Annotated in this window: 41 protein-coding genes and 1 pseudogene (2 of these 42 only partly in view); 23 read left to right on the top strand and 19 right to left on the bottom strand. The window is 74.9% G+C overall.

Annotated features, from left to right (window positions below):
* The 3 genes from ACF1AK_RS12230 to ACF1AK_RS12220 form a co-directional block, all read right to left on the bottom strand.
* Positions 1-1,391, bottom strand: partial view of a (2,3-dihydroxybenzoyl)adenylate synthase gene (locus ACF1AK_RS12230; protein ID WP_391499050.1) — the 5' portion only. 298 nt of this gene lie to the left of the window's left edge; only the first 1,391 of its 1,689 coding nucleotides appear in the window; its start codon is at positions 1,389-1,391; its stop codon lies beyond the left edge, outside the window.
* Positions 1,392-1,444: 53 nt separating this feature from the next.
* Entirely contained in the window at positions 1,445-2,647 is a 1,203-nt protein-coding gene (gene dhbC, locus ACF1AK_RS12225; RefSeq protein WP_391499049.1) for an isochorismate synthase DhbC, read from the bottom strand.
* Between the two features lie 204 nt (positions 2,648-2,851).
* Complete coding sequence (locus ACF1AK_RS12220; RefSeq protein WP_391498712.1) at positions 2,852-3,679, bottom strand: 2,3-dihydro-2,3-dihydroxybenzoate dehydrogenase; 828 nt, start codon at positions 3,677-3,679, stop codon at positions 2,852-2,854.
* Positions 3,680-3,919: 240 nt separating this feature from the next.
* Here ACF1AK_RS12220 and ACF1AK_RS12215 point away from each other — a divergent pair, with 240 nt between their 5' ends.
* The 3 genes from ACF1AK_RS12215 (at position 3,920) to ACF1AK_RS12205 (ending at position 6,776) form a co-directional block, all read left to right on the top strand.
* The gene (locus tag ACF1AK_RS12215) at positions 3,920-5,158 is read left to right on the top strand and encodes an MFS transporter (protein WP_391498711.1); all 1,239 of its coding nucleotides are present in this window, start codon (positions 3,920-3,922) and stop codon (positions 5,156-5,158) included.
* 4 nt (positions 5,159-5,162) lie between these two features.
* Positions 5,163-5,945, top strand: a complete 783-nt coding sequence (locus ACF1AK_RS12210; protein ID WP_391498710.1) for a TetR/AcrR family transcriptional regulator — start codon at positions 5,163-5,165, stop codon at positions 5,943-5,945.
* Positions 5,946-6,074: 129 nt separating this feature from the next.
* On the top strand, positions 6,075-6,776 hold the full coding sequence (locus ACF1AK_RS12205; RefSeq protein WP_391498709.1) for a siderophore-interacting protein: 702 nt from the start codon (positions 6,075-6,077) through the stop codon (positions 6,774-6,776).
* Positions 6,777-6,783: 7 nt separating this feature from the next.
* Here the strand turns inward: ACF1AK_RS12205 and cyaB are convergent, their stop codons facing one another.
* The 3 genes from cyaB to ACF1AK_RS12190 form a co-directional block, all read right to left on the bottom strand.
* Positions 6,784-7,362, bottom strand: coding sequence for a class IV adenylate cyclase (cyaB, locus tag ACF1AK_RS12200; protein WP_391498708.1), 579 nt, complete (start codon positions 7,360-7,362; stop codon positions 6,784-6,786).
* A complete protein-coding gene (locus tag ACF1AK_RS12195; protein ID WP_391498707.1) occupies positions 7,359-7,919 on the bottom strand; it encodes an NUDIX domain-containing protein in 561 nt (186 codons plus the stop codon). Before ACF1AK_RS12195 ends, cyaB begins: the two co-directional genes overlap by 4 nt.
* Positions 7,920-8,150: 231 nt before the next feature.
* On the bottom strand, positions 8,151-9,422 hold the full coding sequence (locus ACF1AK_RS12190; RefSeq protein WP_391498706.1) for a CapA family protein: 1,272 nt from the start codon (positions 9,420-9,422) through the stop codon (positions 8,151-8,153).
* A 289-nt stretch (positions 9,423-9,711) separates the two neighbouring features.
* Between ACF1AK_RS12190 and ACF1AK_RS12185 the strand changes: the two genes are divergently transcribed.
* From ACF1AK_RS12185 to ACF1AK_RS12170, 4 genes are all read left to right on the top strand, one after another.
* Positions 9,712-10,485: a universal stress protein gene (locus ACF1AK_RS12185; protein ID WP_391498705.1), complete on the top strand. Its 774-nt coding sequence runs from the start codon at positions 9,712-9,714 to the stop codon at positions 10,483-10,485.
* Between the two features lie 114 nt (positions 10,486-10,599).
* Positions 10,600-11,799: a M48 family metalloprotease gene (locus ACF1AK_RS12180; protein WP_391498704.1), complete on the top strand. Its 1,200-nt coding sequence runs from the start codon at positions 10,600-10,602 to the stop codon at positions 11,797-11,799.
* A 38-nt stretch (positions 11,800-11,837) separates the two neighbouring features.
* Entirely contained in the window at positions 11,838-12,260 is a 423-nt protein-coding gene (locus tag ACF1AK_RS12175; RefSeq protein ID WP_380292969.1) for a MarR family winged helix-turn-helix transcriptional regulator, read from the top strand.
* Between the two features lie 154 nt (positions 12,261-12,414).
* The gene (locus ACF1AK_RS12170) at positions 12,415-13,707 is read left to right on the top strand and encodes a PP2C family protein-serine/threonine phosphatase (protein ID WP_391498703.1); all 1,293 of its coding nucleotides are present in this window, start codon (positions 12,415-12,417) and stop codon (positions 13,705-13,707) included.
* A 208-nt stretch (positions 13,708-13,915) separates the two neighbouring features.
* Here the strand turns inward: ACF1AK_RS12170 and ACF1AK_RS12165 are convergent, their stop codons facing one another.
* From ACF1AK_RS12165 to ACF1AK_RS12155, 3 genes are all read right to left on the bottom strand, one after another.
* Positions 13,916-21,091 (bottom strand): hypothetical protein, encoded by a 7,176-nt coding sequence (locus ACF1AK_RS12165; protein ID WP_391498702.1) that lies wholly within the window; start codon positions 21,089-21,091, stop codon positions 13,916-13,918.
* A gap of 367 nt (positions 21,092-21,458) precedes the next feature.
* Entirely contained in the window at positions 21,459-22,853 is a 1,395-nt protein-coding gene (locus ACF1AK_RS12160; protein ID WP_391498701.1) for an ABC transporter substrate-binding protein, read from the bottom strand.
* Positions 22,844-23,479, bottom strand: a complete 636-nt coding sequence (locus tag ACF1AK_RS12155; protein WP_391498700.1) for a hypothetical protein — start codon at positions 23,477-23,479, stop codon at positions 22,844-22,846. The genes ACF1AK_RS12160 and ACF1AK_RS12155 overlap by 10 nt, the downstream gene beginning before the upstream one ends.
* Positions 23,480-23,618: 139 nt before the next feature.
* Between ACF1AK_RS12155 and ACF1AK_RS12150 the strand changes: the two genes are divergently transcribed.
* The 4 genes from ACF1AK_RS12150 (at position 23,619) to ACF1AK_RS12135 (ending at position 27,944) form a co-directional block, all read left to right on the top strand.
* Entirely contained in the window at positions 23,619-24,230 is a 612-nt protein-coding gene (locus ACF1AK_RS12150) for a hypothetical protein (RefSeq protein ID WP_391498699.1), read from the top strand.
* 12 nt (positions 24,231-24,242) lie between these two features.
* Positions 24,243-26,264 carry an ABC transporter permease gene (locus ACF1AK_RS12145; protein WP_391498698.1) on the top strand — a complete coding sequence of 674 codons (2,022 nt, stop codon included), beginning with the start codon at positions 24,243-24,245 and terminating at the stop codon, positions 26,262-26,264.
* A 223-nt stretch (positions 26,265-26,487) separates the two neighbouring features.
* Complete coding sequence (locus ACF1AK_RS12140) at positions 26,488-27,210, top strand: ABC transporter ATP-binding protein (RefSeq protein ID WP_391498697.1); 723 nt, start codon at positions 26,488-26,490, stop codon at positions 27,208-27,210.
* Between the two features lie 50 nt (positions 27,211-27,260).
* Positions 27,261-27,944, top strand: coding sequence for an ABC transporter ATP-binding protein (locus ACF1AK_RS12135; protein ID WP_391498696.1), 684 nt, complete (start codon positions 27,261-27,263; stop codon positions 27,942-27,944).
* Between the two features lie 146 nt (positions 27,945-28,090).
* Here ACF1AK_RS12135 and ACF1AK_RS12130 read toward each other — a convergent pair whose 3' ends face one another.
* Both ACF1AK_RS12130 and ACF1AK_RS12125 read right to left on the bottom strand, forming a co-directional pair.
* A complete protein-coding gene (locus tag ACF1AK_RS12130; protein WP_391498695.1) occupies positions 28,091-28,819 on the bottom strand; it encodes an MIP family channel protein in 729 nt (242 codons plus the stop codon).
* A gap of 172 nt (positions 28,820-28,991) precedes the next feature.
* Positions 28,992-29,948 (bottom strand): NADP-dependent oxidoreductase, encoded by a 957-nt coding sequence (locus tag ACF1AK_RS12125; RefSeq protein ID WP_391498694.1) that lies wholly within the window; start codon positions 29,946-29,948, stop codon positions 28,992-28,994.
* A 159-nt stretch (positions 29,949-30,107) separates the two neighbouring features.
* On the opposite strand from ACF1AK_RS12125, the gene ACF1AK_RS12120 reads away from it, so the two are divergent.
* Together ACF1AK_RS12120 and ACF1AK_RS12115 are read left to right on the top strand one after the other, a co-directional pair.
* Positions 30,108-31,526: a LuxR C-terminal-related transcriptional regulator gene (locus ACF1AK_RS12120; protein WP_391498693.1), complete on the top strand. Its 1,419-nt coding sequence runs from the start codon at positions 30,108-30,110 to the stop codon at positions 31,524-31,526.
* Between the two features lie 67 nt (positions 31,527-31,593).
* Positions 31,594-31,725, top strand: coding sequence for a hypothetical protein (locus ACF1AK_RS12115; RefSeq protein ID WP_391498692.1), 132 nt, complete (start codon positions 31,594-31,596; stop codon positions 31,723-31,725).
* Here ACF1AK_RS12115 and ACF1AK_RS12110 read toward each other — a convergent pair.
* Positions 31,692-32,006, bottom strand: coding sequence for a helicase associated domain-containing protein (locus ACF1AK_RS12110; protein WP_391498691.1), 315 nt, complete (start codon positions 32,004-32,006; stop codon positions 31,692-31,694). The two genes, ACF1AK_RS12115 and ACF1AK_RS12110, sit on opposite strands and share 34 nt — an antisense overlap.
* A gap of 501 nt (positions 32,007-32,507) precedes the next feature.
* Between ACF1AK_RS12110 and ACF1AK_RS12105 the strand changes: the two genes are divergently transcribed.
* The 3 genes from ACF1AK_RS12105 (at position 32,508) to ACF1AK_RS12095 (ending at position 40,148) form a co-directional block, all read left to right on the top strand.
* Entirely contained in the window at positions 32,508-34,694 is a 2,187-nt protein-coding gene (locus ACF1AK_RS12105) for a trypsin-like serine protease (protein WP_391498690.1), read from the top strand.
* A gap of 185 nt (positions 34,695-34,879) precedes the next feature.
* On the top strand, positions 34,880-39,466 hold the full coding sequence (locus ACF1AK_RS12100; protein ID WP_391498689.1) for a polymorphic toxin-type HINT domain-containing protein: 4,587 nt from the start codon (positions 34,880-34,882) through the stop codon (positions 39,464-39,466).
* Positions 39,467-39,479: 13 nt separating this feature from the next.
* Positions 39,480-40,148: a hypothetical protein gene (locus ACF1AK_RS12095; protein WP_391498688.1), complete on the top strand. Its 669-nt coding sequence runs from the start codon at positions 39,480-39,482 to the stop codon at positions 40,146-40,148.
* A gap of 242 nt (positions 40,149-40,390) precedes the next feature.
* On the opposite strand, the gene ACF1AK_RS12090 is transcribed toward ACF1AK_RS12095, so the two are convergent.
* Positions 40,391-40,987: a helix-turn-helix domain-containing protein gene (locus ACF1AK_RS12090; protein ID WP_391498687.1), complete on the bottom strand. Its 597-nt coding sequence runs from the start codon at positions 40,985-40,987 to the stop codon at positions 40,391-40,393.
* A 41-nt stretch (positions 40,988-41,028) separates the two neighbouring features.
* Positions 41,029-41,679, bottom strand: coding sequence for a helix-turn-helix domain-containing protein (locus ACF1AK_RS12085; RefSeq protein WP_391498686.1), 651 nt, complete (start codon positions 41,677-41,679; stop codon positions 41,029-41,031).
* Positions 41,680-41,803: 124 nt separating this feature from the next.
* Here ACF1AK_RS12085 and ACF1AK_RS12080 point away from each other — a divergent pair, with 124 nt between their 5' ends.
* Positions 41,804-43,213, top strand: a complete 1,410-nt coding sequence (locus ACF1AK_RS12080) for an MFS transporter (protein ID WP_391498685.1) — start codon at positions 41,804-41,806, stop codon at positions 43,211-43,213.
* 299 nt (positions 43,214-43,512) lie between these two features.
* Here ACF1AK_RS12080 and ACF1AK_RS12075 read toward each other — a convergent pair whose 3' ends face one another.
* Positions 43,513-44,007 (bottom strand): YbaK/EbsC family protein, encoded by a 495-nt coding sequence (locus tag ACF1AK_RS12075; RefSeq protein WP_391499048.1) that lies wholly within the window; start codon positions 44,005-44,007, stop codon positions 43,513-43,515.
* Between the two features lie 72 nt (positions 44,008-44,079).
* A pseudogene (locus ACF1AK_RS12070) lies at positions 44,080-45,765 on the bottom strand (2-isopropylmalate synthase); the annotation flags it as partial.
* A gap of 713 nt (positions 45,766-46,478) precedes the next feature.
* Here ACF1AK_RS12070 and ACF1AK_RS12065 point away from each other — a divergent pair.
* The 5 genes from ACF1AK_RS12065 (at position 46,479) to ACF1AK_RS12045 (ending at position 52,231) form a co-directional block, all read left to right on the top strand.
* Positions 46,479-49,514: a nitrate- and nitrite sensing domain-containing protein gene (locus ACF1AK_RS12065; RefSeq protein ID WP_391498684.1), complete on the top strand. Its 3,036-nt coding sequence runs from the start codon at positions 46,479-46,481 to the stop codon at positions 49,512-49,514.
* A complete protein-coding gene (locus ACF1AK_RS12060) occupies positions 49,511-49,942 on the top strand; it encodes a roadblock/LC7 domain-containing protein (RefSeq protein ID WP_391498683.1) in 432 nt (143 codons plus the stop codon). The genes ACF1AK_RS12065 and ACF1AK_RS12060 overlap by 4 nt, the downstream gene beginning before the upstream one ends.
* A 7-nt stretch (positions 49,943-49,949) precedes the next feature.
* Positions 49,950-50,381, top strand: coding sequence for a DUF742 domain-containing protein (locus ACF1AK_RS12055; protein WP_391498682.1), 432 nt, complete (start codon positions 49,950-49,952; stop codon positions 50,379-50,381).
* 3 nt (positions 50,382-50,384) lie between these two features.
* The gene (locus tag ACF1AK_RS12050) at positions 50,385-50,993 is read left to right on the top strand and encodes an ATP/GTP-binding protein (protein WP_391498681.1); all 609 of its coding nucleotides are present in this window, start codon (positions 50,385-50,387) and stop codon (positions 50,991-50,993) included.
* Between the two features lie 104 nt (positions 50,994-51,097).
* A complete protein-coding gene (locus ACF1AK_RS12045) occupies positions 51,098-52,231 on the top strand; it encodes an FAD-dependent monooxygenase (protein WP_391498680.1) in 1,134 nt (377 codons plus the stop codon).
* A 167-nt stretch (positions 52,232-52,398) separates the two neighbouring features.
* On the opposite strand, the gene ACF1AK_RS12040 is transcribed toward ACF1AK_RS12045, so the two are convergent.
* Positions 52,399-53,181 (bottom strand): serine hydrolase, encoded by a 783-nt coding sequence (locus ACF1AK_RS12040; protein ID WP_391498679.1) that lies wholly within the window; start codon positions 53,179-53,181, stop codon positions 52,399-52,401.
* Between the two features lie 199 nt (positions 53,182-53,380).
* On the opposite strand from ACF1AK_RS12040, the gene ACF1AK_RS12035 reads away from it, so the two are divergent.
* A complete protein-coding gene (locus tag ACF1AK_RS12035) occupies positions 53,381-54,874 on the top strand; it encodes a right-handed parallel beta-helix repeat-containing protein (RefSeq protein WP_391498678.1) in 1,494 nt (497 codons plus the stop codon).
* A gap of 25 nt (positions 54,875-54,899) precedes the next feature.
* Here the strand turns inward: ACF1AK_RS12035 and ACF1AK_RS12030 are convergent, their stop codons facing one another.
* Together ACF1AK_RS12030 and ACF1AK_RS12025 are read right to left on the bottom strand one after the other, a co-directional pair.
* Entirely contained in the window at positions 54,900-55,781 is an 882-nt protein-coding gene (locus ACF1AK_RS12030; RefSeq protein ID WP_391498677.1) for a leucyl/phenylalanyl-tRNA--protein transferase, read from the bottom strand.
* Positions 55,778-57,671, bottom strand: partial view of an amino acid adenylation domain-containing protein gene (locus ACF1AK_RS12025; RefSeq protein ID WP_391498676.1) — the 3' portion only. The gene runs 1,463 nt beyond the window's last position; 1,894 of the gene's 3,357 nt are visible here — the last part of the coding sequence; its start codon lies off the right edge, out of view — the gene reads right to left on this strand; it ends in the stop codon at positions 55,778-55,780. Before ACF1AK_RS12025 ends, ACF1AK_RS12030 begins: the two co-directional genes overlap by 4 nt.

Raw genomic sequence — 57,671 nt, 5'->3', positions numbered from 1 at the left:
ATCTCCTCGGCGGCGACCTTCTCGCCGCCCCGGTTGATCTGGTCCTTGGCCCGGCCCTCGACCACCAGGTGGCCGGTCGCGGTGCGGCGGACCAGGTCGCCGGTGCGGTAGAAGCCGTCCGCGGTGAAGGAGGCGGCGTTGTGGCCGGGCGCGTTCCAGTAGCCGCGGATGGTGTACGGGCCGCGGGTGAGCAGGTGGCCGGTGGCGCCGTCGGGCAGGTCCTCGTCCCGGTCGTCGACCACCCGCACCTCGTCGTCCGGGGAGATCGGCCGGCCCTGGGTGGTCACGACGACCTCCTCCGGGTCGTCCAGCCGGGTGTAGTTGACCAGGCCCTCGGCCATCCCGAACACCTGCTGGAGGGCGCAGCCCAGCACCGGGCGCACCCTCCGGGCGGCCTCCTCGCTGAACTTGGCGCCGCCGACCAGCAGCACCTCCAGGCTCTCCAGCCCGGTGGGCCCGCCGGCCTCCCGGCGCCGCTCGGCGGCCTCCAGCCAGAGCAGCGCCAGCGGCGGCACCAGGCCGGTGATGGTCACGCCCTCGCGCTCGATCAGCGGGAACGCCGTCTCCGGACCGGGCTGGGGGCAGAGCACCACCCGGCCGCCCGCGTACAGGGTGCCGAGCGAACCCGGCGAGCTGAGCGGGAAGTTGTGCGCGGCGGGCAGCACCACGAGGTGGACGCTGCGCTCGTCCTGGCCGCAGAGCTCGACCGAGCCGCGCAGCGAGTAGATGTAGTCGTCGTGGGTGCGCGGGATCAGCTTCGGCACCCCGGTGCTGCCGCCGGACAGCTGGAGGAACGCGACGTCCCCCGGCTGCGGCCCGGGCCCCTCGGCGCCGGCCGGGTCCACCGGGACGGCGGCCAGCGGGGTGTGCTCGCCCGGGTCGCCGCCCGCTACCAGGACGTGCCGCAGCGACGGCGTCTCCGCCTTCACCCGGGCGGCGAGTTCGCGGTGGTCGAAGCCGCCCACGACGCCCGGGACGACGTAGCCGACGGCGCCGGTGAAGGAGCAGAAGTAGGAGATCTCGGTGTAGCGGTGCGCGGGCAGCGCGAAGACCGGCAGCGCGCCGATCCGGAACAGTCCGAAGACCACCTCGAAGAACTCGGCGGTGTTGGGCAGCTGCACCACCACGCGGTCGCCGCGGCCGATGCCGAGGGCGCGCAGCCCGGCGGCCATTCGGTCGGCCCGGCGGTCGAGTTCGGCGTACGTCCAGTGCCGGGTGGGGTCCTCGCCCTCGCCGCCGGACGGGTCGGTGATCGCGATCCGGTCCGGGTGGGCGGCGGCGCGCTCGCGCAGCATCGAGCCGAAGGTCTCACCGCGCCAGTGGCCGGCGGCCCGGTAGCGCTCGGCGAACTCCGCCGGGTAGGGCGTGAATCCGGCGAGCACCTGCTCCATCGGGTCGAGGTCGAGCGGATCGGTCACAGGGGCCCCCGGGGTGGTCGGATCGTTCACCGCGGCACTCCCGCGGCGTCCAGGAAGGTGCGGAACTTGGCGCTGGTCTCGGCGAGTTCGGCCTCCGGCCGGGACTCCGCGACCACTCCGGCGCCGGCGAACACCCGCAGGGTCCGTTCGTCGGCCTCGGCGCAGCGCAGGGTGACCACCCACTCGCCGTCGCCGTCCGCGTCGCCCCAGCCGACCATGCCGGCGTACAGGCCCCGGTCGAAGGGCTCGATCTCGCGTATCGCCTCGCGGGCGAGCGGCGTCGGGCTGCCGCAGACCGCCGGGGTGGGGTGCAGCGCGACGGCCAGTTCCAGGGCGGAGACCGCCGGGTCGGCCAGTTCGGCGGTGATGGTGGTGGCCAGGTGCCACATCGCGGCGGTGCGCACCAGGGTGGGCCGCTCCGGCACGTCCAGGGTGCGGCAGTGGGGGGCGAGCGCGGCGCGGATGGCGTCCACCACGAAGGCGTGCTCGTGCAGGTCCTTGGGGGACTCCAGGAGTGCGGCGGCGCGCCGGACGTCCTCGCCGAGGTCGGCGCTGCGCGGCACCGAGCCGGCCAGCGGGTTGGCGGTGACGGCGGTGCCGCGGCGCGAGAGCAGCAGTTCGGGGCTGGCGCCGATCAGGGTGCGGCCGCCGCCGGCCGGGACGCCGAAGGTGTAGCCGCCGGGGTCGCGGCGGGCGAGGCGCTGGAGGATCGCGGGCAGGTCGAGCGGGCGGTCGGCGTGCAGTTCCAGGGTGCGGGCGAGCACGACCTTGCTCAACTCGCCGCCCCGGAGCCGGTGCACGGCCTCGGCTACCCCGGCACCGTACGCCTCGGGGACGGGCACCGGGCGGACGGTCCAGTCGATCCGGTCGGCGGCCGGGGCGGGCAGCGCGATCAGCGGGTCGTCGCGCAGCGCCCCGCAGCTGCGCAGCCGGGCGGGGACGGCGAGTTCGGCGCGGCTGTCGTGGTCGAACGCCACCGCGCCCACCACCAGCGGGTGTTCGACGCCGTCGCGGCGGGCCCGGTCGAGGGTGCCGGCGACCCGCTCCGCCAGCGGGCGCCCGTCCTGGGGGACCCGGGCGTGCACGCCCTCGGCGAGCAGCGTGCGGGTCGGGGAGGCGAAGAACGCCTCGTCGGGCGCGGCCCGGTACTGGCCCAGCAGCCCGCTGGCCGCGCCGATGACGGTGTGGTCCGTCCCGGCGGGGGCGTGGTGCACCGTGGTCACCTGGATTCTCCCAGTCTGCGAGTGGTCGCCGGGCCTCGCTCGTCGCGGCGGCCGGCGGGTGGTGTGGTCCGGGGGCACGCTCCCCGGTGGGGGTGCGGTCCCGGGTGGGGGGTGCGGTCCCGGCTGGTCCGGGTGGGCGGCGGGTCCGGGCGCTGCTCGTCCCGGCCGTGCGGCCCGCGCGGTGGTCCGGGTGCCCGGACTGCCGGGGTGTCAGGCGCGCAGCGTGGCGCCGCCGTCCACGTAGAGGTCGTGCATGGTGATGTGGCGGGCCCGGTCGGAGACCAGGAAGGCCACCGCCTCGGCGATGTCGGCGGGTTGGGCGATCCGGCCGAGCGGGATGCCGACCCGGTAGCCGGCGAGGTCGCCGTCGATGACGCGCCGTTCGGCGGCCTCGGCGTCGTCCTCCCAGAGCGCGCGCTGCATCGCGGTGTCGGTGGAGCCGGGCGAGACGATGTTGCAGCGCACCCCGGAGCGGCCGAGTTCCAGGCCGAGACAGCGGGTGAACATGGTGGCCGCCGCCTTGGAGGCCGCGTAGGCGGCCATCCCGGTGCGCGGCACACCGGCGGCGTTGGAGCCGACGGTGACGATGGCGCCGTGGCCGCGTCCGGCCATCCGCCGTCCGACCGCGCGGGAGGTGTGGAAGACCCCGGTGGTGTTGACGGCGAAGGTGTCGGCCCAGTCCTGGTCGCTGAGTTCGACCACCGGCGCGGTGCGCAGTATTCCGGCGACGTTCACCAGGATGCCGACCGGGCCGAGTTGATCCTCGACCAGGGCGACGGTGGACTCGACGGCGGCCGCGTCGGTGACGTCCAGCGGGTAGGGGTGGACGGGACCGCCCGCGGGCTGACCGGCCGCCAGCTCGTCCGCGAGCGCGGCGAGCGGAGCGGGGTTGCGGTCGGCCGCGGCGACCACGGCGCCGGCGGCGACGAGCGCGCGCGTCACGGCCGCGCCGATGCCCTGTCCGGCGCCGGTGACGATCGCGACGGCGCCGGCGAGTTCGGACTGCTGCACAGGAAATTCCCCTCCGACCAGCGACATTAGGCAAGGCTAACCTAACACAATTGTTCGGGGCCGCCGAGAGGTCGTGCGAGGTCGGACGGCCCCTGCGGGGTCGTCAACTGCTCCCGGCCACCCGGACGGAGCGGCGGGCGGGGGCCGGACCGGGCGCCGCCCACGAAGCTGGACGCAACGTTGCGTCCAGTGTTACGGTCGCGGCGTCGAATCGAGACGCAACGTTGCGTCCATTTTCTGCGACCTCCCTCCGCCCGAGGAGCACCCATGCCCTCCGCCCCGCCCCGGCGCCCCCGCGGCCCGCTGGCCCCGGCCGCCGTCGCCCTCGCCTTCTGGGTCACCATGGCCGGCACCACCGTCCCGACCCCGCTCTACCCGCTCTACCAGCACGCCTTCGGCTTCTCGACGTTCACCGTCACGGTGGTCTTCGCCCTCTACGCGCTCGGCGTCGTCGCCGGACTGCTCGCCCTCGGCGGGCTCTCCGACCGGATCGGCCGCCGGCCCGTGCTGCTGACGGCCCTCCTGCTCGCCGCGGCCGCCGCCGGGCTCTTCGAGGCCGCCGACTCGCTGCCCTGGCTGCTCGCCGCCCGGGTGCTGTCCGGCTTCGGCGCCGCCCTGGTCACCGGCGCCGCCACCGCCGCCCTGCTCGACCTCGCCCCGCCGGAGCGCCGGCTGCGCGCCCAGACCCTGGCGCTCGCCGCCAACATGGGCGGCCTCGCCGGCGGCACCCTGTTCGCCGGGATCCTCGCCGAGTGGGCCGGCTCGCCGCTGCGGCTGCCCTGGACGGTGACCCTCGTCCTCACCGCCGCCGCCGCGCTCGGGTTGCTCGCCGTCCCCGAGACGGTGCCCGCCGAGGTGCGGGCCGCCTCCCGGTTCCGGCTGCGCCTCCAGCCGCTGCACGTCCCGCCCGCGATCCGGCCCGCCTTCCTGCGCGCCGCGCTCGCCGGGGGCGCCGGATTCGCCGTCACCGGCGTGCTGACGGCGGTCAGCGGGCTGTTCCTGGCCACCGTGCTCGATCTGCACCACCACGCGCTGACCGGACTCGTGGTCGCCCTGGCGTTCCTGTCCATCGCCGTCGGGCAGCTCCTGGCCCGGGTGCTGCCGCCGGCCCGCGCGCTCCCGTCGGCCTGCGCCGGGCTGGTGCTGGCCGCCGCGCTCGTCGCCGGGGCACTGATCGGCGGGACACTGCCGCCGCTGCTGCTCGGCGCCTGCGTCAACGGCCTCGCCACCGGCACGGCCATCGGCACCGGACTGGGCGCCATCAACGGCGGGGTGGCCCCGCAGCAGCGCGGCGAGACCGTCTCCGCCTTCTTCGCGATCCTGTTCACCATGCTCTCGCTGCCGGTGATCGGCGTCGGCGTGCTGGTGCGGGCGACCGGCCTGCGCACCGGCGGGGTCGTCTTCAGCACCGCGATCGCGCTACTGGCGCTGGTGATCGCGGCCGGGCTGGTCCGGCGCCCGCGCGCGGCGGACCGGGTGCCGGCCGTGCGTCCCGAGGAGGCGTGAGAGGATGGCCGCGACCATCGCCACCGGCCCGCCGCCGCACCCGGACAAGGACCAGCAGACCATCACCGCCCAGCCCCGCCCCGCCACCGCAGGCCGCGCCGTCGGCGGCCGTGCGAGCGCCGCCGCGCGGGCGCAGGCCGCCGCACCGGCGGAGGACGCCACGGCGCCGGGCCCGGCGAGCGGCAGGGCCAAGGGCGCGGGCGCCACCGGCGGCAGCGGACGGCGCAGCGAGGCCGCGCGCCTGGCGGTGCTGAACGCCGCCGACGACCTCCTGGTGGAGGTGGGCTTCGAGGGCCTCACCATCGAGGGCATCGCCGCCGCCGCCGGGGTCGCCAAGCAGACCATCTACCGGTGGTGGAAGTCCAAGGTCGACATCCTCTTCGACAACCTCGTCCTGGACGCCGGCACCGCCCTGGCCTGGCCCGCCGGAACGGCCTCCGGGACGCCCTCCGACCCGGCCGACCTGCGCGCCTACCTCCACCGGTTCGCGGCCTTCCTCGGCACCGAACCGGCCGGCCAGGTCCTCCAGGCGCTCCTCGGCCACGCCCAACTGGACGCCCGTACCGCGGAGTTGCTGCACGGCGGGTTCCTGGACGAACTGCGCGCCCGGGACGTCGCGCACACCCGCGCCTGCCTGGGGCTGACGGCGGACGAGAACGGCACCGACGAGGCCGCCGTACTGCTGGACGCCCTGCTCGCCCCGCTCTACCACCGCGCCCTGGTGCTGCGCCGCCCGCTGGACGCCGCGTTCGTCGACGCGCTGCTCGACCAGCACCTGCCGCGCTGACGCCACGCCCTGTCCTGCCTTTCCCTTCCTTCCCCTTCCCCTTCCCTTCCCGACCGCGCCGCCTCCCTCCGGCCCGTGTTCACCTCCGGGCCGCGCCGTCGGCGCCACCCACCCCAGCCAGGAGTCACCGTGTTCCGCCGCCCCCGGCCGACCTTCGACGTGCGCGTCGTCGCCGTCAGCCCGCTCACCCCCGCCCTCGTCCGGCTCACCTTCGCCGGGCCCACCCTGGACGCCCTCGCCGTCGAACACCCCACCCAGTGGGTCAAGTTGGGCCTTCCCGAGGGCCACTCCCGGGCCTACACCATCCGCCATCACCGCCCCGCCGACCGCGAGGTGGACATCGACGTCGTGCTGCACGGCAACGGCCCGCTCTCGCGCTGGGCCGAGATCGCCCGCCCCGGCGATCCGGCCCGGCTGGCCGGACCGCGCGGCCGGCAGCCCTCCTTCGAGGACGCCGGACACGCGCTGCTCGGCGCCGACGAGAGCGCCCTGCCCGCCGCGCTCACCATCCTCGACGAACTGCCGCCGGGCGTCCCGGCCTCGCTGTTCGTCGAGGTCGGGGAGGCCTCCGGAGCCGCTCTGCCGCTGCCGGACCGGGCCGGGCTGACCGTCCGGTGGCTCACCCGCGACCCCGGCCTGCCGAAGGGCCGCACGCTGGCCGACGCCCTGCTCGCCACCGACGTTCCGGCGGACACCACGGCCTGGCTGGCGGGCGAGGCGAACGCCGTGGCCGCCGTCCGCCGCCATCTGCTCACCGACTGGGCGCTCCCGCGCGAACGCGTCCACAGCAAGGGCTACTGGAAGTACGGCGAGGCCGACCACAAGGACTGACGGGGCGTCACTTCCCTTGGCATCGGCTGCGGGCGGCCGTGACGGCCGCCGTGTACGGGGTGGTGGTCAGGTCCTCCCCGGAGATCCCGAGCCCGGCCAGCACGGCGCGGACGGCGGCGAGCGCGGCGGGCAGCTCGCGCGCGTCCGCCGCGCCCGTCTCCACCTCCAGGAACACCCCGTCGAGCTCCGTCACCCGCACCAGCGTGGCGAGCATCCGGCGGCCCCGGTGCTCGAACGCGTAGGTCCGGCACCGCTTCTCGAAGGCGAGGACGGGCCGGTGGCCGAGGCCGCGCACGATCGCGTGCGCGGCCCCGCCGTCGGCCACCCGCGTCTCGTGCTCCGGCTTGGACCCGGACGCCTCGTCCACCCGGGCGTCCTTGAAGGTCAGCAGGACCGCCCGGGAGCCGTCCTCGGCGGTCACCTCGCGGATCCGCAACTCGCGGTCGGCGGCGTCGAGTTGAGCGTCGGGCGTGTCGTAGTAGGTGTCCCGGTACACCTCGGCGCGGCCCGGCCCGTGGGCGCCCTCCAGCCGGCGCAGCAGCGCGTCCGGGTCGCGCACCACCGCCTTCAGCTCCGCCTCGATCACCGCCCGCCCCCGGCCCGCGCCGCCAGCCGGTGGGGGCCCAGGAAGTACGACAGCGCCGTCAGCGAGGCGCCCTCGGCCACCTCGCCCGCCGCCAGCAGCCGCACCACCTCGTCCTCGGCCAGCCACTCCACCCGGCTCGCCTCCGCCCGGTCCGCCGGCTCGCCGGTCCAGCTCGCCCCGGCGGCGTGGAAGGAGTGGAAGTGCATGGTCGAGATGCCGGCCATCGCGTCGAACTCCGTCAGCGGCGCGAGCCGCCCCGGCCGCCAGCCGGTCTCCTCCTCGACCTCGCGGGCGGCGGCCGCCACCGGCTCCTCCCCCGGCTCCACCCACCCGGCGGGCAGCTCCCACCCCCAGCGGCCGGTGATGAACCGGTGGCGGTACAGCAGCAGGAAGCGGCCGTCCGGGTCCGTCACCACGGTGTTGGCGCACTCCTTCGGCATCCGCAGCACATGGTGGTCGACCCGGCCGGTGCCGGGGATGTCCACGTCGTCCAGCCAGAGCTCCACCCACGGCGACCCGTACACCTGCCGCCGCCCGTGCACCGCCCACTGCGTCACTGTCCCTGCCCTCCGCACGCCGATCGTCCGACGCCCGACCCTCTCACGCCTCCGCGCCCCGGGGGCGGTGCGGGGCCGGGAACCCGGACCGTCCCCGGGGCGCGGAGGCGTACCGGACGGGGCGCCCCGCCGACGCACGCGAAGCCACCACAACCCCAGGGCGAGCCGACCGGGACCGGGGACCAGGACCGCGCCCGGGCCGCCCGCGGCAGCGGCGAAGCCGCCACGGCCTCAGTGCGAGGCGGCGGGGGCGGGGGTCCGGGCCGGGCCCGGGGCGGACGCGGCGCCGGGGCGGGAGGGCGTACCGGCCGGGGAGGCACCGGCGCCGGCGGTGGAGGCGCCCGGGACGGGGGCGAGGCCGGTGCAGCCGCGCAGGCCGTCGCGGCGCTTGACGGCGGCGGTGGCGGCGGCGCCGGACTGCGGCATCGGCACGCCCCGGTCGTCGATGGTCGCCGGGGCGAACGCCTCCCCGAGCACCTTGCCGGCCGGGCTGACGGTCAGCGTGGTGACCCCGGTCTCGTTGGAGTTGGCGTAGTTGGAGGTGCCGTACCAGAGGAAGTTGCCGAAGCCGTACCCGATGTAGGTGTCCCCGATCATGCCGGAGCCGACCATGGTGTGCGCGTGCGTGCCGACCACGGCGGTCGCGCCCGCGGTGGCGAGCTTCTTGGCGACGGCGGTCTGCGCGGCGGTGGGGCACGCCTTGCCCTCGTCGCCCCAGTGCAGGTAGACGAGCACCACCGGCGCCTGCCGCTTGGCCTCCCCGACCGCCCTGAGCAGCGCCGCGGTGTCCAGCGCGGAGGCGATGCCGGGCTTGTTCGCGCCGGCCCGCCACTTCTGGTTGGTGAGGTCCTCCACCTGGCTGGCCGCGACCACCGCGACCTTCACCCCGCGCACGGTGGTGACGTACGGGGCGTACGCCTCCTCGGAGTTGCGGCCGAGGCCGACGATCGGGACGGGCGAGGAGTCCTTCGCGGCCAGGGTGTCGGCGAGGCCGTCGGCACCGAAGTCGACGGCGTGGTTGTTGGCGAGCGAGACGACGTCGACGCCGGAGTCCTTCAGCGCGGTGAGCGCCTTGGGCGAGGTGCGGAAGGTGTAGGTCTTCGGCTCGGGGGCGCCGCGCCCGGTGATCGCGGTCTCCAGGTTGAGCACCGCCAGGTCGGCGGCGGAGAGGGTCTTGGCGATCGGGCCGAGCGCCGTCTCGGGCGGCTGCACGGCGAGCCGGGCCTCGGCGCGGCCCTCGAAGTGGACGTCCCCGGCGAACGCCACCGTGATGCTGCCGTCGGGACGGGGCGCCGCGCCGTCGCCCGAGGCCTGGTCGCCGGAGGCGGCGGAGCCGTCGGAGGGGCCGCCGGAGGGGCCGGGCGAGGCCTTGGCGGCCGCGTCGGCGGCGGCCTTCGCGGACTCGGCCGCCTTGACGGCGGACGGATCGGGGTCGTCCGGTCCGCAGGCGGCGACGGATATCAGGCCGAGCAGCAGTGCGACGGCGGCCGCGCCACGGCGCATGTGTCTTCCCCCAAGGTCGGTCCAGGAGCGGTCAGCCTACGTCACTCCCCCCCGCCCTCTCCGCCCTCCCTCCACAACCGGCACCGGCCCGTCGCCGCGTGTTCGGCCACCCCGCCGGACCCGGGCCCCACCGCCGGTCCCACCGGTCCCACCGGGCCCGTCCGTCCCAACCCGCCGCCCCTCCTGGCCGTCCCGTCCCTGGCGCGGGCGCCCGGATCGCGCGCAGCGTGGAAGCGTGGAGGCCCCGCGAGGGCACCGGGGCCGTGACGGCAGGCGGGTGGTGTGGGTCATGGCCGGCAACGGAACCACGAGCACCGGAACCCCGGGCACCGGGACCCCGGGCACCGGGCGGCGGATCGTGGTCGGGATCGACGGCTCGGCGCCCTCGAAGGCGGCGCTGCGCTGGGCGGTCGGGCAGGCGGTGCTGACCGGGGCGACGGTGCACGCGGTGGCCGCGTGGGAGTACCCGTCGCTGTACGGCTGGTTCGCGCCGATGGTGGACGACGGCTTCGAGCAGTCCGCGCGCCGGACGCTGACCGCCGAGGTGGACGAGGTGATCGGCCCGCAGCGGCCGGTGCCGGTCGAGGAGAGCGTGCTGCCGGGGCACGCGGCCGAGGTGCTGCTGGAGGCGGCCGAGGGCGCCGACCTGCTGGTGCTCGGCAGCCGGGGCCGCGGGACCTTCGCCCGGACCCTGCTGGGCTCGGTGAGCGCGCGCTGCGCCGTGCACGGGTCCTGCCCGGTGGTGATCGTCCGCGCGGACGGCGCCACCGCCCCGCCCGCACCGCTCGCGGCGGCGGGCGGGGCCGGGGCGGCGGCCGTCCGCACCAAGGACTGGCAGCTGAGCCTGCACGTGGTCGAGGACGGCGACACCACCCGGGTGCACGCGGTGCTCGACGCCGACGGCACCGTGCTGCACAGCGACGCGCTCGCCCGCCGCAATCCGCACGACGCCCCGGCCGCCGCGGTGGGCGACGACTTCGCGGTCGGCCGGGCCCTGGTCGACCTCGGCCACCAGTTGCTCCGCGCGGGCATCCACGGCGCCACGGGGCCCGCCGAGGAGTGACATGCTGACCATCGAAGGACAAGATGACGATCGACGACCGGCGGTCGATGCCCGGCGGCTGACAGCCGACAGGTGACAGCCGCCCGCTGACGGACTCCAGACGACGGACACCAGATGACAGATGCTGTCAGCCCGGCCCCGGGCGCCCGCCCCGCCCCGGCCCCCGACTTCACCCCCGACCAGCGCGCCCGCGGCCGGGCGCTGCGCCGCGCCCAGCTCCCGTGGGCGCTCGGCGGCCGGCTCACCGGCCTGGCGCTGACCCTGGCACTCGGCCTGACACCCGCCGGCGCCGGGCTGGTGTCGGCCGCGGGCGGCCGGTTCGGCGGCTCGCGGACGGCGGAGGTGCTCGCCGGGGCCGCCGCGCTGGTGCTGCTCGGGCAGCTGGCGCAGCTGCCCTTCGGGGCGGGCGCCCGCTCGGTGCGGGCGCGGTTCGGTCTGGTCACCCAGGGCTGGGCGGGCTGGGCGCTGGACGCCCTGCGCGGGCTGGCGCTGACGCTGGGCCTCGTCCTGCCGCTCGCCTTCGGCCTGTACGCGCTCACCGACCGCTCGCCGCAGGACTGGTGGCTGCCGGCGGCGGGCGCGGCCGCACTGCTGACCGCCGCCCTGTCCTTCCTCCACCCGCTGCTGGTCGAGCCGGTGTTCAACCGCTTCACGCCGATGGAGCCGGGCCCGCTGCGCGAGGCGCTGCTGGGCCTGGCCGAGCGGGACGGCGTGCGGGTGCGCGACGTCCTGGTGGCGGACGCCTCGCGCCGCACGACGGCGCTGAACGCGTACGTGTCGGGCCTGGGCGCGACGCGGCGGATCGTCGCGTACGACACGCTGCTGTCGACGGCCGATCCGCGGGAGGTGGAGCTGGTGGTGGCGCACGAGCTGGGGCACGTCAAGCACCGGGACGTGCTGACCGGCACGGTGCTGGGCGCGGTGGGCGCGGCCGTCGTGGTGGCGCTGCTGGGCCTGCTCGCGGGCCGGGACGCGCTGCTGTCGGCGGCGGGCGCGACGAACGCCGCCGACCCGCGGTCGATGGCGCTGCTCGCGGCGGGGGCCGCGCTGCTGGGCGCGCTGTCCGGCCCGGTGCAGTGCGCGGTGAGCCGCCTGGTGGAGACCCGCGCGGACCGGCACGCCCTCGAACTGACCGGGGACGCCGAGCAGTTCATCGCGATGCAGCGCAGGCTGGCACTGACCAACGTGTCCGACGTCGACCCGCCCCGGTGGCTTGAGCTACTGTTCGCCACTCACCCGAGCGCCACCCGCCGGATCGCGGCCGCGCGCGCCTGGCGGGCCCGGCACCCCTCCGCGCCCGAGGTCGTTGTATAGTGCAACAAAAGTCCGGGACCCCGAGGAGGTAGGTCAGCGTGCCCGACCGCGAGACGTCGATCGCCACCATCCAGCGCGAGCTGACCGCCTTCGCCCGCCGCGCCCGCCACAAGGCGTCCCAGCTGCACCCGGACCTCTCGCTGGTCACCTACAGCATCCTGGACCTCATCACCGAGCGCGGCGGCTGCCGGGCGGCCGACGTCGCCGCGCACTTCATGCTCGACAAGTCCACGGTGAGCCGCCAGGTCACCGCCCTGGAGAAGCTCGGGCTGCTGCGCCGCGAGACCGACCCGGAGGACCAGCGCGGGCAGATCCTGCTCGCCACCGACGCCGGGCTGACCCTGCTGCGGGTGGCCAACGAACAGCGGCGGCTCTCCTTCACCGCCCGCTTCACCGACTGGGCGGACGAGGACGTCGCCCGGTTCGCCGACTACCTGGCCCGCTACGGCGCCGAGGGCTGAGCACCCGGCCCGCCCGCACGCCCGGCGGCCCGTACGCCCCGCACGCCCCTCGCGCCCGCACGCCCGGCGGCCCGTACCGTCCGCCCGCCCCGGGGTGCGGCGGACCGCCCGGACGGTGTACAGAGGAGAGGTGCCACCTCGGCAGCCTCCCCGCGTGCGGCACCCCCGCCCGCGCCACCCCGACGAGCGGCGTTCCCCCGATCGCCGTCGTTCCCGGCGGCCCGGCCGCGGGGCGCTGACGGCCGTCCCGCTCGCGCTGATCGTGCTGATCACGGTGGTCGACGTGCTCGCCCCGCCGGACATCCACCTGGGCCCGCTGCTGATCGTCGCCCCCGCCCTCACCGCCTCCGTCGCCGGCACCCGCGCCACCGCCGCCGTCGCCGTGCTGGCGATCGCCGCCCTGACCGTCATCGGCATCCTGCGCGACGGCGTCACCACCGCCAACCACGAGACCCAGCTCGGCGCCCTGCTCGCCGTCTCCGCCCTCATCGTCGCCCTGCGCGCACTGCGCGACCGCCACGAGCGTGAACTCGCCCAGGTCCGCTCCGTCTCCGAGGCGGCGCAGCGCGTCCTGCTACGCCCGCTGCCCGACCGGATCGGCCCGCTGCACCTCGCCTCCGTCTACCTGGCCGCCGAGGCCGAGGCCCAGGTCGGCGGCGACCTCTACGCGGCGGCCCGCACCACCGCCGGCACCCGGCTGCTGGTCGGCGACGTCCGCGGCAAGGGCCTGTCCTCGCTCGGCGACGCCGCGCTGCTGCTGGGCGCGTTCCGGGCCGCCGCGCACCTGCACGCCGACCTGCCCGGCCTGGTCGGCTACCTCGACGGCAGCATCGCCTGGGACCTCGCCCAGTTCGCCGAGCAGCAGCGCGCCGAGCGGCTGTACCTCCAGGAGCAACCGCAGCTCCAGCTCCCGGCACTGCTCCGGCAGGTCCCGCGCCCTCCGCCGCTCGGCGGGGCTCCGGCCGCGCCCGACGCCGACGACAGCGGCGAGTCCTTCATCACCGCCCTCGTCCTGGACATCCCGGACGACGAGGCGGTGGTCCGGCTGGTCGACTGCGGTCACCCGCCGCCGCTGCTGCTGCACGGGGAGCGGGTCACCGCCCTGGAGCCCGCCCGCACCGCTCCCCCGCTCGGCCTCGGCGAGCTGGCCCCGGGGCCGTACGCGGTGGAGGAGTTCCCGTTCCTGCCCGGCGACCGGCTGCTGATCTACACCGACGGCGTGATCGAGGCCCGCGACGCCGGGCGGCGGTTCTACCCGCTGCCCGCGCGGGTCGCCGAACGGGCCGCCGCGCACGCCGCCGAGTGCCCGGCGGCCCTGCTGCACCACCTGCGCGGCGATCTGCTGGCGCACGTCGGCGGGCGGCTGGACGACGACGCCGCCATGGTCGTGGTCGAACGCCTCGGCCCGGGCCCTCCGGCGGGAGCCCCTCCGTCCCGGAGCGGGTGACGGTGACGAAGGGGGGCCGTCGGCGTGTGCCGACGGCCCCCTTCGTGCTGCTCGCGGGTGCTGTCGAGGCGACGCCCGGACGGCGTGGCCGTCCGGGCGTCGCCTCGCTGTGGTGCGGTTGGCGCTCCTGTCGCTGCGCCTCGGATGGTGGGGTGACCTCGGCGGGACGCCGGTCACCCGGTCGGGTCCGACGGATCGGACGGGTCGGTCAGTCGTTGCGGCGGCGCCGCCTGCTGAGGCCGAGGGTGAGCGAGCCGATGACCAGCAGCGCGGCTCCGATGCCCAGCACGGTGAGGACGGCGGTGCCGGTGTGGGCGAGGATGCCGGACGGCTCGGGGGCCGCTGGGCCACCGGGCCGGCCGGGCGCCGCCGGGGTGTCGTGCTCGACCTTGACCGTGGCGGTGGCCTCGGGGGAGGTGAGCGGGGCGTTGCCGGCCTTGCCGCGGGCGGTGGCGGTGTTGACGACCTTTCCGCGTTCGGCGTCCTGGGCGGTGACGGTGTGCGGCTTGGTGGTGCACGTCATCGTCTCGCCCGGGGCGAGGCTGGTCCGGGGGCAGGTGACGTCACCGGCGGTGGGGTCGTCGACCGCGATGTCGGTGACGGTGAGGGTGCCCTGGTTGGCGACGGTGAGCTTCCAGTCGATGCGGTCGCCGGTGTCGTTCCTCCCGGTCTTGTTGGTGTCGGTGACGTCGGCGGTCTTGGTGAGGCCGAGCACGCCCTTCCCGCTGGAGGGGACGGTCACGGCGGAGGGCGGGGAGACGGGTGCCTCGCCGCGCGGCGGGGTGCCGGTGGCGGTGGCCGTGTTCTTCACCGTGCCCGCGTCCACGTCCGCCTGCGTCACGGTGTAGCCGGCGGTGCAGGTCACCGTCGCACCCGGGGCCAGGGAAGCGGCACCGTCCGGGCAGGTGACCGCGTCGAGCGTGCCGTGCCCGGTGAACGCGGTCTCGGTGACCTTGACGTCCTTCAGCGTCACGTTGCCGGTGTTGGTGACGGCGAAGCTGTAGGCGACCTTCTCGCCGGCGACGAGCTTGCCGGGCTCCCCGGTCCGGGCCGACTTGACGAGGGCCACGGCCGGCTTGGGCGCCTGGGGCAGTTCCACCTCCGACGGCGGGCTCACCGGCGGCTCGCCGCGCGGCGGGGTGCCGGTGGCGGTCGCGGTGTTCTTCACCGAGCCGGCGTCCACGTCCGCCTGCGTCACCGTGTAGCCGGCGGTGCAGGTGACGGTGGTGCCGGGCGCGAGGGCAGCGGCCTCCTTCGGGCAGGTGACCGGGCCGAGCGTGCCGTGGCCGGTGAACGCGGTCTCGTTGATCGTGACGTCCTTCAGCGTCACGTTGCCGGTGTTGCGGACGGTGAAGCTGTAGGTGATCGTCTCGCCGGTGACGAGCTTGTCGTCCTGACCGGTGGCGGCGGACTTGACCAGGGACAGGCCCGGCTGGTCCGTGGTGGTCGCCGTGGTCTCGGACGGCGGGGACACCGGCGGCTGCCCCTTGGGCGGGGTGCCGGTGGCGGTCGCGGTGTTCTTCACCGAGCCCGCGTCCACGTCGGCCTGGGTGACGGTGTACGTGGCGGTGCAGAGCACGGCGGCGCCGGGCGCCAGGGAGGCGGCCTCCTTCGGGCAGACGATGGCGGAGACCTTGCCGCTGCCGGTGAACGCGGTCTCGGTGACCTTGACGTCCTTGAGGGTGACGTTCCCGGTGTTGGTGACGGCGAAGGTGTAGGTGATCTGCTCCCCGGCGGTCAGGGTGCCGGTGGAGGAGGCCTTCACCAGCGCCACGGCGGGCTGTTCCGGTGCCGGGAGGAGTGCGTCGGCCGGCGGGGAGACGGGGGGCTCGCCGCGCGGCGGGGTACCGGTGGCGGTGGCGGTGTTCTTGATCGACCCGGCGTCCACGTCGGCCTGCGTCACCGTGTAGGTGGCGGTGCAGGTGATCGACGCGCCGGGGGCCAGGGAAGCGGCCCCGGCGCTCGGGCAGGTGACCGCCGACAGCTTGCCGCTGCCGGTGAACGCGGTCTCGTCGACCTTCACGTCCTTCAGCGTGAGGTTTCCGGTGTTGGTGACGGTGAAGTCGTAGCGGACGTTCTCGCCGACGACGAGCTCGCCCGGCTTGCTGCTGTGACCGGTCTTGACCAGGGACAGCGCGGGCCTGTCGGCCGTCGTGAGGCTCGTCTGACTCGGCGGGGAGACCGGCGGCTCACCGCGCGGCGGGGTGCCGGTGCTGGTGGCGACGTTCTTCACCCGGCCCGCGTCCACGTCCGCCTGCGTCACCGTGTAGGTGGCGGTGCAGGTCACCGTCGCGCCGGGGACCAGGGAAGCGGCCTCGGCGGCCGGGCAGGTGATGGGCGACAGCTTGCCGCTGCCGGTGAACTCGCCCTCGTCGACCTTGACGTCCTTGAGGGTGACGTTGCCGGTGTTCTTCACCTCGAACGTGTAGACGACCTCCTCACCCGCGACCAGCGTGCTGGTCGAGGCCGACTTCACCAGGGCCACGCCGGGTGCGTCGGTCGTGGTCACCGTCACCTGGGACGGCGGGGAGACCGGCGGCTCACCGCTCGGCGGCGTGCCCGTCGCGGTGGCGGTGTTCTTCACCCGTCCCGCGTCCACGTCCGCCTGCGTCACCGTGTAGGTGGCGGTGCAGCTGACGGTGGCACCGGGCGCGAGCGAGGGGGACTCCGCCGGGCACGTCACGGGCGAGAGCTTGCCGCTGCCGGTGAACTCCCCCTCGTTGACCTTGATGTCCGTCAGCGTGACGTTGCCGGTGTTCTTGACCTCGAACGTGTAGGTGATCTGCTCCCCGGCGACGAGCGTGCCGGTGGAGGCGGACTTCACCAGCGCCACCGCCGGCTGCTCCGGCGCCGGGAGGAGCGCGTCGGCCGGCGGGGACACGGGCGGTTCGCCGCGCGGCGGGGTACCGGTCGCGGTGGCCGTGTTCTTCACCGAACCCGCGTCCACGTCCGCCTGCGTCACCGTGTAGGTGGCGGTGCAGGTCACCGTCGCACCCGGGGCCAGTGCGGCGGCCTCGGCTGCCGGGCAGGTGACCGGCGAGAGCTTGCCGCTGCCGGTGAACGCGGTCTCGTTGACCTTGACGTCCTTCAGCGTCACGTTGCCGGTGTTGGTGACCGCGAATTCGTACCTGGCCTGCTCACCGACGACGAGCTCGTTCGGCTTGCCGCTGTAGCCGGTCTTGACCAGGGACAGCGCGGGCTTGTCGGCCGTGGTGACCGTCACGTCGGCCGGCGGCGACACCGGCGGCGGACCGGACGGCGGCGTGCCGGTCGCGGTGGCCGTGTTCTTCACCGAACCCGCGTCCACGTCCGCCTGCGTCACGGTGTAGGTGGCGGTGCAGCTGACGCTCGCCCCCGGTGCCAGGGAAGCGGCACCGCTCGGGCAGCTGACGGCGGAGAGCTTGCCGCTGCCGGTGAACGCGGTCTCGCCGACCTTGACGTCCTTGAGGGTGACGTTGCCGGTGTTCTTCACCTCGAACGTGTAGGTGATCTGCTCCCCGGCGACGAGCGTGCCGGTGGAGGCGGACTTCACCAGCGCCACCGCCGGCTGCTCCGGCGCCGGGAGGAGCGCGTCGGCCGGCGGGGACACCGGCGGTTCGCCGCGCGGCGGGGTACCGGTCGCGGTGGCGGTGTTCTTGATCGACCCGGCGTCGACATCGGCCTGCGTCACCGTGTAGGTCGCGGTGCAGGTCACCGTCGCGCCGGGGGCCAGGGAAGCGGCCTCGGCGGTCGGGCAGGTGACCGGCGACATCGTGCCGGAGCCGGTGAACGCGGTCTCGGTGACCTTGACGTCCTTCAGCGTGAGGTTCCCGGTGTTGGTGACGGCGAAGTCGTAGCGGACCTGCTCGCCGACGACGAGCTGGCCGGGCTTGCCGCTGTGACCGGTCTTGACCAGGGACACGCCGGGCTTGTCGGTCGCGGTGACCGTCGCGTCGGCCGGCGGCGACACCGGCGGTTCGCCGCGCGGCGGGGTGCCGGTCGCGGTGGCCGTGTTCTTCACCGAACCCGCGTCCACGTCCGCCTGCGTCACCGTGTAGGTGGCCGTGCAGCTGACGCTCGCGCCCGGTGCCAGGGAAGCGGCACCGCTCGGGCAGGTGACGGCGGAGAGCTTGCCGCTGCCGGTGAACGCGGTCTCGTCGACCTTGACGTCCTTGAGGGTGACGTTGCCGGTGTTCTTCACCTCGAACGTGTAGGTGATCTGCTCACCGGCGACGAGCGTGCCGGTGGAGGCGGACTTCACCAGCGTCAGCTCGGGGTCGTCCGGGATCGGCACGTCGCTGCGGCAGGCGGGGTCGGTGTTGCCCGGGACACAGCTACTGCCCGACCCCGGAGGGCTGGTGACCGTGTTGTGGAGCAGGCGGTCGCCGTTGTCATCGGGGGTGTTCACGGTCACGCTGTAGGTGATCGTGGCCGAGGCGCCCATGGCCAGCGGGCCGGACCAGGTGAGGGTGGGCGCGGTGTACTGGACGGATCCGGCGGTGGCCAGGGCGTTGTTGCCGTAGGCGGCGTCGTCGAGGACGCCGCTCAGGTCGTCGGTGAAGGAGGCCGGGTCGGCGGCGGTGTAGTCCGCGGCCCCGGTGTTGGTGACCTTCAGGGTGTAGGTCACGGTGTCGCCGAGGTTGGCGGTCGGCTGCGACGCCGTCTTCACCAACGAGAACGCCCGCTCCGGGATCTGCACGCGGCAGGCGGGGTCGGTCGAGCCGGGGGCGCAGTTGCCGCCGGACCCGGGCGGTGTGACCACGGTGTTGTCCAGCTTCTGGTCACCGGTGTCGGGGTTGTTGACCTTCACCGAGTAGGTCACCGTCACGGTGCCGCCCACCGGCAGCGGGCCGGACCAGGACAGCGTCGGCGCGGCGTAGTTCACCGCGCCGGAGGTGGCCGCCGCATCGTTGTCGTAGACGGCGTCGTCGAGGACGGCGCTCAGGTCGTCGGTGAACGAGGCCGGGGCGGCGGCGGTGTAGTCGGCGCCGCCGGTATTGGTCACCGTGATCGTGTAGTCGACCTTCTCACCGGCCGTCACCTTGGTGGCCGGAGTCGTCTTCACGACCCGCAGGGACTGCACGGGGACGTCGGCGGCGCAGTCCTTGTCGGTGGAGGCCGCGGCGCAGTTCGAGGCGACGCCGGGCGGGGTGACGACCCGGTTGGTCATCAGGTGGGCGCCGGTGTCAGGGTCGTTGACCTTCACCGCGTAGGTGATGGTGGCGCTGGCGCCCGCCGCGAGGGGGCCGGACCAGCTGATCACCTTCGCGGCCTGGTCGTAGGTGGCGGTTCCGGCGGAGGCCTGGAGGCTGGCGGGGTCGAAGACGGAGTCGCCCAGGACCTTGGTGAGGCTGTCGCTCAGCGAGGCCGGGTTGGCGGCGACGTAGTCCTGGGTGCCGGTGTTGGTGACCTTGATCGTGTACGTCACCGGATCGCCCGGCCTGGCGGTCGCGGGGTTGGCGGTCTTGGTGAGGTGCAGCATGCACTGCTCGGCCGACGGGGCCACGTTGAAGGTGACGGTGCCCGTGGTCTGGCCCGGCGCGTCGCTCGTACCGCCGGCCGTGGTGACGGCGGTGGCGTTGTTGGTGACCGGCAGGCTCTGCTGGCAGGAGACCGGCGGAGCGACCGTGCGGTAGCAGACCTGGACGCTGTCGCCGACCCAGGTGACCTTCACCTTCGCGGCGTTGACCGCGGTGGGGCTGTTCACCGCGGCCAGGCTGACCGTCGCGGTCAGCGCGGCGGTGTTGCCCGAGACGGGTATCGAGGAGATGTCCACGGACTGGGGGCCGGACTTCGGGAAGGGCACCTCGGTCCACCCCGGCACGGGCGCGCCGTTGGCCCCGGTCAGCGTCAAGGTGGCGCCGTAGTACTGCGAGCCGTCCAGGCCCGGCAGCGACACCGATCCCCACGAGGTGGTGTGCCCGGCCTTGCCGTCGCAGTAGTAGACGTCCGGGGTCAGCTGCACGCTCCGGGACGCCGAAGCACACGGAGTGCCGGTCTCGCCGTTGAAGATGCCGATCCGCCCGCCGTCACCGTTCGACGCGAAGCAGCCCGGCAGGTTCGCCAGCGGACGCACCGTGTAGCTGCGCAGGTTCGGGGGGTGGGTCGTGAACCTGGCGCAGGGCTGGACCTTGCCGGCGACCAGCGGCTGCGCGAAGTCGTAGCAGTCCACCACGTTGGTGTTGCCCGTGTAGTACTTCGTCCCGACCAGCGTGCCTGTGCCGTAGCCCTGGCCCGAGGCCCCGTAGGAGTAGATCCGCTGGCTCCACGGGTTCGCGAGTGCCGCGCCCGTGGGCGTGTAGCAGACCGACTGGTAGACCGCGCAGGCCCCGAGGAAGGCGCCGCTCGACGAGACGACCGGGAACACCTCGCTGCTGAAGCCGACGGGTTGCGGAGCACCGGTCGCGATCGGGAAGCCCGCGCACAGCTGGTGGGTGACGGTGTCGAAACACGACAGGTAGTCGCTGGTCCGCGCGGTGTTGATGTACGTGACGTAGACGTAGCGGCCGTACGTCCCCATCTCGAAGCTGTACCCGGTGGGGAGGATCCCGCCGACCGTGATGTTCACGGTGCCGCACGCGGTGCCGTCCGGCGCGACACAGTGCAGGTTGCCGCCGAGGGCCAGGTAGTAGTGGTTGCCGTCGGCGGCCGCGATGCCGTCACCGGCGAGGACGTGGGTGGCGTTCGGGCTCGTGCCGAGGTGGGTGTAGCCGCAGCTGACCCGGGCGTCCAGGTCCAGGCACTGCATCCCGTATTCGAGGCCCTGCGACACCGGCCAGTAGAGCTTGCCGTTGGCGATGAACGAGCCGTTGATGTGGGCGGTGTAGTAGGCGCCGGCGGTTCCCGTGCCCAGCGGCGTTCCGGCCTTCGGGTCCACGTAGGTGGAGAACGCGGGCCAGCCGGGGCAGACCGCGCCGGCCAGCGTCGCGCAGAACACGACCGTACCGCTGTTGTTGTGGTGGAAGACGGTGTAGATGTTGTTCTTGTACCCCTCGACCGAGTAGCCGTCGCCGCCGGGGGTGTTGAAGTTGACGGGCTGCGAGCTGAAGACGGGCGACGCGGCCGAGGTCGTCCCCTGGAGGACGGGACCCTTGGCGCTCAGCGTGCCGTTCGTGACCGAGCCGGTGAAGCCGGGCGGCAGTTGCAGCGAGTTGTCGACGTAGGTCTGTCCGCCGGTGATCGGGTCGGTGATCGACACGTCGGCGTCCGTGGTGGTGCCGTTCTTGTAGTCCAGCACCCACTTGATCGTGTCACCGGGCCGGGCCGACCCGGCCGTGGTGGCGGTCGCCGTCGACGGGTTCGTGACGTCGGTCCCCGTCTTCGTGAAGGTCGACAGCGGCGCCGCCTCGGCGGCCGGCGCCGTGTTGAGGCCGCTCAGCCCGAAGCCGGTGAAGGCCACGAGCATGCCCACCAGGACGCAGAGCAGCCGTGACGGCCGGCGCCTTCTGCGTCTCCCCCGTCCTCCGCCGCTCCCGACCGCCCCCGGCTTCGCCCGACGCGGGCGGCCCAGCCTACGCAGTGTCATGGTGTCTTCCCCTCGGATCAGTGTCCGGTGCTCCCAGCTATGGGATGAGAGCGACCTGATCGCACTGATGTATCACAGATGGGGATATCTGCATATGATTGGCGTAAAGAGTCCGATATGAGTTATTCGATCCGTCATCAGGTCATCAGGGCGCCAAGCCCTTCCACGGCCCTCCTGGTGACGGCGGGCTCGCCCCGGTGACACCCGTCGCTTCGGCCCGCCGTCGGGGCAGCGCGGGCGGGGCGGCTCACGGTTCGTAGGGCAGCTGCGGCACGTCGAAGCAGGTGGTGGTCATGGACTCCACCTGGGTCACCCAGCCGCCGTGCCCGCCCTGGGCGGAGTCCTGCCAGCGGGCCGCGTTCAGACAGGCCCGGGTGAGCCCGCTCGGCGGGGGCTGCGGGACGAAGGAGGCGGGCAGGAGCAGCCCGTGCGCGTCATAGGGCTCGGGGCGGTTCATGAACCGCTCGACGCAGGCCCGGGTGAGCTGCGCGCCGCAGGAGTCCATCGCGTCGGCGAGCCATTGCGCGCCCGCCCAGCCCTCCAGCTCCCAGGCCGACAACAGCGGTGCGCGGTCCGGGAAGTAGCGGTCCATCGCCGCGCGGAAGGCGGCCACCGCCGGGTGGCCGACGTCCTCGTAGTCGAGCGAGGAGGAGGTGGCCCAGAGCACGTCGCGGCAGGCCGGTGAGGCCTGGTAGTCGGTGCGGACGGACTCCGACCAGTTCTGCACGTTGGTCACCTTCGCGGTGACGTGCACGCCGGCCTCGTCCAGGGAGCGGCAGAGCGCCGCGTTGCCCCGGGTGTCCATGGCGTCGAAGAGCAGCTGCGAGCCGTCGGCCCGGACGGCCGCGGCCACCGCCTGGAAGTTCGGCAGCGCGAAGTCCACCGTCTGCATGAGCACCCGGTAGCCCTCGGCCTCCAGCCCGGCGCGCAGCTGGGCGGCGTAGCGGGCGGAGTCGGCCTGGTTGTAGGCGACCACGGCGGCGCTGCTCGCGCCGAGGCGTTCCCTGAAGAAGCGGAAGACCTCGGTGGACTGGTAGAGCGTGCCGTTCCAGCCGACGGCGTGCCCGTCGCGCGGCGCGCTGCTGCCGTAGATGCCGTACAGGTGCGGCCAGCGGTCGTACGCGGTGCCGATCGGCTGGCCGCCGACGTCCGGCACCGCCTTGCCGCTCACGTACGGGGCGCCCGCGTAGTCGAGGACGCTGCCGGAGACGAGGGCGAAGACGTGCGACTGGTCGACGAGCCGGTGCACGCAGTCCTGGTTGCCGATGCCGCTGCCGCCGTCGTCGCAGGTGACGAGCTTGACGGTGCGGCCGTGCAGGCCGCCGTGGTCGTTGAGGGCCTGGAAGAAGGCCTGGGCGCCGTAGCGCGGTCCGCCGAACACCTCGCTGCCGACCGGGCTGGTCAGCGAGGTGATGACGCCGACCCGGATCTCGGCCGGGGTGACGCCGGTGTCGGAGGCCGGGTTGCCGCCGCCCGCCGCGGTGGTGCCGGTGGCGCCCGCCGTGGTGGGGCGGGCGCCGAAGGCGCGCTCCGGCAGGCGGGTCCCGCAGCCGGCCGTGCCGGCCAGCAGCAGGGCCGGGGCCAGGGCGAGGACCAGCGCGCGGACGGGCGCGGGCGCACGGGTGGCGGGGGTCAGCTGCATCCGGGGATCGGGGTGCCGGTGGCACCGGCGGCCTGGACCAGCAGACCGCAGAGGGTCCCGCGGGAGACCTTCCAGGTGCCGCCGTCCAGCACCGCCTGGCCGGTCGCGGCCGGTTCGACCACGCTGCCCTGGAGGGACAGCTCGTAGGTGACGGTGGCTTCGGTCGGGGAGGTGAACGCCACGTCCGTCACCCGGGCCTTCACCTGGCCGACCCGCGGGTCCTGGGCGAAGCCCTGCAGGACCGGCAGCAGCATCTCACCGTTCTGGAGCAGCGAGGCCTTCTCGGGGATCGGGGTGGCCGGGTCGAAGAACTTCTGCCAGTTCCCGGTGATCTGGGTGGTGGCCGCGGCCGGGTCGGCGGGCGCGGTCGCCCCGGGGCTCGCCGTTCCGGTGGCCGTGGCCGTGGCCGTCCCGGGGGCCGTGGCGGTCTCCGTCGTGGTCTCCGTCGCGGTGCCGGTCGCCGTGGCCGTGGCGGGCGGCGACGGGCTCGCCGTCGAGGACGTCGACCCGCCGTCGCTGCCGCACGCCGCCGCCGCGCCCGCCAGCAGCAGGGCGAGCAGGAGGCCCGCCGGCCGCAGGAGGGCGCGGCCGCCGGGCCGACGGGTGCCGCTCTGCCTCACGTGCATGGTGTTCCTCTCGACGGCCGGGCGGGCGGGGCCGGCGGGCGCGCCCGCCCGGGCACCGCGGGGGCCGGTCCGCCCCGCTCCGGATGCTGTTCCAGGCCGATCCTGGAAACGTCGCAAGTGACACCATCAAGGCGGATCCATGGACGAATCGCAATCCGGGCGGCCGCGCACCGCGCACCGCCCGAAGGACGCGGTGACGCGGGCGGTGCGGTCGGCGCGGTCGGCACGCCGGGCACGGGAGGGCGGCGGCGGGTGGGCCGGATGGACGCTGGTCGCCGTGGGGGCGGTGCTCTGCGTGCTGGGCTGGTACGGGGTGTCCGGCGAGCGCTTCGTCGAGCAGCAGATCCCCTATCTGGCCTCGGCGACCGTCCCGGGCGCGGCGCTGATCGTGGCGGGCGTGGTGCTGGTCGCGCTGCGTCCGCCCGGGCGCATCCGCCCGCCGTCCGGGGCCACGGTCACGGACCGCCGGATCGCGCACCTGTACGCCCTCCTGGTCGAACCCGGGGAGCCCGGGGAGCCCGCCGGTCCCCCGGAGGGCGGGGCCGACGGCCCGCCGCTGGCGGTGCCCGGCGGCACGCTCTACCACCGCCCCGGCTGCCCCCTGGTGGCCGGCAAGCCCACCGCCGCCCCCGTCGACGCCGCCGCCGTCCGGGAGCGCGGGCTCGCGCCCTGCCGGCTCTGCGACCCCGGGCCGGCCGACCCCGGGGGCAGCGCCACCCGTCCGGGCGGTCCGTGCCCGCCGACCGGCTGAGGCGGCGGCCCGGTGAACCCCCTCGACCCGCTCCTCGGCGCGGCCGGCCCCGACCCCGCGGACCTCACCATCGACCTCGCGCTCGCCGGCCTGACCGTCGGCTCCGCCGCCGCGCTCAGCGGCATCGGCCTGGTCGTCTGCCACCGCGCCACCGGCGTGCTCAACCTCGCCCAGGGCGCGCAGGCGATGCTCGTCGCCTACCTGCTGCGCGATCTGGTCGTCGAGCGGAACTGGCCGGTCTGGCCGGCCGTGGCGTGCTGTCTGCTGCTGGTGGCACCCGCCCTGGGGGTGCTGCTGGACGCCCTGGTGTACCGGCCGCTGCAACGGCGCGGCGCCGGACCGGCCGAGACGATGGTGGCCGGGCTCGGGGTGTTCGTGCTGCTCATCGGGGTGGTGGTGCTGGTGTGGGGGGCCGCGCCGGTGAGCGGCGCGCCGTCCCCGTTCGGCGGGGCCTCCCTCGCGCTGCCCGGCGGGCACACGCTGCGCCCGGACACGGTGGCGCAGCTGGCCGCGATCCTGGTGCTCGCCCTCGCGGTCGGGGCGACGACCCGGTTCACGCCGTTCGGGCTGCGGGTGCGGGCGGTGGTGGACGACCGGCGGCTCGCCGAGCTGGCCGGGGTGGACGCCGACCGGGTGTCGGCCGCCGGGTGGGCGTTCGGCTCGTTCACCGCCGGGCTGGTCGGGATCGCGCTCGCGCCGTATCTGCTGCTCGACCCGTACGGGCTGCCGCTGCTGGTCATGGAGACGATGGCGGTCGCGGTGGCGGCCCGGCTGCGGAGCATCCCGGTCGCGGTGGTGACCGGACTCGGACTCGGCGTGCTGCAGGCGGAACTGACCCGGTTCCGGCCGGACGGTCAGCTGCTGCCGCTGGTGCAGGCGGTGCAGGCGAACCTGTTCGTGGTGGCGCTGCTGGCCGCCGCGCTGCTGGCCGGTCCCCGGCTCGCCGACGGCCCGGAGGTGCCGGGCGGCCGGCCCGGTCCGCCGTGGACGCGGGCCCGGGGCGGCGGGGGCGCCCGGGCGGCGCGGGCGGTCTGCCTGGTGCTGCTCCTGCTGCCGCTCGGCTTCCGCGGCAACGACCTGCGCAGTGCGCTGCTGGTGCCGGCGCTGGCGCTGGTGCTGCTGTCGATCGTGGTGGTGACCGGCTACGGCGGGCAGATCTCCCTCGGCCAGGCCGGGTACGCGGGTCTCGGCGCGCTCGGGACGGCGCTGCTGATGTCCGGGCGGATCCCCGGCCTGCCCGCCCTGCCGGCCGCGCCCGCGCTGCTGTTCGCCGTGCTCGTCACCGCGCCGCTCGGCCTGCTCACCGGCTGGCCGGCGATCCGGCGGCGCGGCCTGGCCCTGGCGCTGGTGACCTTCGCGGTGGGGACGACGCTGAGCCGCTTCGTCTTCCAGCAGCCGTACGCCACCACCGGGCTGGTGCTGGACCGGCCCGCGTTCCTGGCCGGCGACCGCGCCTTCTACGTCGCCGAACTGCTGCTGCTCGGGCTGGGCGCGGCCGTGGTGCGGGCCCTGCACGGCGGGCGCACCGGCCGGGCGCTGAGCGCGATGCGCGACCACGAGCCCGGGGCCGCCGCGGCCGGGGTGAACGTGCCGGGGCTCAAGCTGTTCGCGTTCGTGGCGGGCGCGGCACTGGCGGCGCTCGGCGGCGGGTTGATGGGCATGGCCGGGCGCGCGTTCGACGCGGCGGCGTTCGATCCCGTGCAGGGCCTGCTCTGGTTCGCGGCCGTCGTCGTCGCGGGCGCGGACAGCGCGCCGGGCGCCGTCCTGGCGGCGGCCCTGCTCATCGGCCTGGACGCGGGCACGGTGGCGGGGGTGTCGGCCGTCGCGGTCGGCGCGCTGGCGGCCGCCATCGGCCGCCTCCCGGGCGGCCTGGCCGGCCTCGCCGCCGGCCGGACGGCGGCGAGGCCGGTGACGGCGGTGTCGCCGGTGACGGCGCCCGCCGGCCGGCTGACCCCGGCGGGCCGACGGATGCGGGCCCTGATCGCCGCCCGCCGGCCGGCCGACGGCGAGACGCCCGGGGAGGCCGGACCATGACCACGCCCCGCCCCACCCGCCGGGCACCCCACGACGGCCCGTCCGACGAGCCCCTGCCCCGGCGGGCCCGCGCGCGCCGACCACCACCCACCCGCCGACGGCAGACCACCCGAGGAAGCCGGACCATGACCACGCCTCACCGCACCACGCCCACCGGCCTTCCGGCCCCACCGGTGCACGCCCTGAGCGCCACCCACCGGCCGGTCGGCCGGGAGGCCGGACCATGACCGCCCTCCACCGCGCCCCCGGCGCCCGGCTGACGGCGCGCGGGGTGGTGCGGCGGTACGGGGGGATCGAAGCGGTGGCGGGGGTCGACCTGGTCGCGGCGCCCGGGCGGGTGACGGCGCTGATCGGGCCGAACGGCGCCGGGAAGAGCACGCTGTTCGACTGCCTGGCCGGCACCGCCCGCCCGGACGCGGGCCTGGTGCTGCTCGGCGGCCGGGACGTCACCCGGCTCCCGGTGCACGCGCGGGTGCGGCTCGGACTGGCCCGCACGGTCCAGCAGATCGCCGTGTTCCCGACCCTGTCGGTGGCGGACAACGTCCGCGTCGGCGCCGAACAGCGCCCCGGCGCGGCGGACGGCCGGACGGCGCGCGCGCTCGCCGTGTTCGGGCTGGGCGCGGTGGCGGCGGAGCCGGCCGGCGGGCTGTCGACGGGTGTGCTGCGGCTGGTCGAACTGGCGCGGGCGCTGGCCGGCGAGCCTCGCGTCCTGCTGCTGGACGAGCCGGCGGCGGGCCTGGACACCGCACAGACCGCCCGCCTGCTCACCGTCCTGCGCGGTCTGGCCGACGACGGCATGGCCCTGCTGGTGGTCGAGCACGACCCGGGCCTGGTGGCCCGACTCGCCGACACCGTCTACGCGATGGCCGACGGCCGGGTGGTCGCGGCCGGCCCGACGGCGGCGGTGCTGGCCGACCCCCGGGTGGTCCGCGCCTGGGGCCGGTGACCACCTGCGCGCCGCCCCTCCCCCGCACCCGCCGACCACCAGGAGCCCCCGTGCCCGTCGAAATCGCCCTGCTCGCCGTGCGCGTGCGGTACGGCCCGCTGGAGGCCCTGCACGGCGTGGACCTGGCCGTGCCCTCCGGGCGGGTGACGGTGCTGCTCGGCCGCAACGGCTCCGGCCGTACGAGCGTGCTGCACGCGATGGCCGGGCTGGTCCGGCCGGCCGCCGGGCGGGTGGTGTGGCGCGGGCGGGACGTCACCGCGCTCGGGGTGCACCAGCGGGTGCGGCTCGGCCTCGCGCTGGTACCGGCGGAGCGGGCGGTGTTCCCCTCGCTCACCGTCGCCGAGCACCTCGCCCTGGGCGCCCGGCCCCGGGGCGGCCCGACGGGCGAGGTGCTGGAGCTGTTCCCCGAACTCTCCGCACTGCTCCCCCGGCGGGCCGGGACGCTCTCCGGCGGCCAGCAGCAACTCGTGGCGGTGGCCAGGGCGTTGACCGCCTCGCCGAGGCTGCTGCTGCTCGACGAACCGGACCGGGGCCTGGCCCCGGCCGTCGCCGCCCGGCTGTACGCGCACCTGCTGTCCTCGGCCGCCGCCACCGGGCGGACGGTGGTCCTGACCGCGCAGACCCTCCCGCCGACGCCGGCCGGGGCGGCCGTCGTGCACGTCCTGCACCGGGGCGAGGTCGGCTTCTCCGGGGAGCCCGGCGAGCCGGGAGCGGCACCGGACCCGGCACGGTGACGGCCCCGGCACGCTGACGCGGCCACGGTCCTCCGTCGTCCACGAAGCCGAACGGCAACCGCCCGGTGGCTCTCAGTGGCGCCCGGTGGCCCCTGGCGGCGCTCGGCGCCGGCCGGTGACACCACCACCCCCGCCCCCGGTTCGCGTTACGCCGCGGCCCGGGCGTCCGTGGCGAGGGCCTCGGCCGCGGGGAGGTTGGGCTGCGGGTGGGTCAGCAGGTGCATGCCGGCCGCCAGGGCGCCGCCGAGCAGCGGGGCGAGGAGGAACAGCCACAGCTGGGAGAGCGCCGGGCCGCCCGCGAACAGGGCCGGGCCGAGGCTGCGGGCCGGGTTCACCGAGGTGCCGGTGAGCGGGATGCCGACCAGGTGCACGACCACCAGGGCCATGCCGATCGGCAGCCCGTCGAAGCCGGTGACGGCGAGCCGGTGGGTGACCGCGAGGACGACGTAGACCAGCAGGAAGGTCAGCACGACCTCGGTCAGGAAGGCGCCGCCGGCGTTGATGTGGACCTGCGAGCGGTCACCCCAGCCGTTCGTGCCGAGCTTGCCGTGGGTCTCCAGGCCGGGCACCTGCTTGGCGAGCAGCAGCACCAGCGCCGCGCCCGCGATGGCGCCGAGCACCTGCGCGACCCAGTACGACACCGCCGTGCGGCCGTCGATCCGGCGGGCCAGCAGGAAGCCGAGCGTCACCGCCGGGTTCACGTGGCAGCCGGAGACCGGGCCGATCGCGTACGCGAGCGCGAGCAGCACGAAGCCGAACGCGAGCGCGATGCCCACCGAGCCGATGGCCTCCCCCGCCAGCACCGCCGCGCCCACCGCCAGCAGCACCAACAACAGCGTTCCGAGGAACTCTCCGACCACCGCTCGCCTGTCCATCCGGTCCTCCTGACCTCGTACGCGCGGGCGGCCTGGCGCCGCCCGTCACTCCCGGTCAACCCTCTGCACTCGAATGGGCGAGCGCATGTCGGCCGACCGGGCGATCCCCGTGATCACGGGGATTCCGAGCGTCGGATTATTCCAAACGAGTGAAAATCAGACCAATCCGGACTTAGGGCACGATCAGGACGATCTTCCCCCGCAGGTGCCCGCGCGCGCTCTCGGCCTGCGCCTCGGCCGCATCCGTCAGCGGCAGCACCCGGTGCAGCGGGAGCGTCAGATCGCCCGCCGCGAACAGGTCGAGCGCACCGTTCAGCGCCGGGCGGTCGTAGGTCACGGTCGACTCGCCGCCGCTGAAACGGACCCCGTGCTGCTCGGCGCCCTGCCAGTCGGCGATGGTCAGCACGTGTTCCACGCCACCCGCGAGCTCGGCCGACAGCGGCAGCACGCCCGTCCCGGCCGCGTCCAGCACCCGGTCCACCCCGTCGGGCGCGACGGCCCGGACCCGCCCGGCCAGGCCCTCGCCGTACGCCACCGGCACGGCACCCAGCTCGCGCAGGTACCCGTGGTTGGCCTCGCTCGCGGTACCGATCACCCGGATCCCCCGGGCCCGGGCGAACTGCAGCACCAGCGTGCCGACGCCGCCCGCCGCGCCGTGCACCAGCAGGGTGTGGCCGGACCGGACGTCCAGCAGGTCGAGGGAGCGCCAGGCGGTCTCGGCGGCCACCGGCACCGCCGCGGCCCGCGCCCAGTCGAGCGCGGCCGGCTTGCGGACCAGCCGGCCCGCCTCCGCCAGCACGTGGTCCGCGTACCCGCCGCCGTGCACCGCGCCCAGCACCTCGTCGCCGCTGCGCCACTCGGTGACGCCCGCGCCGACGGACTCCACCACGCCCGCGACCTCGTAGCCGAGGACGGCGGGGAAGGTGACCGGGAACAGGGCGGTCAGCGCACCGGAGCGCACCTTGTGGTCGAGCGGGTTGACGCCGACGGCGCGCACGGCGATCCGCACCTGGCCCGGGCCGGGCGCGGGCAGCTCGATCCCGATCGGCCGCAGGACGTCCACGCCGCCGTACTCCGTGAAGCCGATGGCCTTGACCGGAAGGGTTCCGGGGCCGGGGGTGTTGCTCATGGGAATGCCCACCGTTCGTTCGTTCCAGGGGACTTGGCTCGTCCCGGTGACGACTCCAGCCTGATACGGAGGGCAGGGCCGTCCGCCCCGCCGTTCGGGCGGTTCCACCTGTCCGTTCGGCCGGGCCGGTGGGGGCGGGCGCGAACTAGGCTGGTCGGCATGGTGGAACAGCCGCGGGGCGACGGTGGACACGGGGACGGACGCGGACACGGGGGCGGGCCGGGGGGCGGCGGGTGGTCCTGGGACGACCCGGCGGGGGCCCTGGCCCTCACCGCCGAGGTGCTGCGCACACCCCGGCCGAGGCTGATGGCGAAGATCTCCGAGGTGATCGCCGGGATCGTCCCGCACCTCGCGCTGGCCCAGCTGAGCGGGATCTGCACGCACTCCCCCGCGAGCGTCACCGGCCCCGAGGAGCTGTCCGCGCGGATCACCGGCGCGGAACTCGCCAGGCTCCGGGAGGAGGTGACGCCCGGCCGGCCCTGGCAGGGCGAGGCGGTGCTCGGCGGCCGCCCGCACCCGGCGGTCGCCGTGGCGGCGGCGCCGGCCGGCAGCAACGGCGCGCTGCTGGTCCTGGTCCGCGCGGCGGGCGGGCCGCACGGCGGGGGCGACGGCGCCGGGGCGGCGCCGGTGCCCGAACGGGCGCTGCGCGTGCTGCAGCAGCTGTGGGAGCTGCTGACCGCGCACTCCCACCACCGGGCCGTCGACGCCGCACCCACGCACGCCGCCGCCTCACGCGCCTCGGCGAGCGCCCGCGCCCGCACCATCGCCGAACTCGGCGGCGCCCACGCCTCCGCGCTCTCCGCGATCCTCGCGCCGCTGCGCTCCGCCGCCCTGGACGACGCGACCGCCCGGCGCAACGCCACCGAACTGGCCGTCACCGCCCTGCTCGACCTGCGCGGCGCCGCCGCCCTCGACCGCGAGCTGAGCGAGGAGCCGGCCGCCACCGCGTTCTCCCGACTCGCCGACGTGGTCAGGCCGTTGCTGCGCCACAGCCCGATCCGGCTGGACCTGCTGCCCCCGGCCGAGGAGGACCGCACGGTGCCCGCCGACACCGCCCACACCGCCCGCGAGGCCGTCCGCTCCACGGTGCTCGCCATGCTGGAACAGGACGGCCTGAGCCGCCTGCACGTGCGGTGGCAGTTCATCGGCAACGGCCTGCGCGCGATCGTCCGGGACGACGGCCCGGGGCTGCTGACCGCCGACGCGCTGACCGTCCACCGCACCGCCGACCGGATCTCCGCCCTGGCCGGCCGCCTGACGCTCGACGCCGTCCCGGGCTGGGGCACCACGGTCACCGTCGACCTTCCCCTGCACGCCCCGCAGGCCTGCCCGGGCGCGGCGTCCCACTCCCTGGACGGCCTGCACCCGAGGGAGCTGGAGGTCTTGGACCAGCTCGCCCGGGGCCGCCGCAACCGCGAGATCGCGGCCGCCCTGCACATCAGCGAGTCCACGGTGAAGTTCCACGTCGCCAACATCCTGGCCAAGCTCGACGTCACCTCCCGCGGCGAAGCCGCCGCCCTCGCCCGCCACGCCGGCCTCCCCACCCCACCCCCCACCCCCCTCCACGCCGCCTCCTGACTTCCCCTCCCACCCCAGCGCGCCCAGGAAGCCGGCCGCACCGACTTCCCACTCCCAGCCCCCGCACATGGACGACACCGCGGTGCTGGCGGTGGTCAGCCGCCTCACCCAGGCCGCTGCCATGGCAGAGGGATTTCCCGCCGAACTCCTTTCCGACGTCAGTGCCTACCAGGCCAGGGCCGCCGCACCGACCACCTGAGGCAGGTGCTGTGAGGTCACCGGCCACACCGGGCACCACCACGGGTCGATCTCCTCCAGATGCCGGCGGCGGTGGGCAGAGAGCGCCGGCCTGGCCGTCGGGACCTGGGCGGCGGCCCGCTGGGCGGAGAGCCAGATACCGATCGGGTAGCCGCCGACCGACGCCCTGGCGGGCGCCGCCAGGCTGCCGCCGTGCTCGCGCGCCCAGACCCGCGCCCAGTCCAGGCCGGCCTCGAACCGCGCGTCCGGCACCGACCACACCATCCCGGGGCTGTCGAGCATGCCGACCCGATGGCGCGCCAGTTCACCTGCGGCGTGCTTGCCCCGCCGGTCCGACAGCCACTTCCCGAGCGGGCCTGGTCGTCCTGGCCAACCTCGACGGGCGGCACGCCGTGGTGGCCCACTGTCGGTGAGAAACGGGCGAGGTCGGGCGGGTGCTGGCCGCGACCCGTCGCCGCGACGCCCTCGTCTCCGGTACGGGGCAGGTCGTCGTCGACATCGGAGCCTGCGCCTGGCGTGCGGCTCTGGGTGGCCTGGGCGAGAGCCTCGCCGCAGTCGGCGCTTCCCTTCCGTTCCCGGCTTACGGGTGCTGGCCGGTTCGAGCTCTGTCCCGCGGGTGCCATCGGTCTGGCGGGACAATTTTCCAATCGAGGTCGAATTTTCTGCTTCTGGCCGGGAAGAGCCTCACGGACCATCAATGTCGTTGACGGGTAAGGATCGTGGGCGATAGCTTCCAGTTGATCTTCTTCGCCAGTCCGAAAGTGGTGCTGGTGCCCCTCTGGAATGCTGCTCTTATTCACCGGAGTCCTTTTGCGTACTATTCGAGGGGTTTCCTGGCCCCTGAGCATGGTTTTGGCCATACCCGTGATTGCCGGATCCGTCCCGGCCGCGTCCGCTGCGGAGCCCACACCGCCACCGGCGGCGGTGGAGGACTTCATCCACCCGGGTGCCGCGAAGATCCTCGCTGACCGGGGGATCACCCTGAAGGCCGGCGACGGCCACATCCGGCTCGCCGAGTGCGATTCGAGCTCGAACCTGGTGCGTCTGTACAGCCGGGCGGCCACTCCGAGCCTGGTCTGCTTCGAGATCACCGGGCCCACGGGCTACCTGGCCCTGGAGATCCCGCACATCTACAACATCAAGGGCGACGACCACACTGTCAAGGCCAGAATCAACACCTCGGGCAACACCACGGAGTTCCAGCTTGACAAGGACAACTGGACACCGATCGGCGAGGGGAGCGGAGGTGTGTGGACGACACTGCTCGAACTCAGCGCCATCGCCGGCCCGGAGGCTCCGAAGCCGCCCAGCGACAACCCTGCGGTCGGCATCGTGACAGTCGGTCAGCCGGGGCGGGTCCCGGGCGCGAAGGCCTGTACTGCCACATTGGTCAACCGGTTCTGGGCACTGTCGGCGAGCAGTTGCTTCACGGACAACCCTGCCGCGCTCGGCAAGGGGGCGCCTCCCATCCCCTCCACCGCCGTCTTCGGGGCCCGTAGCGTCGGCATCGCGGAACTGGTCCCGTACAGCGGCCGTGATCTGGTCATGGCGCGCCTCGCGACCCCGGTCGAGGGCATCACACCCGTCCGCCTCTCCAGTGCCGCACCGGCAGTCGGGGAGAGCCTGCGCATCCCGGGCTACGGACGCACGGCCAACGAATGGCTGCCGTCCTCCCTTCACACGACCACCCACACTGTGGACGCCGTCACCGCCTCGGGCCTCGACACTGCGCCCGTCGCCGGGCACGCCTCGCTCTGCGCCGGTGATGCGGGCGCGCCGCTCCTTCGCACGAGGAACGGCTCCGTCGAGCTCGCCGGGCTCGCCTCCCGCTCGTGGCAGGGCGGCTGCCTCGGCAGTACCGAGGCCCGCACCGGCGCGTCGAGCACTCGCACGGACGACATCACCGCGTGGATCAACGCGACCCGCCACACCACCGCGACCGGCACCTTCGTCACGGGCACGCCGTTCGTGATCACCGACCCGGTTGACAACCACCTGGTGACCTATCTTCAGGACAGTGCCGGCCACCTGTGGTCCGTCGACCCGCAGGACGAGGGCTGGGTCGACCACGGCGCCTTCGCCGCCGCTCCGCCGACTGCGGCCGTTGATCCCGCCACCGGCCGCGTCGTGGTCCATGTCAACGGTCCGGACAACCGGCTCTGGTCCTTCGACGAGCGCAACGGCACGAAGTGGACCAAGTTCGACCTGACTCCGCGCGGCACCGCACTCGCACCCAACGCAGTGCCACGCACGATCGTCGACCCGGCCGACAACCACCTGGTCACCTTCGTGCGCGACACCGACAACCGGCTGTGGTCGGTCGACCCACAGGACGAGGGCTGGACCGACGTGTTCCCCGGCGCGCCGATCGCCGCCACCGACCCCGTGCCGATCATCAACCCCAACGACCAGCACATCACCCTGTACTTCAACGGGCCGAACAACAAGCTCAACTCGCTCTCGCTCCCCGACCGGACCCGAACCGAGTTCCAGCTGACCCCGGCCGCCACCGCGCTCGCCCCCGACGCCGTGCCCAGCACGGTCGTCGATCCCGTCAGCAAGCACTTCGTCACCTTCGTGCGCGACACCGCCAACCACCTGTGGTCCGTCGACCCGCTCGGCGCCGGCTGGGTCGACCACGGCTGGAATCCGGGCGACGCCATGGCCGCCACCGACCCGGTCGCGATCGTCAACCCGCTCACCAACCACATCACCGTGTTCGTGAACGGGCCCGACAACGACCTGTTCTCCTTCGACCTCCAGGGCGGCGGCCAGCACAACGGCTGGACCCGGTTCAACCGGACCTGGGCTGGCACCTCCATGGCAGCGAACGCCGTTCCGTTCCCGGTCGTGGACCCGGCCGACAACCACCTGACCACCTTCATCCGCGACACCAACAGCACGCTGTGGGCCGTGGATCCGGCGGCCGAAGGCTGGACGCCGTACGACGGCGGCCCTTCCGCCCCCTGACCGCTGGCCTGGCCGGGGGTAGGGGCGGAAGGTACGGCGCCTGCGTCCCTCGCCGGGCATGACGGCGGGCGTCCCCCCGGACACCCGCATCCACCTCCACCATCTCCCGAGCCGCCGGAGCAGGCATGCCCCGGCGGCTCGGCGGCACCTCGCTGCCGTGCGAAAGAGGACGGATTGCATACTTCATGAGGACCACACTGATTTCTCGGCGGGCACGGTTGCGGGCCGCCGCGGCCGGGATCGTCGTGAGCGGCCTGCTGGGCGGCCTGCTGACGATCCCGGCGGTGGCGGTCGACGTGCCGCCGGCGACCGGGCCGGTCTCGGACCGGATGAAGGCCGTGGAGGCCTGGAAGAGCGGAGGCCCGGCCACCCGCCGCGCCGTGGAGGCGGCGCTGACCGGCTCCGAGAACGACCTCAAGGCGTTCCTGGCCACCGGTCAGGCAGCGGCGGGCGAGCAGGACCTCCGCGCCCAGATCGAGGAACTCGTCGGCTCCTCCGGGCCGGGCGTGCGGCAGGCCGCGACCGCCGCGCTGGCCGGATCCGCCGCCGACCTCCAGGCCTTCCTCGACAAGGGCCTGCAGAAGAACTTCGAGGACGACCAGCGGGTGCGGCTGTCCCAGCTCATGGTGAGCGGTGGCCCGGGGGTGAAGTCCGGCGCCCAACAGGCCATGAACGGCTCGTTGGAGGACGTGACCGCGTTCCTGAACCTGGGCCAGTACAAGGCCCGTGACGACGACGACCGTGTGCGTCTGTCGCAGCTGATGGCCTCCGGCGGGCCGGAGGTGAAGAAGGCCGCCGGTGCGGCGCTGAGTGCCAACAGCATGGACGAGGTCCAGCTGTTCCTGAAGTACGGCTACCAGACCGCGGCCGCCCACGACCAGGAGACGCTGACGGTCGCGCAGCTGGCCGACCTGACGCGCAACGCCTCGGCGCAGGCCGGCGCGCAGGCTCAGGAGGCCAAGGACGCCGCGGCCAAGGCGGTGGACGCGACCCGTCTGGCCAAGCAGGCCGCGGAGAAGGCGGCCGCCGAGACCGCGGCTGCGCAGGGTGAGGCGGGTCGCGCTTCGGAGGCTGCCGAACGCGCGGCCGACGCCGTGTCCCGGGCCGCCGACGCCGCCCAGACCGCCTCCGACGCGGCGAAGGCCGCGAACGAGGCCGCCCGGCAGGCGGCCAACGCCGCCGCGAACGCTGCCTCCGCCTCCATTCGCGCGGGCAAGGCCGCAGCCCGGGCGCTGAGCGCGGCCAACGCTGCCGGAAACGACGCCAGCCAGGCCGCGGCTGCGAACCAGGCCGCCGGCGCAGCCCGCCAGGCCGCGGTCGACGCCCGTTCCTCCGCCGAGGCGAGCGGCTTCGCCAGCGCCGCTGCCGACCAGGCCGGCGCCGCTGCCAGGTCTGCGGCCTCGGCGGGTGGGAATGCCGCCGCCGCGGCGACCGCGACTGCGAACGCGGCCGGTGCGTCGGGGGTCGCGTCCGCCGCCGCCGAGCGCGCCCGCCAGGCCGCCGCCCGCGCCAACCGCGCGGCCGCCGAGGCCACCCGCGCCGCGAACGCCACGGTGAAGATCGCTGCCGAGGCCGCAGCGGCCGCCGCAGCAGCCCAGCAGGCCGCCAACGGAGCAGCCGCCCATGCCGAAGCAGCGGCAGCAGCGGCCGAGGAGGCCGCCCGTCACGCGGGCAGCTCCTCGGGTTCAGCGGACGCCGCCCAGGCCGCCGCCAACGCGGCCCAGGCCGCCGCCGACTCGGCGGCGGGCACTGCCCTCCAGGCCCACAAGATCACCGACATCGCCCGCGCCTCCGACCAGGAACGCCTCGACGCCCAGCAGGCCGCCGAGATGGCCGCCGCCGAGGACGCCACCCGCGAGGACATCCTCAAGACCCGCAAAGCGGCCTGGGAAGCCGGCAAGGCCACCCAGTACGCGGCCGAGACCGAACAGCTCATCACCGACGCCACGGCTACGGGCGTCGAGCCCAAGACCGCCGTCCGCAAGGGCCGCCAGGCCGCCCTGCGCCTGCTCGATGTCGGCGGCCCCTGGGTCGCCGCCGCCTCCGAAGCCGCGCTTGACGGCGCCGACGACGCCGTCCTCACATTCCTCGGCTCAGGTCTGGCCGAGGCCCGCGACCGCGACAACCGCACCAGCGCCATCGCCATCGCCATGGGCCCCACCAAGCTGGCGCAGCGAGAAGCGGCCGAGGCCGCCGCCGTCGGCAGCCCCGAGCAGGTCAAGGAGTTCCTGGCGACCGGTCAGTACATCGGCAAGGACGACGACGACCGCGTCCTTCTCTCGCAGATCATGGCGGCAGGCGGCCCGGGAGTGAAGGCAGCCGCCACCAGGGCCCTGGACGGCACGATGGAGGACGTCCGCGCCTTCCTGGCCACCGGCCAGCACCGCGCGCGCGAGGACGACAACCGCGTCCTGGTCACCCAGACGCTGACCACCGCCACCCCCGAGGTCAAGGCCGCCGCCCAGGCCGTCCTGTCCGGTCCTGCCGCCCGCCTTGAGCCGTTCCTGCAGTCCGGCCTGCCCAGGGCCCGTCAGCGCGACGCGTTCACCGCCATGCACGTGGCCACCGTCAACGCCTACCTCGCCGACATCGACGGCTCGGCGGCTCTCGCCCGCCAGTACGCCGCAGAGGCCGGCCAGTCCTACGCCATCGCCCGCGGATCCGCTGCCGAAGCCGCCGGCTACGCGGCCCAGGCCCAGGCCTCCGCCGGCCAGGCCGCCGACTGGTCCACCAAGGCCGCCGCATCCGCGACTCAGGCCAAGGGCTCCGCCACCCAGGCCGCCGACTACGCCAAACAGGCGCTCGCGAACGCCGCCACCGCCCGCGCCGACGCCGCAAAGGCCGACGCCTCCGCGAATGCCGCCGCCGGCTACGCCAAGCGCGCCCGCCAGTACGCTGCGACCGCCAAGGCCGCCTACAACCAGGCCCTCGCCGAAGCCGCGGCCGCAGGCCGCAGCCGCGACGAAGCAGCTCAGGCCGCGGCGGAGGCCAAGTACGCGGTCTGGCTGAAGCAGCAGGCTGAGACGCTCATCTCACAGCTTCAGAAGGACACATCCGCGACCGACGATGAGACCGGCCAGCAATCCGCTCTGGAACAGCAGCTGAGGTCCGGGGTTACCCCCGAAATCCTCAAGCAGGACATGACCAAGTGCATCCAGGACGACAAGGGCACCACCCTCGGGTGGCTGATCAAGTGGAACAACACGACCTGGCACAGGAACGCTGCCGGTGTCGAGGTCTGCAACGTCAAGGTGACCGTTCGGATCAAGGGCACCATCGACCTCGTCATGAGGACGTGCCCCGAGCCCGGCCTTGACCTTGAGGCGTGCAAGCTCAAGTACGGCGCGCTGCAGACCACTGTTCTGGAGAGCAAGGAGATCGAGCGTCTCGAAGAGACTGACGTCGAGATGACCTATGACGAGTACGCCATGCACTACAAGGTGTACTGCTCACCCGGCGCCGCGCCGGCCGGCTGCCTCTCGATCGACGCTTCCAAGATGATCCTCAAGGCGCTGACCGACGACTTCGTGAAGTGCTTCAACAATCTCGGCCTCAACGGGCCCTGCGCCTGGGCGGCATCGAACTTCATCCCCTACAAGACACTGGTCACCGCAGCCAAGAGCATCACGGCCTACCGGTTCGCCATTCTGGCCGGTGTCGGCATCGAGGACGCCAAACTCGCTCTCCAGCTGTCCCTCGACGGCTACAGCCAGGCGGTGAGGGCGAAGCTGGACAAGGTCGCCGAGGCCGTCACCAGCTTCCGTGGCACGCTCGCCAGCGGTGAAGGGAGCGACGCGGCACTGGCCGCCCTGCGCAACAACCCGGACGTCGATCAGGCACTGGTGCGGCAACTGGAAGCCGAAGCCGGGATCGCCCGCGTCGCCCGGACGTCCTGCCCGGTCAACAGCTTCCCGGCTGCAACCCAGGTCCTGCTGGCGGACGGCTCGCACCGGCCGATCGACGAGGTCCGCACGGGTGACCAGGTACTGGCGACCGACCTTGTGACCGGGCAGGTGCTGCCGCGGCCGGTCACCGCCACGTTTGCCCACGACACCGAGCGGCTCGTGGAGATCAGCCTCGCCAACGGCACTGTCCTCTCCACTACCGCGGGCCACAGCCTCTACGTGGACGGCGCCGGCTGGACCCTCGCCGCCCAGTTGAAGGTCGGCGACCGACTGCGGTCGACCGACGGGACCCCGCAGGCGATCACCCAGGTGCGGGACCGTCAGGGACTCGATCCGCAGCCCGTCTACGACCTCACGGTCGACGGCGAGCACACCTTCTACGTTCGTCCCGCCGGCGAGCAGGGACCGGACGTTCTCGTTCACAACTGCACCGACATCGTGGCCGACGAAGGCATCAACGGGGCCCACACCCTCGACCAGCATGTGGGGCTGAGCGCCCAGAAGATCGAGAAGAAGATCGACGAGGACGGGATCGCCAGCGTGTGGAACGACCAGGCCACCGCCTCCAGGGCCGTGGCGGAGGCCTTCCAGCAGTGGCTGGACCGCAGCTCGCAGAACGCCAACAAGTTGGCCAGGTGGATCTCAGAACAGTCGCAGAAGAGGTTCTTCGACCCGACCAGAGACCTCTTCCCGATCGACTGGGAGCTCAGGGGCGAGGGGTCCCTTGGCACCGCGTACACCCGAGTCGCCAATACGACGCAAGGCATCGCCACAGGAAATAAGGTGATCATCAGACTGAAGTACACACGAAAGCACGACAAGGACCCCCAGCGAAACTTCGTTGTCTACAGCGCCTATCCCAAGTAAGGACACCGACACCGTGGACCCGCGTCAGGACTTCCATGAGGACTTCGGGATCACCGGGCTGTCCCGCTACATCGGGATGCAGCTCAAGTACTTCGACGCGCCCGGCTGCCTGGACCTGGTCCTGGCCCTGTCCGAGGACAGGGGGGGTTCGGCGTACGTCAAGGAAGTCTTGGACGACGCCCGGCGCCTGGCACGGTCGTCGTTGCCGGATGAGGCGCTGTCCGCCTTGTGGCTGGCCGCCGTGAATGGCCGGTTCGATCCGGCACGTGCGAATATTCCGGTACGCGCCTGGTTCGACCGGATCGCGGACACGTGCATTGGCTATGTCCGCAGGGACGACCCCTCGTTCGAGCCGGAAGAACCGGAGCGGGACGGCCACCCCGAACTCGGAGCCACCGTGCTGGCGGAACTCCGCGCGGTCGAAGCGGTGCTGGCGGAGAAGGCCGTCACCAATCTCTACGTGCCACCGCTGCCCGGGCTGGTGCCCGCCCTGGACGCCGCAGTCACCGCGCTGGGATCCGATCTCGGGTTCAGGCTCTTCCTGCGGGCCATGAAGGTGTACTTCGTTCCGATCGGTCCGGGCCGCCTGGCCCGGTTCGAGGAAATCGGCCGCGTACTCGGCTACCACGACTGGGTCGTCGAGGACGGCAACCTCAACGTCTGGTCGGACCTGGAGGACTGACCCTGACAAGAAGCCGGGCCCGCTCTGCCGAACAGAGCGGGCCCGGCCTCTGTTGTTTGCGGTCAGTGTGGAGGGCCGGATTCAACTGCGCACGCCCGGCACGCCCGGGGGCGCCAGGCCGGCGGGACGGCATGCCGGTCCTCGGTGCCGCGGCGGCGGGCTCCGGCCGGCCATCGCGGGTTGAGTGGCGGCAGTCGACGTGCAGGCCGGTCGACCCCTGCGCTGCGGGAACGTGGCTCCGCTCAGGCCCCCTTGGGGCGGGTGCGGGCGCGGAGGTGGAGGCGTTCGCCCTGTTTGCCGAAGAGGCTGAGGACTTCGACGTCACCGGCGCCCGCGGAGCCGAACCAGTGCGGGTTCTGGCAGTCGAACTCGGCCGCCTCGCCCGGGGCGAGGACGACGTCGTGCTCGCCGAGCAGCAGCCGCAGGCGGCCGGAGAGCACGTAGAGCCATTCGTGCCCGGTGTGGGTGGCGAGGGAGGGGGTGTGCTGGGCCGCCGGGATGGTGATCTTGAACGCCCGGGGCTCGGTGCGGTGGCGGGAGAGCGGGACGAAGGTCCGCCCGTCGGCGCGCCCCGGGTGCTGGTGGACGCGCGGGTCCTGGACGCGCGGGGCGGCGACGATCTCGTCCAGCGGGACGGCGAGGGCGGCGGCGATCGGCAGCAGGAGTTCCAGGCTGGGTTTGCGCTGCTCGGACTCCAGCCGGGAGAGCGTGCTCTTGGAGATGCCGGTGGCCTGGCCGAGCTCGGCCAGGGACATGCCCTTGCGCTCGCGCAGCCGGCGCAGCCGGGGGCCGATCTGGCGCAGCGTGGCGGCGATCTCGGGGTTGGCGTCCTGGTCCATACGGACGATCGAACCAGGACGTCCCGGTCGCGGCAACGCTGCTACGGCGCGGTGGCGGTGCGCAGCACGGCCTGGTCGCCGTGGGGGCCGTAGAGGTGGAGGATCTCCACGGCGTCGGGGCCCGCCGGGCCGAACCAGTGCGGCTCGGCGGTGTCGAACTCGGCGGCCTCGCCGGGGCGGAGGGTGAACGCGCGGTCGCCGAGGAGGAGCCGCAGGTCGCCGGCGAGCACGTAGAGCCACTCGTAGCCGGCGTGGCTGACCAGCCGGGGTTCACGCGGGGCGAGGACCTGTTTGAAGACCTGCACCCGGCCGGGGTACTGGGTGAGCGGGACGAGCACGCTGCCGGTGTCGCGCCGGCGGGGTTGCAGGTGAACGCGGGGGTCGCCGGTGGCGGGGGCGGCGATCAGGTGGTCCAGGGCGACGCGGTGGGCGCGGGCGAGCGGGATGAGCAGGTCGAGGGTGGGGCGGCGGTGGCCGGACTCCAGGCGGGAGAGGGTGCTCACGGAGATGCCGGTGGCGGTGGCGAGGGCGTCCAGGGTGAGGCCTCGGCCGAGGCGCAGCGCACGCAGCCGGGGCCCGATGGCGGCGATGGTCTCCGCGACGTCGTCGACGTCGACGTCGTCGGTGGCGGCGGTGGCGGCGGTGGCGGTGGCGGGGTCGACGTCGTCGGTCGTGGCGGGGTCGGCGTCCATGAACGTGATTCTGCCCCGGGACCAGCCCTTTGCGGTTTCCGCAAGAACGCTGCCCCGCAGCCCTCCCCCGGCCCCAGCATGGGCGCGCCGTGATGACGATCCGACCGGAAGGCGTGTCCACCCCATGACCACCACCGCGACCGCACACCCGTCCCCACCCCCGCCCCCGCTCACCGCCCGTCGGCGCTGGACCGTGCTCGCCGTCTGCGCGCTGAGCCTGTTCCTGGTCGGCCTGGACACCACGATCGTCAACGTCGGCCTGCCGGCGATCGGGCGCGGGCTGCGGGTGGGCACCCGCGACCTGGAGTGGATCGTGGACGCCTACACCGTCGTCCTCGCCAGTCTGCTGATCACGGCCGGCGCGCTCGCCGACCGCTTCGGGCGCCGCCGGGTCTTCCAGTGCGGCCTGCTGCTCTTCGGCCTCGCCTCGCTCGGCTGCGCGCTCGCGCCGTCGACGGGCGCGCTGGTCGCGGCCCGCGCCCTTCAGGGCGTGGGCGCCTCGATGCTGAGCCCGGTGGCGCTGGCGATCGTGGTGAACGCGATGCCCGACCCCCGGGAGCGGGCCCGGGCGATCGGGGTGTGGGCGTCGGTGTTCGGGCTGAGCATGGCGGCGGGGCCGGTGACCGGCGGGGCGCTGGTCGCCGCGTTCGGCTGGCGGTCGGTGTTCTGGGTGAACGTGCCGGTGGTGGCGGTGGCCGTGGTGCTGACGGCGCTGGTCGTGCCGGAGTCGCGGGCGCCGCGTGCCCGCCGGCTCGACCTGCCCGGGCAGGTCCTGCTCACCGCGGCCGTGGCGGCGGCGGTGGCCGTGCTGATCGAGGGACCGCGGCTGGGCTGGGCCTCGCCGTGGGCGCTCGCGGGGTACGCGGTGACGGCCGCGGCCACCGCCGGGTTCGTGCGGGCCGAACGCCGCCGGGCCGAACCGCTGATGGACCTCGCGCTGTTCCGGCGGCCGGTGTTCGGCACGGCCGTGCTGGGCGCGGTGGCGGTGTTCGTGGCGCTGACGGTGAGCCTGCTGCTCACCACCTTCCAGATGCAGCACGGCCGGGGGTGGACGCCGCTGACCGCCGGGCTGGCCACGCTGCCGATGGCGCTGGGGGCGACGGTGTGCGCGCCGCTGTCCGGCGTGCTGGTGAGCAGGGGCGGACCGCGCCGGCCGCTGCTGCTCGCGGCCTGGTTCACCGCGGCCGGCGGGGCACTGCTGCTGGTGCGCACCGGTCTGTCCGACGGGAGCCCGGCCGACGTTCCGGTGCTGCTGGTCGCGCTGCTGCTGCTCGGCACCGGCTTCGGCTTCGCCAACGCGCCGATCACCAACACGGCCGTCGGCGGCCTGCCGGCGGACCGCGCCGGGGTGGCCGGCGCGATCACCTCGACGGCCCGGCAGCTCGGCTCGGCCGTCGGCATCGCCGTGGCCGGCGGCCTGGTGGCGGGCGCGACCCCGGCCGGCCTCGCCGCCGCCTCCCGCCCGGGCTGGCTGCTGGTCACGGCCTGCGGTCTGTTCCTGCTCCTGGTCGCCCGCGCCTCCCGGCAGCGCTGACCGGAACGGCCGCCCGGGCCCCGTTCCGGACCGCGTGTCGCGGACGGCCCGAGGGGGCCGCGGGTCCTCGACGCGCCGCGCGCCGCCGAGGGGTGGCTCGACGGCCCGGCGGTCGTCGTCACCGGCGCCGCCGAGCCCGGGCCCGCACCCCCAGCGGTCCTGCCGCCACGACGGGCCCCGGCGCACCGCGCCACGGGCCCGCCCCCCACGCCACCCGCCACCCGGGACCGCCACCGGACGACCCCGGGCACGGAACCGCCCCACGGAGCGGTCCCGTGCCCCGGCGGTCGGTCCTGCCGCTACTCCTGCGGCGGGACCACCGCCGACGCCGTGCCGCCGGTCAGCTTCAGCAGTTCCTCGTACGTCATCGGCACCACCGTGTGCGGGTGGCCGGCGGCCGCCCACAGCAGTGCGTGACCGGCGAGGTCGGTGTCGACGACGGTGCGCAGCGGCGCCGGGTGGCCGACCGGGGCGACGCCGCCGATGGCCTGGCCGGTGGCCTCCCGCACCTGGGCCGCGCTCGCCCGGGTGATCGGCCCGGTACCCAGGGCGCGGGCGAGGAAGGCGGTGTCGACGCGGTGGGCGCCGCTGGTCATGACGAGCAGGGGCTCGCCGTCGCAGACGAAGACCAGGCTGTTGGCGATGGCGCCGACCTCGCAGCCGAGGGCGGCGGCTGCCTCGGCGGCGGTGCGGGCGGAATCGGGCAGGACGCGGATCTCCCCGGGCAGGCCGGCCTCGGCGAGGGCGTCGGCGACCGCCCGGCTGCTGCTGGGCAGGGATGTGTCGTCGGTCATCGCCCCATCCTGCCGTACCGCCCCGTCCCGCCGTGCTGCCCCGGCGCCCGCGGGAGCCGAGGACCCGGCACCCGCCCGCCCGACGGCGCTGAGCACCGCCCGGACGCCGGCCGCCAGCACCGAGGAGTCGCGCCCGGCGCCCCAGACCACCTGCCCGTCCACCCGGGCCTCGACGTAGGCGACGGCGTCGCTGTCGGGCCCGGTGCGCACGGCGTGCTCGGTGAACTGCAGGATGTCCACCTCGTGCCCGGCCGCGCCGAGCGCCGCCGTCACGGCGGCCAGCGGCCCGTTGCCCTCCCCGCGGTGCCCCTCCCCGCGGGGGCCGTCCCCGCCGGGCGTGAGCGACAGCGTCGCCCAGTGCCGCCCGTCGGCCTCCCCGGTGCGCCAGCTCGCCGCGGCGGGCGCCGCGTCCAGGTAGGCGGCGCGGAACAGGGCGTACAGCTCGTCGGCGCTGACCTCGCGTCCGCTGTCGTCCGTCGACTCCTGGACCACCCGGGAGAACTCGATCTGCATCCGGCGCGGCAGGTCCAGCCCGTGCCCGGTCTGCAGCAGGTAGGCGATGCCGCCCTTGCCGGACTGGCTGTTGACCCGGATCACCGCCTCGTAGTCGCGCCCGAGGTCGGCCGGGTCGATCGGCAGGTACGGGACGTCCCACGGGGCCTGCCGCTCGGGCACGCCGAGGCGGGCGGCGGTGGCGGCGTGGTGGGCGAGGCCCTTCTTGATGGCGTCCTGGTGGGTGCCGGAGAAGGCGGTGTGGACGAGGTCGCCGACGTAGGGGTGGCGTTCGGGGACGGGCAGCCGGTTGCAGTGCTCGACGGTGCGGCGGATCCCGTCGATGTCGGAGAAGTCGAGCATCGGGTCGACGCCCTGGGTGTACAGGTTCAGCGCGAGGGTCGCCAGGTCGACGTTGCCGGTCCGCTCGCCGTTGCCGAACAGGCAGCCCTCGATCCGCTGGGCGCCGGCCAGCAGGGCGAGTTCGGCGCAGGCGATGCCGGTGCCGCGGTCGTTGTGGGGGTGGACGGAGAGGATCACCGCGTCGCGCCGGGCCAGGTGCCGGTGCAGGTACTCGATCTGGTCGGCATAGACGTTGGGGGTGGCGATCTCGACGGTGGCGGGCAGGTTGTGGATCACCGGGCGGTCCGGATCGGCGTCCCACAGTTCGGTGAGGCCGTCGCACAGCTCCAGCACGTAGTCCGGTTCGGTCAGGTTGAAGACCTCGGGCGAGAACTGGAAGCGCAGGCCGGGGCGGTCGCCGCCGCGGCGGGCCATCCGCTCGGCGGCGGCGGTGACCAGCTCCCGCACCTGGGCCCGGTCGCGGCCGAGGACGAGCTCGCGCCAGACGGGGGCGGTGGCCGTGTAGAGGTGGACGACGACCCGGGGCAGTCCCTCGACGGCTTCGAAGGTGCGGTCGATCAGGTCGGCGCGGGCGGCGGTGAAGACCACGACGGTGACGTCCTCGGGCACCGCGCCGGGGGTGGTGGCGAGGTGGCGCACGAAGTCGAAGTCGGTCCGGCTGGCGGAGGGGTAGCCGACCTCGATCTCCTTGAAGCCCATGGCGAGGAAGAGGTCGAACATCCGGCGCTTGCGGCCCGGGTCCATCGGTTCGGCGAGCGCCTGGTTGCCGTCCCGCAGGTCGACCGGGACCCACAGCGGGGCCCGCTCGATCCGCCGGGCGGGCCACCGGCGCCCGCCCGGCAGGGCGTCGACGGGCGGCAGCGGGACGCGCTCGTGGGCGGGGCGGTAGCGGTGGGAGGGCATGGAACCGGCGCGTTGGGGGTTCCAGGCGGGGGCGTCGGCGGGGACGGGCCCGGCGGGTGTCCGCAGGGTGGCGAACGGCTTGACGTTCTGTGCGGGTTCGGTGGAGCGCACGGGGTGCGGCGTCCTTCCCTGGTTCGGTGTCGAGGGGACGACGACCGGCAGCACGGCGACCCGCAGCGGGGTGCCGGTCTGTCAGACCCCGCTGCGGCCACCGAGAAGAAGGTTCCACGTCTGCATGATGGCGAGTACCGTAGCCGTGAACCGTCCGGCGGGACAACCCCGTTCCACTCTGCGGGACTTGCCGCACGGACCGGCGGGCGCCACCGCGCGACCGGCCGGACCTGCCGCGCGGCACGGCGGAGCGGGGCGCGCGGCGGCCGGGGAAGCGCCCCGTGGGAGCCGCGGATCCCGCCCCGCGGCGATGTCAACGACTTGTGTGTGCACGGCCCGGAGATCGAACGGGCTTTCACTCCTCACACACCGTATGACTAGTATCGCCTCGTCATAAAGCCCGTGCCCCGGTCGGTGCGGCCCCTCCCGGGCCGACCGCCAGCCCCAAGGAGTCAGCTCTGCGCGCGCGTGCGAATCGGCGGCCCCCGACGCCGAAGGCCCCCCGCAGGCGTCGTCCGCGCCTGTCACTGCGGACGGCACTGCTCGTCCTCGCCCTCGTCCCCAGCATCGCCCTGGCCGTCCTGTGGGCGGTCACCAGCGGTGTGACCTTCTTCGACTTCCAGCGTCAGGCGGACCAGGGACTGCTGGCCCAGAAGGCGGGACAGCCGTCCAACATCGTCTACTACAACCTCCAGGAGGAGCGCCGCCTCACCGCCGAGGCGCTCGCCCGGCCCGGCACCGCCGCCGTCACCGACCAGCTGAAGCGCCAGCGCCAGCTCACCGACGAGGCCGTGCAGAAGTTCCAGGTCCTCTCCCGGGAGACCGCCGACAGCGCTCCCGCCGAGGTGCTCACGGCCGTGGCCGAGGCCCGGCGCGCGATGGACAGGCTGGGCGACCAGCGGGCCGCCGTCGACAAGGGCACCGCCGACCAGCAGAGCGTCTACGCGTACTACACCGACCTGATCGCGGTGGACCTGCGGCTGTTCACCACGCTCAGCCACGGCGACAACGGCGAGGTCACCTGGATCTCCAAGACCCTGGTGAACTCCTTCTGGGCGAAGGAGATGCTGGCCCGCGAGGACGCGATCCTCGCCCGCGGCTGGCCCTCCGGCAAGCTCGCCGCCGCCGACTACCAGCTCGTCCAGCAGGCCATCGGCGCCCAGGAGCACCTCTTCTCCGTCCAGGTCGTCCCCTACCTCCCGGAGGACGAACGGGGCACCTGGGCGGAGCTGATGAGCGGCAGCGCCTGGCAGGCCAAGACCTCCGTGGAGCAGGCGCTCACCCGCCCGGCCGTCGCCGACGCCACCGGCACCGTCCGCCTGCCGCCGCTGCAGGACCAGTGGCGCCAGGCCCTCGACCAGATCAACCCGCAGCTGGTGAAGGCCCTGGAGACCCGCACCGACGGCGTGGTCGAGGTCGGCAAGGGCACGTTCCTCTCGCTGCTCACCCGGGTCGCGCTGACCGCCGCGATCGGCCTGCTCGCGGTGATCGCGGTGGTCGTCACCAGCTGGCGGCTGACCCGCTCGCTGCGCCGCCGGATCAAGGACCTCCACCTCCAGGCGCAGGAGCTGGAGCGCACCCTGCCCGAGGTGGTCGAGCGGCTCGCGCGCGGCGAGCAGGTCGACGTCGAGGCCGAGAGCCGGGCGATCACCGCCGGGGCCCGGGCCCGCGGCGGCGACGAGCTGGCCGAGCTGGGCCAGGCGCTGAACCTGGCCCGCACCTCCGCGCTGGAGACCGCCGTCCGGCAGGCCGAGCAGCACCGCGGCTTCGAGCGGCTGCTCCAGCGCATCGCCCGCCGCACCCAGCTGCTGATCGGCCAGCAGCTGCGCAAGCTGGACACCCTGGAGCGCCGGCACGAGGACCCGGACGTCCTGGAGGGCCTGTTCGACCTCGACCACCTGACGGCCCGCCTGCGCCGCTACGAGGAGAACCTGGTCATCATGGCCGGGGGCCAGCCGCAGCGGAAGTGGCGCAAGCCGGTGCCGCTGCTGGACGTGCTGCGCTCGGCGCAGGGCGAGGTGCAGGAGTACCGCCGGATCGTGCTGGACGTCGAGGGCCACCCCTGGCTCTCCGAGCGGGCGGTCGGCCCGGTCGCCCACGTGGTCGCGGAGCTGATGGAGAACGCGGCCAGCTTCTCGAAGCCGCCGACGCCGGTCGACGTGCGGGCAGCCGTCGTCGGGCGCGGGCTCGCCATCGAGATCGAGGACCGCGGCCTCGGCATGGACCTGGAGCAGTACGACGCGGCCAACGCACTGATGGCCGCCGCGCTCGCCGACGACCCGCCGCGCACCGACATGCTGGCGCGCGGCGACGACATCCGCCTCGGCTTCCACGTGGTGGGCCGGCTGGCGGCCGCGATCGGCCTGCAGATCGAGTTCCGCCCGTCGGCCTTCGGCGGGACCAGGGTGGTCGTGCTCGTCCCCGGCGAGTACGTGCTGGACGGCGACGCCGGGCTGCCGGACGGCGCCGAGGTCACCCCGATCCCGCTCGCCCGGCGCCAGCGGCCCGAGCAGCGCAAGGAGCCCGCGCCGCTCGCCTCGGTGACCGAGATGCCCTCGGCCGCGCCCGCCCCGGCGTCCTCGCCGGTGGTCGCGGTGGACGAGGCGGAGGAGCGCGCGGCCCTCGCGGCGCCCGGGGCGGACCCGGACCCGGCGGGCGGCGACTGGTTCACCCCCGGCGCCCACCCGGCCCCGGCCGAGGCCTTCGCCCACGTCGAGTACGTGCCGCCGTCCGACGACGAGGTGTTCGGGGCCCCGGCCCGCGAAGGCTTCGAGGACGGCTTCGGGAACGGTGCCGACGACGGTTTCGGCAACGGCTTCGGCGGGGGCTTCGAAGGCTTCGGCGGCGGCTTCGGGCACGGCGAGGCCGACGGCTACCTGTACCCGCTCGCCGAGGCGGGCCGGCCGGTCGAGCACGGCGCGCCGTACGGCGCCCGGGCGGCGCACGGCGCGCCCGACCGGCCCGCGCAGCCCCGGTACGACGACCCGGCCTACCCGGACATCGCCTACGCCACGGTGACGCCCGCCGAGGCCCCGTACGCCGACGAGCAGTACCGGCCCGCCGACCACTACCGGCTGGCCGAGCGGCGGCGCGAGGACGGCACCGGCCCGGCGCCGCAGCCGGCCCCGGCCTCCCCGGCCCCGGCCGCGCCGCAGACCGGCTCCCAGCCCCCGCTGCCGCAGCGGGTCCGGCAGGCCAGCCTGGCCGCCGAGCTGCGCGTCCCCCCGCCGCCCCGGGACTCCTGGACCGGCCACCCCGGCGCCGGAGGGACCGGCGCGGGCGGCGCCGGCACCGGGAACGCCGGCACCACTGCCACCGGCACCGCCGCCCAGCCCGCGGCGGGCCCGTTCCAGCGCCCGGCGCGCCGCTCGGGCGCCACGGTCGGCGCCTTCCAGCGCCAGTCCCGGGCCGCCCGCGGCCTCGACGGCGCCCTGCCCGGCACCACCGACGACACCGCCACCGGCTCCGCCGCCGGCGCCGACCGCACCGCCGCGGACCACGCGGCGCAGCGCGGCCTGCCCCCCGGCCCGGCCGCGCCCACGGCCGTCACCGGCCCCCCGACTCCCGCGCCGGGTCCCTCCCCCTGGGCCCTCCCGGCCGCGGACCCCCGAACCACGAGGACGGAAGAGCAGTCATGAACCGCACCATCGCCACCCACCAGGACCTCGACTGGCTGCTGGACGGACTCGTCGACGCGGTGCCCGGCACGAGAAGCGCCGTTCTGCTCTCCGACGACGGCCTGGTGGTCAGCCACTCGCGCTCCATCGACCGCGCCGACGCCGAGCGCCTGGCGGCCGTCGCCACCGGCCAGCAGAGCCTCGCCCGGGGCATCGGCCAGCTCTTCGACGGCGGTCCGGTCCACCAGGTGATCATCGAGCTGGCCGAGCTCTGGCTGTTCGTCATCGCCGCCGCCCAGGGCACCCACCTGGCCGTGGTCGCCGACCAGGAGGTGGACGCCGAGGTGATGTCGGTGGCCATGCACCAGCTCGTCCAGCAGGTCGGCCAGAAGCTCAGCACGCCGGTCCGCAGCGAGTTCGACGCCTTCGCCGCCAGGAACCGGGGGTGACGCTCCGGTGAGGCCGCACTGGAGCGAGCTGCCCGACGAGGACGAGGACGAGGACTACGGCGCGGGCACGATGGTGCGCCCGTACACCATCACCCGCGGCCGGACGGCGCCGGAGCACGACCACCTCACCCTGATCACCCTGCTGACCACGGTGGAGGAGCTCGCGGACCCGGTGCTGGCCTCCCGGTCGTCGGGCGTCCGCGGCCTGCAGCCGGAACACCGCCTGATCCTGGAGCGGTGCCGCCGGCCGGCCGCCGTCGCCGAGGTGGCGGCCGGGCTCGACCTGCCGGTCTCGGTGACGAAGATCCTCCTGGGCGACCTCATCGCCCAGGGGTTGCTGCGGGCCCGGGCACCGATCTCGGTGGCCCGGGCCTCGGGGGACGGCGGCCTGGACCTCGGGCTGCTGACGGCCGTACGCGAAGGACTCCGGAGGCTCTGAACCATGGCACCATCCGCACCTCTCCCCTCCTCCCCCCCGTCCCCCCTCACGGCCGCCGCGCCCGCGGCCCTGAAGATCCTCATCGCCGGCGGCTTCGGGGTGGGCAAGACGACCCTGGTCGGGTCGGTGAGCGAGGTCGCGCCGCTGCGCACCGAGGAGTACCTGACCCGCGCCAGCGAGGGCGTCGACGACCTGTCCGGGGTGGACAGCAAGGAGACCACCACGGTCGCCCTGGACTTCGGGCGGATCACGGTCAGCCCGGAGCTGGTGGTCTACCTGTTCGGCACGCCCGGCCAGGAGCGCTTCTGGTTCATGTGGAACGACCTGGTGAACGGCGCGCTCGGCGGCATCGTGATCGCCGACACCCGCCGGCTGGAGACCAGCTTCGCCTCGATCGACTTCTTCGAGAGCCGGGGCATCCCGTTCGTGGTGGCGATCAACTGCTTCCACGGCGAGAACACCCGCACCGTGGCGGAGGTCCGGGCCGCCCTGGACCTCGATCCGCAGGTACCGATGCTGGTCGGCGACGTGCGGGTGCGGATGTTCGGGCGGGACCTGCTGCTCGCGCTGGTCGACCACCTGATGGAGCTGGCCGGCGCCCCGGTCGGCTGAAACGTTTCCCCGCCCTTCCCGCCCCGCCCTCCCCGTCCCGCATTCCCCGTCCCGCCTTCCCCGTTCCGCCTTCCCCGCCCCCTCCCCCTTGGAGTAGCACCACCATGACCCCACCCCTGCGCGTCCTCGTCCACGGCGCCGGCATCGGCGGCCTGACCGCCGCCACCGCCCTCGCCGGCCGCGGCCACCGGGTCGACGTCGTCGAGCTGCGCGACGCCCTGGAGGCGCTCGGCGTCGGCATCATCCAGCCCTCCAACGCGCTGCACGTGATGCGCGAGATCGGCGTGCTGGAGCAGTGCCTGGCGGTCGGCTTCGCATGGGAGGTGCTCACCATCTGCGACCCGGCCGGCGGCGTCCTCGCGAAGATCCCGCAGCCCCGGATGGACGACGCGCCGCCGACCAACGGCATCCCCCGCCCCGCCCTGGCCCGGGTGCTGGGCGAGGCCGCGACCGCCGCCGGCGCGACCCTGCGCTTCGGCACCACCATCACCGGACTCGCCGACGAGGGCGAGGAGGTGGCGGTCACCCTGTCCGACGGCAGCAGCGCCCGCTACGACCTGGTGGTCGGCTTCGACGGCATCGGCTCGCCGCTGCGCAAGCGGCTCTACGGCGAGACGTACGCCCCGGAGTACACCGGCTTCGCCAACTGGCGGGTCACCCTGCCGCGTTCGCCCGAGGTGCAGGGCGTGGTGATGTCCACCGGCAACCTGAAGGCCAAGGCGCTGCTCACCCCGATCAGCGACGACCTGATGTACCTGGGCTCGGTGTTCGCCGAGGCCGAGGACTTCCGCCCGGACCCGCAGCGGGCCCACGAGCAGCTGCGCGAGCGGCTGGCCGGCTTCGGCGGGCCGATCGCCGAGGCGCTGGCCCAGGTCACCGACCCGGCCGCGGTGGTGTACTCGCGGATCTCGCAGGTCACCGTCGAGGAGCCGTGGCACGTCGGCCGGGTGGTGCTGGCCGGTGACGCCGCGCACGCCTCCACCCCGCACCTGGCGCAGGGCGCCGCGATGGCCGTCGAGGACGCCCTGGTGCTGGCCCTGAGCCTGGACGCCGCCGGCACGGTGCCCGAGGCGCTGGCCGCCTGGGAGGAGCGCCGCCGGCCGCGCGCCATGTGGGTGCAGGCGATGTCCCGGGCGATCCTCAAGCAGGAGACCGGCACGCCGACCACCCCGGAGGAGGACGAGCTGCTGAAGGTCGGCATCCCGGGCGCCGCGCACGCGCTCGTCCGGCCGTACTGACGCCGCCCTCCGGCCCACCCGGACACCCGGTCACCCGGACACCCGGTCACCCGGTCACCCGGTCACCCGTGGCCGAACGGCCGGGGCCCGGTGCGGACGGGTGTCCGCGCCGGGCCCCGGGCCGAGGTGACGCCCTCCCGGCGGCGTGACCGGCGCACCCGCAGGCGTCAGCGCGCGCCCGACCGGGCGGGGGCGGCGCCGACCGCGTGCCGCCGCTCCCACACCGCCGCCGAGACCCGGGCCAGCAGGCGGGCGGCCGGGTCGGCGGCGGCCTCGTCGGCGCCCGAGGCGAGCGGGCCGGTGTAGCAGACGGCCAGCAGGTACGGCGGGCAGTCGTCCGGGTGGACCAGCGCGACGCAGTGCCGCACGCCGGGGAGCCAGCCGTTCTTGAACGCGACCCTGGTCCCCGGCGGCAGTCCGGCCGCCAGGTCGACCCGGAAGGAGTTGCGCTCCAGCAGCTCCAGCAACTCCGGCTCGCCGTCCAGGGACTGCAGCAGCCGGACCAGGTCGCGCGCGGTGACCAGGTTGTGCACGCCCGCCTCGCGCGCGGGGTGGTCCTCGATCCCGCGCGGGCTGGCGCTGCGGGTCGCCCCGGCCCGCCGCCACACCTCCTCCACCGCCCCGTGCCCGGCCCGGGCCAGGCAGAGGTTGGTGGCGAGGTTGGAGGAGTGGGTGATCATCCGCTCGGTGAGCAGTCCCAGCGGCACGGTGGCACCGAGCAGCGTCCACGGCACCGGGTCGCTGTCCCAGTCCGGATCGTTGGTGAACTCCCCTCCGGCCCGGGAGGCGAAGGCGTTCACCACCGGCACCGGTTCCCGCGGATCCGCTCCGGCCCGGCTCAGCGCGGCCAGCACGGCCACCTTCATCGTGCTCGCCGCGGCGTGCGGCTCGTCCCCGTTCCGCTCGAACACCGGCTCATCGCCCCAGGGGGCCACCACAACTGACAGCATGTCCGCTTCAGTCCCCCCGCGCGTCGCGGCCCAAACCGGCGGGCCGGGAACGGCGCCGGCCGGCGGCGCGGGGCCCGCCCCCGCCCGTTGAGGCGGCGCGCGGGGCTCGGGGATACTGGGTCCGGACCTCCCGCACCAGGCCACCCCCGCAAGGTTTCTGCCGATCCGTCAGTTCGACGACTCCGGAAGGGTCCCGCCCATGCCAGCATCCCGTCACGTCGGCCTCGCCCTCGCGGTCGCGGGCTCCGCGGTCACCGGGGCCGCGCTGCCGTCCCCCGCGCACGCCGAGAGCACCGTGCTCCACGTCGACAACGGACCCCGCTCGAACTGCTCGGACTCCGGGACCGGCACGCGGGAGCGGCCGTTCTGCACCGTGCAGGCCGCCGCCGACGCGGCCGGCCCGGGGCAGACCGTCCAGCTCGCGCCGGGCCGCCGGTTCACCGGCCAGGTCACCGTCCGGCGCTCCGGCGAGCCCGGCCGCCCGATCGTCTTCCAGGGCGCCGAACCGACCGTGCACGCGCCGAACGCCTCGGTGGGGACGCGGTCCTGGGGCCGGGGGCCGGCCCCCGCTCCGCACGCCTTCGTGCTGGAGGGCGTGCACGACGTCACCGTGACCGGCCTGCGCCTGGACGCCCCGCAGGAGGGCGTGCTCGTCAAGGACTCCACCCGGATCACCGTGGACCACAACGACGTGGAGGCGGGCGACCCGGTCCGCGGCGGCGTGCGGGCCTTCCCGGCGGCGACGCCGAGCGTGCGGATCACCGGGACGGGCTCGTACGTCACGGTGAGCCGCAACCGGATCTCCGCCGCGCCGGTGAGCGGTGTCGCGGTCGACGCCGGGACCTCCGGGGTGGTCGTCACCACCAACCTGATCGCCGGGGGCGCCGGCCGGGGCGTGCTGGTCACCGACGCGCCCGGCACGATCGTGGTGGCCAACACCTTCGGGCGCAACTGCGGGAGCGACCTGGAGTTCGCCGGGAACTCCACCGGGTCGGTGGCCGAGAACAACATCCTGGCGAAGCGTCCCGCCCCGCGCTGCGGCACCGCCGCGCCCGCCGCGATCCCGCTGGTGGTGTCGGCCGGATCGGTCCGCAGCACCCGGGTCGACTACAACACCGTCGTGCCATCGGGCCCCTACGCCTACTCCTGGGGGGACACCCCGTTCGCCACTCCGGAGGCCTTCCGGGCCGTCGGGCAGGGCGCGAGCGACAACGCCGTCGACCCCGGGTTCCCCGCGGACCGCGAGGACTACACCCCGGCCGCCGTGACGGGCGTGACGGACGCCGCCGACCCGAACGCCCTCGGCACGCCGGCCACCGACCTCCTCGGCGCCGAGCCGGCCGACCACCCGCGCTTCCCGAGCCCGACCGCCTGGGGCTACCGGGACCGCGGCGCCATCGAGCTCCAGGACCCGCTGCGCGTGCGCCTGGGCGCCCGCCCCCTCCCCCGGCCGGGCCACCCGCTCAACGCCCGGCTGACGGTGGGGTACACGGCCGGCTGGGCACCGGGCACCGCGACCCTGGACTTCGGCGACGGCAGCGCGCCGCGCGCGGTGGACCCCGGGCACGGCACCGTCGACCACGACTACCCCGCCGCGGGCAGCTACACCGCGACGCTGACCGCCGGCGGCCCGGCCGGTCCGGTCCGCACGTCCACCGCCCAGGTCGTCGTCGGCCCGGCGGGCCGCCACTGACGGCGTGTCAGGCCCGTCAGGCGCATCAGGCCCGCCGGGCGTTGCGGTACGGATGCCGGTGCGCGCGCGCATGCCCGCGCGGGTACGGGTCGCGGGGCCGTTCGGGGGCGAGCCGGGCGGCCGGGAGACGGGTGGTGTCCAGCGGCCGCACCAGCGCGGCGTCCTCGGCGAGCGCCGCGAGGTAGCGGGCCCGGGGCTGCGGGGCGGCGCCGAGCGAGCGCACGTGCGGGGAGTCCCACTGGGCGTCCAGCAGCCGGCCCCCGGCGGCGGCGAAGCGGGCGGCGAGGTCGGCCACGGCGACCCGGGCGGCGTCCGGGCGGCGGTGGAACATCGAGTCCAGGCTGAGCACCGGCCCGGAGGCGATCCCGAACACCCCGCCGACCAGCTCGCCGTCCTCCCACACTTCCGCGCTGTGGGCCGCGCCGAGCCGGTGCAGACCGATCAGCGCGCTCTGCAACTCCGGCGTGAGCCAAGGGGGTTCGCGCCCCTCGGCGCAGGCGGCGAGCACCTCCTCGAAGGCCTGGTCGGCGGTGGTCCACCAGTCCAGGCGGTTGCGCAGCAGCCGGGAGAGCTTGCGCCCGAGCCGCACGCCGTCGGCGGCGAGCAGCGGGCGCGGGTCGGGCGACCACCAGGCGAGCGCGTAGGGGTCCGTGCCGTGCTCGGGGTCCGTGCCGTGGTCGGGGCCCGGCAGCAGGGCGATCTCCCCCGCCGCCACCGCCGCCCCGGCGCGGGCCTCGTTGAAGGCGCTCGCGTAGGCGTCGGCGGCGGGCAGCGGGAAGAGCCCGTGCCGGTAGGCGGCCAGCAGCGTCCCGGGCGCGAGGTCGGCGCCGAACGCGGCCGGGCCGTCGGCGGGCGCCCGGGCGACGTCGAGGGCCGCGAAGAGCTCCTCGGGGGCGGTGGCGGTCATCGCAGCGCCTCCAACGGCGAGGCCTCCTGCGGCGGGGCGAGGAAGCCCTCCGCGGTCAGCCGGTCGAGGTAGAAGTCGAGCAGGGCGTCGTCGACGGCGGGCAGGTCCACGCCGCTGCCGGCCAGGGCCCGTTCGGTGTTGGCCCGGTCGAAGCGCGGGAAGGTCGGGCGGAAGTACAGCTCGCTGATGGACAGTGCGGTGCCGGGCACCCGGTCGACGAAGAGCGGCACGAACGGCGTCATCGGGTGGGTGGGGTGCCCGGCGGCGAACCGGACCAGGCCCTGCACCCACTGCGGGTAGGGGACGGGCTCGGCGCGGTGGCCGCGGGCGCGCAGCCGGGCGGCGAGGTCGGCGAGGTCCGCCGGGCGCGGCGAGGTCAGGTGGTAGACCTCGCCGATGGCGGGGGCGTGGGCGACCACGTGGCACAGCGCCCGGCCGAACCGGTCGGCGGGCACGAAGTCGAGCGGCAGCCGGACGTCGGGGTAGCCGCCGCTCTCGGCGATGTACTTGATCAGCGCGCAGATCTCGGTGCCGGTGTTCATCACCCCGGTGCGCAGGTCCCCGGTGACGTCGTTGGTGCGCAGCACGGTGACCGGCAGTCCGCCCGCGGCGGCGTGGTGGAGCAGCTGTTCGGCGACCCACTTGCTCTCGACGTAGCCGACGGCCAGCCGGTCGGGGTGGGCGAGCGGGGTCCGCTCGGCGACCTCGCGCACGCCCGCCGGGCCGAAGCCGGCCAGCACGGCGAGGGTGGAGAGGTAGTGGACGGGGATGCCCCGGGAGTGCCCGGCGAGGCGGACCACCTCGCGGGTGCCGGCCACGTTGGCGGCGCGCAGCTGGTGGTAGGGGTAGATGAAGTTGACCTGGCCGCCGAGGTGGTGGATGGCGTCGAGGGTGCCGGCCAGGTGGTCGTAGCGCCGCTGCTCCAGGCCGAGCCGCGGTTCGGCGAGGTCGCCGGTCAGCGGGACGACCCGGCGGTCGGCGAGGTCGTGGCGCAGGTAGCGCTGCTGGGCGGCGCGCAGCCGTTCGAGGGCGTGTTCCTCGTCGGGGGCGCGGACCAGGCAGTGGATGCGGGCCTCGGTGGTGTGCAGCAGGGCGTCCAGCAGGTGGGCGCCGCAGAAGCCGGTGGCGCCGGTGAGCAGGATCTCGGCGGGTTCGGCGCGCGAGGGCGCGGGGCTCCAGGACTGCCGCAGCGGGGTGTCCAGGCGGGCTTCGGCGGCCCAGTCGACGGCGGCCTCGCGCGGGCCGGGGGCGGCCCGGCCCCGGCCGGTGCGGGCGGCGAGGACGGCGGCGGCGAAGGCGTGCAGGGTGGCGTCGCCCAGCAGTGCGCGGGTGAGGGAGCGGATCCGGGTGACGTCGAGGCCGAACATGATCCGGGCCCGGGCGATCATCTCCATGGCGAGCAGGGAGTTGCCGCCGAGCTCGAAGAAGTCGTCCGCGGGTCCGGGCTCCCCGACGCCGAGCAGTTCGGCCCAGAGCTGGGCCACCCCGGCCTCGACGGCGCCGCCGGTGGCGGCGGTGGCCGGGGAGCCGTCCGGCGGGGCGTCCGCCCGGGCGGGCGGCGCCGCACCCGGGCCCGGCGCGCCGTCCTCGCGCCGCCGCACCCGGGGCGGGGCGTCCGGCAGCCGGCGGCGGTCGATCTTCCCGGCCGGGGTGAGCGGCATGCTGTCGAGCGGCACGAACGCGGCCGGGACCATGAAGTCCGGCAGCCGTTCGGCGAGGTAGGCGCGGATCCGGCCGCGCCGGGCGCGGGCGCCGGAGGAGGCCCGGTCGGTGAGCGTGTAGTAGGCGGTCAGGACGCGGGCGTCGTCGCTGCCGTCGGCGGCGACCCGCACCTGCCGGACGTCGGGGTGGGCGGCGAGCACGGACTCGACCTCGGCGGGGTCGACGCGG

The organism is Kitasatospora sp. NPDC015120, from assembly GCF_043080305.1.
GTDB lineage: Bacteria > Actinomycetota > Actinomycetes > Streptomycetales > Streptomycetaceae > Kitasatospora.
This window is presented reverse-complemented; position numbering and strand designations above follow the sequence as displayed.

Excerpts from the sequence above, each read along its gene's own strand:
- ACF1AK_RS12220 (WP_391498712.1), bottom strand. The coding sequence starts at position 3,679 with ATGTCGCTGGTCGGAGGGGAATTTCCTGTGCAGCAGTCCGAACTCGCC.
- ACF1AK_RS12215 (WP_391498711.1), top strand. The coding sequence starts at position 3,920 with ATGCCCTCCGCCCCGCCCCGGCGCCCCCGCGGCCCGCTGGCCCCGGCC.
- ACF1AK_RS12210 (WP_391498710.1), top strand. The coding sequence starts at position 5,163 with ATGGCCGCGACCATCGCCACCGGCCCGCCGCCGCACCCGGACAAGGAC.
- ACF1AK_RS12190 (WP_391498706.1), bottom strand. The coding sequence starts at position 9,422 with ATGCGCCGTGGCGCGGCCGCCGTCGCACTGCTGCTCGGCCTGATATCC.
- ACF1AK_RS12185 (WP_391498705.1), top strand. The coding sequence starts at position 9,712 with ATGGCCGGCAACGGAACCACGAGCACCGGAACCCCGGGCACCGGGACC.
- ACF1AK_RS12180 (WP_391498704.1), top strand. The coding sequence starts at position 10,600 with ATGACAGATGCTGTCAGCCCGGCCCCGGGCGCCCGCCCCGCCCCGGCC.
- ACF1AK_RS12165 (WP_391498702.1), bottom strand. The coding sequence starts at position 21,091 with ATGCTCGTGGCCTTCACCGGCTTCGGGCTGAGCGGCCTCAACACGGCG.
- ACF1AK_RS12160 (WP_391498701.1), bottom strand. The coding sequence starts at position 22,853 with ATGCAGCTGACCCCCGCCACCCGTGCGCCCGCGCCCGTCCGCGCGCTG.
- ACF1AK_RS12155 (WP_391498700.1), bottom strand. The coding sequence starts at position 23,479 with ATGCACGTGAGGCAGAGCGGCACCCGTCGGCCCGGCGGCCGCGCCCTC.
- ACF1AK_RS12150 (WP_391498699.1), top strand. The coding sequence starts at position 23,619 with ATGGACGAATCGCAATCCGGGCGGCCGCGCACCGCGCACCGCCCGAAG.
- ACF1AK_RS12140 (WP_391498697.1), top strand. The coding sequence starts at position 26,488 with ATGACCGCCCTCCACCGCGCCCCCGGCGCCCGGCTGACGGCGCGCGGG.
- ACF1AK_RS12130 (WP_391498695.1), bottom strand. The coding sequence starts at position 28,819 with ATGGACAGGCGAGCGGTGGTCGGAGAGTTCCTCGGAACGCTGTTGTTG.
- ACF1AK_RS12125 (WP_391498694.1), bottom strand. The coding sequence starts at position 29,948 with ATGAGCAACACCCCCGGCCCCGGAACCCTTCCGGTCAAGGCCATCGGC.
- ACF1AK_RS12120 (WP_391498693.1), top strand. The coding sequence starts at position 30,108 with ATGGTGGAACAGCCGCGGGGCGACGGTGGACACGGGGACGGACGCGGA.
- ACF1AK_RS12115 (WP_391498692.1), top strand. The coding sequence starts at position 31,594 with ATGGACGACACCGCGGTGCTGGCGGTGGTCAGCCGCCTCACCCAGGCC.
- ACF1AK_RS12110 (WP_391498691.1), bottom strand. The coding sequence starts at position 32,006 with ATGCTCGACAGCCCCGGGATGGTGTGGTCGGTGCCGGACGCGCGGTTC.
- ACF1AK_RS12105 (WP_391498690.1), top strand. The coding sequence starts at position 32,508 with ATGCTGCTCTTATTCACCGGAGTCCTTTTGCGTACTATTCGAGGGGTT.
- ACF1AK_RS12100 (WP_391498689.1), top strand. The coding sequence starts at position 34,880 with ATGAGGACCACACTGATTTCTCGGCGGGCACGGTTGCGGGCCGCCGCG.
- ACF1AK_RS12090 (WP_391498687.1), bottom strand. The coding sequence starts at position 40,987 with ATGGACCAGGACGCCAACCCCGAGATCGCCGCCACGCTGCGCCAGATC.
- ACF1AK_RS12085 (WP_391498686.1), bottom strand. The coding sequence starts at position 41,679 with ATGGACGCCGACCCCGCCACGACCGACGACGTCGACCCCGCCACCGCC.
- ACF1AK_RS12080 (WP_391498685.1), top strand. The coding sequence starts at position 41,804 with ATGACCACCACCGCGACCGCACACCCGTCCCCACCCCCGCCCCCGCTC.
- ACF1AK_RS12075 (WP_391499048.1), bottom strand. The coding sequence starts at position 44,007 with ATGACCGACGACACATCCCTGCCCAGCAGCAGCCGGGCGGTCGCCGAC.
- ACF1AK_RS12060 (WP_391498683.1), top strand. The coding sequence starts at position 49,511 with ATGAACCGCACCATCGCCACCCACCAGGACCTCGACTGGCTGCTGGAC.
- ACF1AK_RS12050 (WP_391498681.1), top strand. The coding sequence starts at position 50,385 with ATGGCACCATCCGCACCTCTCCCCTCCTCCCCCCCGTCCCCCCTCACG.
- ACF1AK_RS12045 (WP_391498680.1), top strand. The coding sequence starts at position 51,098 with ATGACCCCACCCCTGCGCGTCCTCGTCCACGGCGCCGGCATCGGCGGC.
- ACF1AK_RS12040 (WP_391498679.1), bottom strand. The coding sequence starts at position 53,181 with ATGCTGTCAGTTGTGGTGGCCCCCTGGGGCGATGAGCCGGTGTTCGAG.
- ACF1AK_RS12035 (WP_391498678.1), top strand. The coding sequence starts at position 53,381 with ATGCCAGCATCCCGTCACGTCGGCCTCGCCCTCGCGGTCGCGGGCTCC.
- ACF1AK_RS12030 (WP_391498677.1), bottom strand. The coding sequence starts at position 55,781 with ATGACCGCCACCGCCCCCGAGGAGCTCTTCGCGGCCCTCGACGTCGCC.